Raw genomic sequence first — 55,516 nt, 5'->3', positions numbered from 1 at the left:
ACACCGGGGTGGCGGCGCTCATCGCGGGGACCCATGGGCAGTCCCTGGCCCTGCCGTCGGTGGGCCGGATAGCGCTCGGAATCGGTTCGGGCTCAGCCATTCTGGGCATGTGGACGTTGGCGGGCGCGGTCATCGGGGCGATCGCCCGGGGTCCCGCGCTGGCGGTCGGCCTGGGACTGGTCTGGGTGCTGGTGGTGGAGAACCTGCTGCGCGGGGTGGCCGCGATCTTCTCGCCGATCCGGGCGATCACCGATCATCTGCCCGGCACGGCGGCGGGCTCGCTGGCGGGTTCGCTGCGCACGGTGACCGGTCCGGCCACGCCCGGGGTGCTCGACGTGCTCTCCCGCGGGGAGTCGCTGCTGGTCCTCGCGGCCTACCTGGCCCTGTTCGCGACGGGCACCGTCTGGCTGATCCGCCGCCGCGACATGGTCTGAATCAGCCTGCGGCGGTGGCGATGACGCCCGCCGCGAGCCGTGCGAGCGCGGACTCGATCTCTTCGGAGGTCAGTCCGCGTTCGCGCTGGTGCCGGTAGACCTCCGCGGCGAGCGGCGCGAGCAGCGCGTCGACCAGGGCGTCCGGTTGCGGCACCCCGGCTTCCACCAGCAGCGAGCGCACATGGACCACCCAGAATTGGTAGGCCCCGGTGCGGAATCGCGCGCCCCCGGTCTCCGCGCCGAGCACCAAATGGGCATGGGTGTCCAGCAATTCGATCATCGCGGCGTAGAACGCGGCCAGCCGTTCGGCGGGCGGCGCGCCCGGCCCGAGCGGCGGCTCCCCGCGCAGCAGCTGTTCCTGCAGCGCCCGCTCGTGCTCGTCGAGCAGGGCGACCGCGATCGAGACCACGTCCGGATACCGCCGATAGAGGGTTCCCCGGCCCACTCCCGCCGCCTTGGCGATGTCGTCCATGGTGATCGTGCGCGGATCGCGGGTCTCGAACAGTTCCGCCGCGGCCGTCAGCACCTTGGCTCGATTGCGGGCGGCGTCGGCGCGTTCGGCGGGCGCGGCCGGGGAATCGTTGAGCATCGGCAGGCCGGGGGTGTTCATGCAGCTCACTGTAGCCTCCGGGGAATAAGTGGACAATCTGTCCGGTTGTGGTCTAGCGTCAGTCACGTAGGCGGACAGAACGTCCGCTTGATCGGAGAGCTACTCATGACCGCACTGCTGCACCTCGACGCCAGCGCCCGCCGCAACTCGGTCAGCCGGCTGCTCGGCATCGCCTTCGCCGACACCTGGAAGGCTGAGCATCCCGAAGGCCGCTACATCCACCGCGATCTGGCCGCCGACCCGATCCCGTTCATCGACGAGGGCTGGACCGAACTGTGCGATCGCGTACTCGCCCACGGCAGCACCAACCTGGACCGCCTGCCCGAACTGGTGAATTCGCCCGCGCAACAGCGAGCCTGGGAGATCGTCGAGCCGCTGCTGGCCGAGGTTCTGGCCGCCGACGTCATCCTCATCGGCACTCCGATGTACAACTACTCGATTCCGGCGGCGCTCAAGGCGTGGCTGGATCAGATCACCTTCCCGCGAATGTCGCTGGCCCCCAGGCGGTTCGTGGTCGTGACGGCGCGTGGCGGCGCGTACTCGCCGGGTGCGCCCAAGGCGATGTACGACTATCAGGAGCGCTATCTGCGCGACTTCTTCGCGGGCCACTTCGCCGTCGACGACACGGTTTTCGCCAATGCCGAACTGGCCAATGCGCGCCACGATCCGGCCCTGCTGCACCTGCGCGACAAGCACGACGTCTCGTTCGCCGCCGCCCTCGACACCGCCCGCAGACTCGCCAAGGAGTCCTGACATGAACTGGCTCGTCCTGGCTTCGGCCGGCGTGGTGGAGATCGCGTGGTCGCAATCCATCAAGCCGACACAGAATTTCACCAAGCCGCTGCCGACGCTGATCTGCTTCGTGCTCGCGGCGGTCGCGGTCTACCTGCTCTCCTGCGCCATGCAATCGCTGCCGGTCGGGACCGCCTACGCCGTCTTCACCGGCATCGGCGCGGTGGGGGCGATCGCGCTGGGGATCCTGGTTCAGAAGGATCCGCTGAGCGCGGGCCGGTTGCTGGCGCTGTCCATGATCATCGGCGGCATCGTGCTCGCTCGGGTCACCAATCCCGAGTGAGCGCGGGTCCGGGCGGTATCGTCGCGCCCCATGGACGTTGCGCCCCTCCGGCCACCCGACCTCGCCGCGCGACCGTTCTTCACGGTCGCCGAGCGCATCATGGCCGCCTCGCCCGCCGAGCTCTACCACCAGTGCACCGGCGGGTTCGGACTCTGGTTCGCCGACCCGGGCTCGGTGCTCATGCGCGCCGCGGTGAACGAGCCGTTCTTCTTCACCGCGGGCGGCGGGCATCCGCACTACGGCAGATTCCTGCGCCTGGAACCCGATCGGCTGGTCGAACTGACCTGGGTCACCAGCGGCACCGAGGGCGCGGAAACCGTGGTCACCCTGGAGCTTTCGGCACACGGCGCGGGCACCGCCCTGCTGCTCACCCACGCCGGGTTCCCCAATGCCGCCACTCGCGACCGCCACGAGAAATCTTGGCCGCGAGTACTCGAGCACTGGGATCAGCGCACCGCGGCGGCGGTCTGAAGCGTAGGTTCGACGCCGTACCCCGGAAGACATCGAAAGGATTGGTATGCCTACACGTACCGCACGCACTGCCTGGTCCGGCGGACTGCAGGACGGGTCCGGTCAGGTGGAGCTGGTCAGCTCCGGCGTCGGTAAATACGACGTCTCCTTCCCGAAGCGCGCCGCCGACAATGCGGACGGCACCACCAGCCCGGAGGAGCTCATCGCCGCCGCGCACTCCTCCTGCTACTCGATGGCGCTGTCGGGTCAGATCGGCAATGCCGGTGGCACCGTCCAGAGCCTGGACACCACCGCCGACGTGACGCTGGGCCCGGATCCGGCGGGCGGCTTCCGCATCTCCAAGATCAAGATCACCGTGATCGGCCGGGCGTCGGGCATCGACGAGGCGGGCTTCCTGGCCGCCGCCGAGGCCGCCAAGGCGGGCTGCCCGGTCTCCAAGGCGCTCAGCGGCGTCGACACCATCGAACTGGACGCCACCTTCGAGGCTTAGCTCATCGGTTCCCGGCTGCCACTTTGGTTAGCCGGGAACTAACCAATTCGTCTATTTCTTGGCCTGAATCGAGCATTGAGCTCGAAATTCGCAACCGAGCCGAATTAGCCTCGCATGTCATGGGCTCATCGTTATCGGTTGGCGCGCCACGGGAAATGGATGCGGCAGATTCGCTGCCGCGCGTCCTCGCGCTCGACGCGGCCCGCGGGATCGCGGTGCTCGGCATGTTCGCGGTTCATGTCGGGCCGCAGCGCGGCATGCCGGGCGCGTCCTGGTTGACGATCTTCGAGGGCCGGTCGGCGGCGCTGTTCGCGGTGCTCGCGGGCGTCTCGCTGGCGCTCATGTCCGGCGGTGCGCAACCCGCCACCGGAATCGCGGCGCGGCGCAGCCTGATTCGCATCGCGATCCGGGCCGTGCTGGTCGCGCTGGTGGGTCTGCTACTGGCGCAACTGCATTCCGGCATCGGAATCATGATCATCCTGACCTACTACGGCCTGTTCTTCCTGCTCGCCCTGCCCGCACTGCGACTGGGCGCCCGAGCGTTGGCGGTGCTCGCCGCGGTGTGGGCGGCGGCCGGGCCGATCGCGTCGTTCGTGATCCGAACTCACCTGCACCAGAACACCTTCGGCGGCAATCCCACCTTCGAGATGTTCACGTCGTGGTCGGGTCTGCGGCAGGCGGGCCAGATCCTGGTGCTCACCGGCGCGTATCCGGCGCTCACCTGGATGCCGTTCCTCTTCGCCGGAATGGCGCTGGGCCGCTGGGGGATTCGCGTCCTGCGGCCGCTGCCGGTGCTCGGCGTCGGTGCCCTGCTGGCGTTGCTCGGCTACGGGGGTTCGTGGCTGGCGCAGCATCCGCTGGGCGGGCGCGAGCAGCTGGTCGACCTGCTCACGCGGGGCATGGCCGAGGCGGGAGTCACGGACTTCGATCCGGGCATGATCATCGACATGACCGGGTTCGGCACGGTCGCCACGACCAGCCCCTGGTGGCTCACCGTCGCCACGCCGCACAGCGGCACCCCGTTCGAGGTGTTCGGCGCGACCGGCGTGGCCTTCCTGGTCATCGGAGCCCTGATGGCGCTGGTGCCGCGGGCCGGAATCGGGTTGCGGCCCTTGATCGCCGCGGGCTCCTGCGCACTGAGCCTCTACATCGCGCAGGTGGTCGCGGTCAGCGTGCTGGTGCCGATCCCGGACGGGAACACGCACGAACTGCCCGGCGGCGTCCACGGCCCGGGCTGGCCGCTACTGCTTCTGCTGGCCGGGGGCTCACTGCTGGCGGCCACGCTGTGGCGGGCGGTATTCCGCCGCGGTCCCGCCGAATGGGTGCTGCACCGGACCGGTGCCGGCCTCACGAACCTGCTGGTGCGCGCGGCTCCCGCCGGTTCGTGAGCGCCCCTGGCCGCCGCTCAGGCGTTCTTGCCCGCCACGTCCATGACGACCTCGAACTCCAGCAGCGACGCGCCGGTGGAGACGGGCTTGCGGGCCTCACCCGCGTGCGCCTCGCGCGCCGGGCCGTCGCGCCAAGCCGCGAAGGACTCCTCGGAATCCCACTGCGTGACAACGAAGTACCGGTTCTCGCCGGCGGTCGGACGCAGCAGCTGGAAGCCCAGGAAGCCGGGCGAATTCTCCACGGCGTGCGCGCGGTGGGCGAACCGCTTCTCCAATTCGGGGCCCGCGCCCTCGGGGACCTCGATTGCGTTGATCTTGACGACTGCCATGGTGGCGACCCTACTCCCCCTGAACATAGGGTCAGTGGATGCTTTATGACGAGGGCGGCACCGGTGTGCCGATCCTGCTGCTGCACGGATTGATGGGCAGCGCCCGCACCTGGCGCGCGCAATTGCCTTGGCTGCGCGAATTCGGGCACCTCTACACGTTCGACGCCGCGGGCCACGGGCGTCCCGCGCCCGAGCACCTCACCACCGAGGCGTTCGTCGCGGATCTGGCCGCGGCGACCGCCGGTATCACCGAACCGATGGTGGTGATCGGTCATTCGATGGGCGGGCTGCACGGGTGGATGTTCACCGCCGCGCATCCGGATCGAGTGCGGGCACTGGTGGTCGAGGACATGGCACCGGACTTCCAGGGCCGCACCGCCGAGAACTGGGCGGCCGTGATTTCGGCGTGGCCGCAGCCGTTTCCGGACGAGGCGGCGGTGCTCGAATTCTTCGGTCCGGTCGCCGGACGCTACTTCCTCGACTCGTTCCTGCACGGCCCCGACGGTTACCGGCTGCACGGTGAGGTGCCGACCTTCCGGGACATCTCCGAGGAGTGGGGCACCCGGGATTTCTGGGCCCAGTGGAAATCCATCACCGTGCCGACGCTGCTGATCGAGGGCGAGCACACCATCACCCCGCCCGGGCAGATGCGGGAGATGGCCGAGGTCCATCCGGACGCCGGGCACGTCGTCATCGCCGATGCGGGCCACCTGGTCCACGACGATCAACCGGCCGCCTACCGGGCCGAAGTCGAGGATTTCCTGCGCCGCGTCATCGTTTGAGGGCGGGTGCCTTCAGTCGGCCGGGGCAACCGTCGTATGCTCGGCTCGACCCAGACTCCTGACGGATGGTGACCCAGATGATCGACTTCTCGATTCCCGCCGACCTTGCTGCCGAACGCGATCGGGTTCGCCGGTTCGTCATCGACAAGATCGTGCCGTTCGAGCGGGATCCCCGCCTGACCGCGCACGGCCCCAATGACGAGCTGCGCCAGGAAATGGTCGAGCTGGCCCGCGCCGAGAAGCTGCTCACCATCCAGGCGCCCGTGGAACTGGGCGGGCGCGGCCTGACCCATGTCGAGCAGGCCGTGCTCTACGAGGCGTCGGGCTGGTCCACCCTCGGCCCGGTCGCCATGAACTGCGCGGCCCCCGACGAGGGCAATATGTTCCTGCTCTCCAAGATCGCCAATCCGGAACAGACGCAACGCTTCCTGCAGCCCGTCATCGACGGCCACCAGCGCAGCGTCTTCGCCATGACCGAGCCGGGCGGCGCGGGCTCCGACCCCAACCAGCTGTCCACCGAGGCCGTCTTCGACGGCGAGAACTTCACCATCAACGGCCGCAAATGGCTGATCACCGGCGCCGACGGGGCCAAGACCTGGATCATCATGGCGCGCCTGGCCGCCAACCCCCACCTGCCCGAGGGCCCGACCCTGTTCCTCTGCGAGGGCGACACCGAGGGCATCGTCATCGACCGGATCATGAACACCATGGACCGCAACTATGTCGGCGGCCACGCGGTGGTGAACTTCGAAAACCTGGTGCTGCCCAAGGATTCCGTGCTCGGCGAGACCGGCCAGGCGCTGCGCTACGCCCAGCTGCGGCTGGCCCCCGCCCGCCTCACCCACTGCATGCGCTGGCTGGGCGCGGCCGAGCGGGCCCAGTCCATCGCCGTCGACTACGCCAAGACCCGCACCGCCTTCGGCAAGCCCATCGGCGAGCACCAGGGCGTGTCGTTCATGTTGGCGGACAACGAGATCGCGCTGCACCAGTGCCGGCTGACCATCTGGCACGCCTGCTGGCTGATGGATCAGGGCCACAAGGCGCGCCACGAATCCTCCATCGCCAAGTCGTACGTCTCCGAGGAGCTGTTCAAGGTCACCGACCGCTGCGTGCAGGTGCTCGGCGGGATCGGCATCAGCGACGAGACGGTAGTGGAGATGATCTTCCGCGACATGCGCGCCTTCCGCCTCTACGACGGACCCACCGAGGTCCACAAGTACGCCATCGGCCGGCAGATCCTGCGGGGCTGAGCCGATAACCCGAGCTCCCGGGCGTGCCGCCGCCGTCTTGACTAGGATTCCGATCCATGAGTTCGGAACTGCACGTGGACGTCTCCGGTGGCGTCGCGGTGCTCACGCTCAATCGGCCCGCACAGCAGAACGCACTGACTCCGGCCATGGCGTCGGAACTCGGTGCGTCACTGCGCCGCTGCGACAACGATGACGCCATCGGGGCGGTCGTCATCACCGGCACTCCGCCCGCCTTCTGCGCGGGCGCGGACCTGTCGCTGAAGGTCGGCGAGGTCAACGGCCTCATCGACCCGCCCCCGTTCCGGATCCGAAAACCGGTCATCGCCGCGGTGAACGGGCACGCGGTGGGCATCGGCCTGGAGATCGCGCTGCAGTGCGATCTGCGCTATGTCGCCCGCGACGCGGTCTACGCCCTCAACCAGGTCCGCCGCGGCGCGCTCGCCGACGGCTACGCGCACTGGACCCTGCCGCGCCTGATCGGCAGCGCCCGCGCCGCCGACCTGCTGCTCACCGGTCGCACCTTCGACGGCGACGAGGCCCGCTCGCTCGGCTTGGCCAATGCCTGCCTGCACGCCGCCGAGGTCCTCCCCACCGCCCTCGAGGTGGCCCACGACATCGCCCACGGCTCGGCCCCGCTGCCCGTCGCCCTGTCCAAGCGCCTGCTCTGGGAAGCCCCCACCATGACCCCGGAAACGGTGGGCCGCTTGGAGACCGAGCTCAACGACTACGTGGCCAAGAGCGCCGACGGCGGCGAGGGCGTGGCCGCCCTCAAGGATCGCCGCCCACCCAAGTGGAGCGGCAGCGTCAGCGACGAATGGCCCGCCTGGGACGCCGTGAACGGCGGCGAGCAACGGCCCGGCCTGGACTGACCGTTCAGGAGTGTCCGTGACCGCTGATCGCGATCAGCAGGAACAGGATGCCGAACACGACCATCAGGCAGGTGCCGATGATCCCGAGGACGTAGCCGACGACCACCTGGACGCGGCCGCCGAATCGGCCCTCGCCCGCCTCGATGTCATTGAGCGCGCGTCGCCCCATGGCCCAGGCGATGGGTCCCAGCGCGCCACAGCAGAACAGGCTGAGCGCGCCCAGCAATAGGACGGCTGTCGCGTGCTCGTGCTCGACGGGGGACCCGAGGGGCGGCTGATCGAAGACCACTGCCCGAGTTTACGGGCGTGAGCGCCTTGTCGGCAGGCTGACGCGCGGTCTTCGCTTGCGCCACTTGGTCATCGAGACCGAGCTGTGCAAGCGACCAAGTGGGCGACCGTCCGATTCGGATCCGGCGGTGTCGTTCAGATCCGGCGGGGTCGTTTCAGATCCGGCGCTGCCGCGCCACCTCGGCCAGCACCACGCCCGCCGCCACCGACGCGTTCAGCGACTCGACCGGTCCCGCCATCGGAATGCTGAGGATCGAGTCGCAGGTCTCGCGCACCAGCCGCGACAGGCCCTTGCCCTCGGAACCCACCACGATGACCGTCGGTGCGCTGCCGTCGAATTCGTCCAGAGTGGTGTTGCCGCCCGCGTCGAGGCCGACGATCTGATAGCCCTTGTTGGCCCAATCCTTCAGCGTGCGAGTCAGATTCGTGGCGCGCGCGACCGGAAGCCGCGCCGCCGCACCGGCACTCGTACGCCACGCCACCGCGGTGACGCTGGCGCTGCGACGCTGCGGGATGACCACGCCCTGCCCGCCGAAGGCCGCCACCGAACGGATGACCGCGCCCAGATTGCGGGGGTCGGTGATGTTGTCCAGCGCCACGATCAGCGCCGGCTCGCCCGAGTTGTGCACCCGGTCGACCAGGTCGTCGGGGTGCGCGTACTTGTACGGCGGCACCTGCAGCGCCATGCCCTGATGCATGGCGTTGTGGCTCATCTTGTCCAGATCGGTGCGCGGCACCTCCAGGATCGAGATCCCGATCTCGGCGGCCGTCTTCACCGCCTCGGAGAGCCGGTCGTCGTTCTCGGTGCCGTTGGCGACGTACAGCGCGGTGGCGGGCACGCCCGCCCGCAGGCACTCCACCACCGGGTTGCGGCCGAGCACCAGCTCCGGGCCCTCGTTGTCCTTGCGGCCCGCGATGGGACGCGAGGCATTGCGCGAGCGGGTGGTGGCCGCGGTCGCCTCGGCCTTGGCCTTGGCCTTCGCGCGCTTGGCGGCGACGTGATAGACCCGGTCCTCGGCCTTGGGCGTCGCGCCCTTGCCCTCGAGCCCGCGCCGGCGCTGCCCGCCGGAGCCGACGACCTGACCCTTCTTGCTGCCGCTCTTGCGTGTCGCCCCGCGTCGCTGGGAATTGCCTGCCATTACTTCGCCTTCCGTATCTCGCGGGTAACCCGCATCGAGCCGGCCGCGGGACGAACCCGCTCACGGTCGATCATGCGGGAAACCTGCCTCCGGTCGGCGCAGCAAGGGGCTGCGCCCATGTCAAAACTTCGCGCTGCGCGTGAGCAGCGCCCCCGGACGGCCGCGGACATGCGGCATTGCCGGAGGGACGCTAAGAATTGTGCCTCACGCTGGGCCGCGACCCCGAATTCGGTGCGCTCCGCCACACGCGGAACCGCTACTTCTTCTCCTTGGACAGCGACCACTCCGCGCCCTGCGGCGTGTCGGTGACCTCGACGCCCGCGGCCGCGAGCCGGTCGCGGACCGCGTCGGCGGTGGCCCAGTCCTTGTCGGCACGGGCCTGCTGCCGCCGCTGCAGCTCCGCGCCGATGAGCACATCGAGCGCGCCGATGGCGGCGGAGTTGTCGGCGGGCGCGGCCCAGCGTTCGTCGAGCGGATCCACGCCGAGAATGCCGAGCATGGCCCGGACCTGCCCGGCCAGCATGCGCGCACCCGAGATGTCACCGGCGTCGAGCGCCTTGTTGCCCACGGTCACCACGCCGTGAATCTCGGCCAGCGCCTGCGGAACTCCCAGGTCGTCGTCGAGCGCGTCGGCGAAGCCCGGGGTCCAGGTGCCGACCGGCACCTCGCCCGCCCGCTCCGCCACCCGCAGCACGAACGCCTCCAGCCGCTGATATCCGGCCGCGGCCTCGGTCAGCGCCTGGTCGGAGTACTCGATCATGGACCGGTAGCTCACGCTGCCCAGGTAGTAGCGCAGTTCGACCGCGCGCACCCCGACCCGCTCGAGCACATTCGGAATGGACAGCACATTGCCCAGCGACTTGGACATCTTCTCGCCGCCCATGGTCACCCAGCCGTTGTGCAGCCAGTAGCGGGCGAACCCGTCCCCGGCCGCGCGCGACTGCGCGATCTCGTTCTCGTGGTGCGGGAAGACCAGATCCATTCCGCCGCAGTGAATGTCGAATTCCGGTCCGAGATAGAACTCGGCCATGGCGGAGCATTCCAGATGCCAGCCCGGCCGGCCCGGACCCCACGGCGAGGGCCAGCTCGGCTCACCGGGCTTGGCGGCCTTCCACAGCGTGAAGTCGCGCGGATCCTTCTTGCCCAGGCCCGCGCTCTCGCCCTGGTGCACGTCGTCGAGCTTGTGCCCGGACAGCTGCCCGTAGGCCGGGTAGCTCAGCACGTCGAAGTAGACATTGCCCTCGGAGGCGTAGGCGTGGCCGCGCTCGATGAGGCGCTCCATCATCCGCACCATCTGGGTGATGTGCCCGGTGGCGCGCGGCTCGCCCGAGGGCGGCAGCACACCGAGGGTCTCGTAGGCGCGGTCGAAGGCACGCTCGTGGGTGGCGGCCCACTCCCACCACGGGCGGCCGTGTTCGGCGGCCTTGTTCAGAATCTTGTCGTCGATATCGGTGACATTGCGAATGAAGGCGACATCGAATCCATTGGCGGCCAGCCACCGACGCAGCACGTCGAAAGCGACGCCGCTGCGCACGTGTCCGATGTGGGGCTCGCCCTGAACGGTCGCGCCGCACAGGTACACCGAGGCTTTGCCGGGGACCAGGGGCGTGAATTCACGCAAGGTCCGCGTCTCGGTGTCGAAAAGGCGCAGAGTCACGACGGGGATCCTAGCTGTTGGGAATTGGCGGTTTACGGGCGCGTCAGGCGCGGCAAGGCAGCAGCGCTCAAGCCCGACAACACAGCAGGGCCGTGGCGACCGCCGCAATACCTTCGCCGCGGCCCGTGAGGCCCAAACCGTCGGTGGTCGTGCCGGACACCGACACCGGCGCACCCAGAATCTCGCCCAGCACCTGTTGCGCCTCGGCCCGCCGCGGACCGATTTTCGGGCGGTTTCCGATTACTTGTACAGCCGCATTGACAATGTCGAATCCGGCCTCGTCCAGAAGCCGCCGGACTTCCTTCAACATGGCCGCGCCGGACACGCCCTGCCATTCGGGACGGCCGGTGCCGAACACCGCGCCCACATCGCCCAATCCGGCCGCGGACAGCAGCGCGTCGCACAGCGCGTGGGCCGCGACATCGCCGTCGGAGTGGCCCTCGCAGCCGCTGTCGCCCTCGAAGAGCAGGCCCGCCATCCAGCAGGGCCGGCCGGGTTCGATGGGGTGCACATCGCTGCCGATTCCGGTGCGCAGCGCCCTGGGATCGATCACGGGGCGATCACCGCCTCGCGTGTCGTGTCCAGCCCACCTGCGGTGTCGGCGGTATCACGATGAGCGGCCAGGGTATTGGCCAGGACCAGGTCCAGCGGCGTGGTGATCTTGAAGGCCAGGGCGTCGCCGAGCACCGTATGAACGGTCGCGCCGAGCATTTCCACCAACCCCGCATCGTCTGTCGCCTGTGTACCCACAGCGTAGGCGGCGCGTAGCAGTTCGGCATCGAAGCCCTGCGGAGTCTGGATCGCACGCAGTCCGGACCGATCCGGCGTCCCCGTCACCGCGCCCGTCGCGTCGACGGACTTGATGGTGTCGGTCACCGGCAGCGCGGGCACGACCGCCCGCGCTCCCGCGCGCAGCTCGCCGACCACGCGCGTGACGAGCGCCGGGGGAGTGAGGGCCCGGGCCGCGTCGTGTACCAGCACGAGGGTGGCGTCGGGCGCCGCGGCGAGTCCGGCCCGCACCGAATCGGTGCGCTCGGCCCCGCCGGGCACCACGTGCACGGGCACCGTGGAGTCGGGCAGCAGCGCGCGGGTCTCGGCGACGAGTTCGGCGGGCACCATAACCACAACTTCGTCGACCGAGCCGGAGTCGATCAGACCCCGGACCGCGCGAGTGAGCATGGGACTGCCGCCGACGTGGACGAAGGCCTTCGGCTTGTTCTCACCGAGACGCACGCCCATGCCGGCGGCAGGAACCAGAGCGACGACACGGATGTCGCCGCCGGGTGTTGTTTTCACGGTCAGGAGGCCGCTGCGAGAACCTCGTCGAGCAGGGTCTCGGCCTTGATGTCGTCGGTACCTTCCGCGAGCGCGAGCTCACCGACGAGAATCTGGCGGGCCTTGGCCAGCATCCGCTTCTCACCGGCGGACAGGCCGCGATCCTGCTCACGACGCCACAGGTCGCGAACGACCTCGGCCACCTTGTTCACATCGCCGGAGGCGAGCTTCTCGAGGTTGGCCTTGTAACGGCGGGACCAGTTGGTCGGCTCTTCGGTGTGCGGAGCCCGCAACACCTGGAAGACCTTGTCCAGGCCCTCCTGCCCAACGACATCGCGGACGCCGACATACTCGGCATTCTCCGCGGGAACCCGAACGGTCAGGTCGCCTTGCGCGACCTTCAGGACCAGATACTCCTTTTGTACACCCTTGATGGTGCGGGTTTCGATAGCTTCGATCAGCGCCGCTCCGTGGTGGGGGTAAACGACGGTGTCTCCGACCTTAAAAATCATGTGTCCCGTGCCCCTTTCGATGTTCACAGTTTAACATGCGACTCGGTAACGGCGCGATCAACGGCGCAGGTCAGGGCCACAACGAGGCGGCGGCGGGGGTTGACAGAACGCCAATCGTGTGCATCCCGTTGTGGCATAAGGGGATAGCGCATCGGGCAGTTCACGTGCATATGCGAGTGCGTAGTTCGCATACGCGACCGAACACCCTCACATAAACGGCAATGCATCTCTCGAGAAGTCGTCCGAGAATCTCTGTCAGGCCCCCTGGCACATCCCGTTCGATCGCCGTGTCGCATCTCTCGCACGCGCACGACGCTTCTCGATCGCCTCTCGGGTAACTCCCGCCACGCGCGCGACACCGCCCGCGTGTAGCGCGGGGGAAGGCACGCATTACTCTCTTTGACTACTACTCTCCATAGTGGAGTTAGCCCGGTCGACATGGAGGACCCCGTGACTGCCCTGAAAGCCACCACTGCGTCGAAGTCGCGGCGGCGTGCCGTGACAGTTGCTGCGCTCGCTGCGGGTGCGGTGCTCGCGCTGTCGGGTTGCGGCGCCGGTCAGGTCTCGCAGACCGCCACCCAGGTCGCCGCCGTCAACGGCAACAGCACCAATTCCGGTTCGATCGCGCTGCGCGACGTGCGCTTCCTGCTGCCGCCGACCGAGGAGTACAACAACGCCAAGGGCGGCAAGGCCGTGCTGGCCTTCAGCGCGATCAACATGAGCGACAACAAGACCGACGAGCTGGTCAGCATCAGCGCCGGCGATCTGGGCCAGGTCAAGCTGGCCGACAAGGTCGAGATCAAGCCGTCCTCCGTCGTCGTCGCCGACAAGCCGACCGCCAAGGACGCGGCCCAGGCCGCCGCCGTGCACGAGCAGAACACCGGCGAGCCGGCCGCGGACAAGTCCGCGGATCCGGCCGCCAAGCCGATCCTGGTCGAGGTCACCGGCCTGACCAAGGACATCACCCCGGGCCTGACCTACCCGCTGTCGTTCGTCTTCAAGAACGGCGGCACCGTCGCCATCAACGTTCCGGTCGACGCCGGCCCGAACAACCCGCGCCAGGAGCCGGCGAAGTCCGGTGCCGAGCACTGAGTCTCGCCCGCTGAAAACTCGCAGCGCCCGCCCCGCATTCGGGGCGGGCGCCGTCGTTTCCGGTCGTGCGCTGCCCGGATCTGTCGGAGAGCCTGGCTAGGCTGCCTCGCGTGGCCAAGGTGAAATCGCTGTACCGGTGCGCGGAGTGCACGCACGAGGTCGCGAAATGGGTTGGGCGCTGCCCGGATTGCGGTGGGTGGGGGACCATCGAGGAGGTGGCGGCGTCCTCGTCCGCGGTGGCGGCGGGGCGGCGGGCGATGCTGCCGAGCACGGCGGCGGTGCCGATCTCGACGATCGACTCCAACAAGACGCACGCGCGCGGTACGGGCGTCTCCGAGCTGGACCGGGTGCTGGGCGGGGGCATCATTCCCGGGTCGGTGGTGCTGCTGTCGGGGGAGCCGGGGGTCGGGAAGTCGACGCTGCTGCTCGAGGTGGCGCACCGGTGGGCGCGGGCGCGCGACGAGATCGCGTTGTACGTGACCGCGGAGGAGTCGGCCGGGCAGGTGCGGTTGCGGGCGGACCGGACCGGCGCGGTGCACGAAAAGGTGTACCTGGCCGCGGAATCCGATCTGGCGACCATTCTCGGTCACGTGGAGCAGGTGAAACCCTCACTGCTGGTGGTCGACTCGGTGCAGACCATGCTGGCCGCCGACGCGGACGGCGTGATCGGCGGTGTCACCCAGGTGCGGTCGGTGACGGCGGCGCTGACCTCGCTGGCCAAGGCGAGCGGGATCGCGGTGCTGCTGGTCGGGCACGTCACCAAGGACGGCGCGGTGGCCGGTCCGCGCACGCTCGAGCACCTGGTGGACGTGGTGCTGCAGTTCGAGGGCGACAAGCACTCCTCGCTGCGCATGGTGCGCGGCATCAAGAACCGCTTCGGCAGCACCGACGAGGTCGGCTGCTTCGAGATGCGGGAGGCCGGAATCCATTGCGTGGACGACCCTTCGGGGCTGTTCCTGCATCACCGGACCGACTCGGTGCCCGGGACCGCGGTGACGGTCGCCATGGACGGCAAACGGCCCATGCTGGGCGAGGTGCAGGGGCTCACGGTGGACACCCAGGCGCCCGCGCCACGCCGCGCGGTGAGCGGGCTGGACTACAACCGCGTTTCCATGGTCCTGGCGGTCCTGCAGAGCCGCGGCGGCGTGTTCGTGGGCAAGCAGGACGTCTACGCGGCCACCGTCGGCGGTATGCGGCTCACGGAGCCCGCCGCGGATCTGGCTGTCGCGCTTGCCATCGCCAGCGCCAGCCAGGATCTGGCGCTGCCCAGCGGGCTGGTGGTGCTGGGCGAGGTCGGCCTGGCCGGGGAGGTGCGGCAGGTGACCGGACTGACCCGCCGGCTGGCGGAGGCGGAGCGGCTCGGCTTCACCGAGGCACTGGTGCCGCCGGGCGTGGAACGGGCGGGCCGCAGCATGACCGTGCGGGAGGTGACCGATATTCGTGCGGCCCTTGCCGTTACCGGTCTGCGCCGCCGCCGGGGCGCCCAGGCTCCGGTCGAGATGGCCGACTGATCCGACGCCGTGCCGATTCGAATCACTGCCGATTCGAATCGCGCCGGCTTCAGGCGATATTGAACGGTTCCGGGGCGCTGCGCACCGAACCGAGCTGGGCCACAACGGTGTACGGTCCGGCCGGGACCGGGACCCGGTCGCCCGCGCAGTTGGGCTGGGAGGTGGACCCGGACCAGGTGAGCGTGAAGGCGGCCTGCTGGCCGGGGGCCAGGCTGCGGGTGTCGGGCGTGGCGTCCACGTTGCAGTCGGTGCTGGTCCACAGTTTGCGCTGGCCGTCGAGGGACTGCACCTGGACCAGCTGCAGCCCGGAACCCATGTCGCGTTCGCAGGCGGCGCTGGAGATATTGGTGATGACGATGCCGAACTGCGGCTGCTCGCCGACCTTGTAGGTCGGCTGCCCGACGGTGACCTTCACGGCCAGCGACTGGTCGGGGCACTGGCCCTGCGCGGCCGGTGCGGCGCCGCTCGAGGTGGCGCCGGACGGCTTGGCGGAGCTGGAATCCGGCGCGGCCGAGGAGCTCCCCGAGGGCTTGCCGGTGGACGCGGCGCTGGAACCGGGGGCCGCCTTGGCGTCCGTCTTGTGATCGCCGCCGCCCTTCAGGAGCGCGAAGGCGCCCCAGATCACGATGGCGAGTGCGAGCACCACCGCGCCGATCGCGGCCGCGCGGCGGCGCCAGTAGATTTCCGGTGGCAGTGGTCCGTTCGGTTCCAGCACGGTGACAACGGTAAGGGCACCATCCGGATCACCACGGGCAGGGTCTCGGCGTGTCGGACCTGAAAGCGCCTACGCGGCCTGTAAATTCCGGCGGCCCGGCGGGGACCGCGCGGACCGGGCTAGACGACCTCCCCGATGTTGCCGATCACGCGGTGCAGCTTGATCTCGCCGTCGTCGAGGTTGTAGGTGACACACGCGATGGCGCACTCGCCGGTGGCGACGCGCTGGGAGATGATCATCGACCGCTGCATGAGCAGGCGCGCGGTCTCCTCCACGTGGCGGGCCTCGAGTTCGTCGACCTCGGTGAGCCCTTCGCGGCGGCCGATGAGGATGGAGGGGGTGACGCGTTCGACCACCGAGCGGATGAATCCGCCGGGCACATTGCCGTGGTCGAGAGCGTCGATGGTGGCGCGGACCGCGCCGCAGCTGTCGTGGCCGAGCACCACGATCAGCGGCACGTTCAGCACCTGCACGCCGTATTCGATGGAACCCAGCACCGAGGAGTCGATGACGTGGCCGGCGGTGCGGACCACGAACATGTCGCCGAGGCCCTGGTCGAAGATGATCTCGGCGGCGACGCGGGAGTCGCCGCAGCCGAACAGCACCGCGCCCGGGGACTGGCCCGCGACGAGCTTGGCCCGGTCGACGGCCCCTTGGCTAGGGTGCTGCAACGCGCCGCTGACGAAGCGCTCGTTGCCTTCACGCAGGGCTTTCCAGGCACTGATCGGGTTGTTATGCGGCATGCGTCCCATTTTCCACAGCCCCTCGGTTACCGGCGAGTCGTTATCGTTACGGTCCGGCAAAGACGCGCCGAACGCGTCCATGCCTGCCCGGTGAGCCACCGGATTCGGTGGACGCGCGCTATGGATACCATCGGGAACGGCCGGGAGGAGGCGGAACGGATTGGACGGCACGGCGTTCGACAAGGACGCGCTCATCGATTGGTACCGCGAGACCGCCCGGGATCTGCCGTGGCGGCGGCCCGGCGTCACCGCGTGGCAGATTCTCATGAGCGAGATCATGCTGCAGCAGACCCCGGTGGTGCGGGTGGAGCCCATCTGGCGGGAGTGGGTGGCCCGGTGGCCGGTGCCCTCGGCCATGGCCGCCGAAGCGCAGGGTGAGGTGCTGCGGGCGTGGGGCAAGCTCGGTTATCCGCGCCGCGCGCTGCGGCTGCACGAGTGCGCCCGGGTGCTGGCCGAGCAGCACGGTGACGAGGTGCCGACCGATGTGGAGGTGCTGCTGAGCCTGCCCGGCATCGGGGCGTACACCGCGCGTGCGGTGGCGTGCTTCGCCTATGGGCAGCGGGTTCCGGTGGTGGACACCAACGTTCGGCGGGTGGTGGCGCGGGCGGTGCACGGCCGGGCCGACGCGGGCAGTCCGGCTGCTCGCGATCTCGCCGAGACCGAGGCGCTGTTGCCCGCGAATGTCGAGCGGGCCGCCGTCATGTCGGCCGCGCTGATGGAGTTGGGCGCGCTGATCTGTACCGCGCGCACTCCGGATTGCGAGCGCTGCCCGCTTCCCCGATGCGCGTGGATTTCCGCGGGCCGTCCGGCCTCCGACGTGGTGCGGCGGGTGCAGAAGTACGAAGGCACCGACCGGCAGGCGCGTGGACGCCTGCTCGATGTGCTGCGCGGCGCCTCGGGTCCGGTGGAGCGGGTTCGCCTGGACCTGGCCTGGACCCGGGATCCGGGTCAGCGTGACCGCGCCCTGGATTCGCTGCTGGTCGACGGTCTCATCGAGCAGACCTCCGACGGATTGTTCGCGCTGGCCGGCGAGGCCGGCTAGCCCGCGAACGCCCCTCCCGGGCCGAGGGGTTGTGGCTTTGTCCGGGAGGGGCGCGCGGGGGCGATCTACCGCCCCTCATGCGGTAGATCGCGCAGAAGCGCCAAAGGGTTTCGCGGTTGATGCCCGAAACTCAGGCGGCGACGAGGATCCTTCGGCGATTGCGGGTGCGGGAACCCACGATGCGGCAGATCAGGTAGATCGTGAACGAGATCGTGGTGACGAAGGTCGAGATCGGCACGCCCGGGGCCAGCGAGAGCAGAATGCCGCCGACGGCCGCGATCTCGGCGAACACGATGGACAGCACCGCGACCCGGGCGGGGCTGGCGGTGAGCTGTGCGGCCGCTGCGGCCGGGGTGATGAGCAGCGACAGCACCAGCAGCGCGCCGACGATCTGCACGCCGAAGGCGGCGGTCACGCCCAGCAGCACCGCGAACACGATGGACAGCGCCCGCACCGGGACCCCGCGCGCCACCGCCACTTCCGGGTCGGAGCTGGCGAACAGCAGCGGGCGGTAGACCGCGGCCAGCACCACGAGCACGGCCGCGGTGCAGGTGGCCAGCAGGCCCAGGCCGGTATTGCCGACGCTCACCACCTGGCCGGTGAGCAGCGAGAACTTGGAGCCCGCGCGTTCGGGGCCGAGCCACAGGAACAGCACCGACAGGCCGAGGCCGAACGAGAGCACCACGGCGATGACCGAATCGCGTTCGCGGGCACGGGAACCCAGGACGCCGAACAGGACCGCCGCCACCACCGAGCCGATGATCGCGCCGGTGCCGACGCCGATACCGGCCAGCAGCGCGGCGGCCGCGCCGGTCAGCGAGAGCTCACTGGTGCCGTGCACGGCGAAGGACATCTGGCGGCTGATGATGAGCGGCCCGATGGCCCCGGCCAGCAGGCCCAGCAGCGCGGCGGCGATGACCGCCTGCTGCACGAAGTCGTAGGAGAGCAGATGCGCGGTGGTGGAGACGTCGAACATCTGTGAGAAGAGCTTGGACAGCTTTTCCATTACGCCCGCACCTCTTTCGCGTTCTCGCCGTGGCAGTGCGCCGCGCCGGATTCGCCGAGCGCGTCCATGGCGTCGCCGGTGCCGACCACGACCAGGCGGCCGCGCACGCGCAGCACGTCCACCTCGGTGCCGTACAGCTCGGACAGCGTCTCGGAGGTCATCACCTCGTCCGGCGTGCCGATCCGGAACTGCCCGTCCACCAGGTACAGCACCCGATCCACCAGCGGCAGAATGGGATTGATCTCGTGCGTCACGAACAGCACCGCGGTGTCGTGGGTGCGCCGCCGCCGATCGATGAGCTCCGACACCAGCCGCTGATTCGCCAAGTCCAGCGAGAGCAGCGGCTCATCGCACAGCAGCACCCGGGGATCGCCCGCCAGCGCCTGCGCCACCCGCAGCCGCTGCTGTTCGCCGCCCGAGAGCGCGTCCAGCGGCGCGTACGCGAACTTCTCGGCCCCGACGGCCGAAATGGCCTCCGCGACTTTCCGTTTGCGTTCCTTGCGTCCCCGGAACCCGAGTCCCCATCGGTGCCCGTCGACGCCGAGTCCCACCAGATCGACGCCGCGCAACTGCGCCCCGCCCTCGATGGTCTTCTGCTGTGGCACGTATCCGATCGCCGGATTCCCCAGCCGCGCAGGAACTCCCGCGACCTCGGCGGTCCCGGCGCTCAACGCGACCTGCCCGAGCAGCATCCGCAGCATCGAGGTCTTCCCTGAGCCGTTGGGCCCCAGCACCGCGATGAATTCCCCAGCCGCGACCTCGAGATCCAGTCCCTGCCAGAGGGTCCGCTCCCCGAACGAGAGTCGTGCCCCCGATAGTCGCACCGCTGGCGGTCCGGCGCGCCGCACCGTATCCGGCTGTGGCGCCTCGGTGTTCACGTCTGCGGTATCGACCGAACCGGTCGCCGTGCGCGGAGTGTCCGCGCAGGACGAGCGGCCCGACGGGGTGCGGGGGCGGGCTCCGGTGAGGGCGCAGCCGGGCTTGGGGGTGGTGACCCCGGTGTCGGTTGCCTGCGCGGGATTCGCGGTCATGGTGGTGCTCCCGGGTGCTGCGGTGGGGCGGGTTGCGGCGGAACGGGTTTCGGACGCGGTGAAGTCGCCGGGCGCGGGACGGGCGCTCGGCGACTTCGGGGCGGTCCGGTGGTTCAGCGGGGGATCCTCTACTCGATGAGCGTCAGGACAGGGCCTTGGCCAGGGCGTCGGCGTTGTCGGTCATCCAGGTGACGTAGTCCTTGCCCGCGGGCAGGGTTTCGGTGACCTCGACGACGGCGACGCCGGACTTGTCGGCGGTGGCGCGCAGGTCCTTGGTGAGCTTGTCCTCGGTCTGGATGTTGTAGACGAGGGCGCGAACCTGCTTGCCGGTCAACAGGTCCCGGACCGTGGCCACGTCCTGGGGAGCCGGGTCGGTGCCCTGCTCGACGGCTTCCTGGAAGGCGTGCGGGGTCTTGTCGTCGGCCTTGGCGGCGGTGAGCAGGTAGGCGGCCAGCGGCTCGGTCTGCAGGACCGGCTGGTTCGGGTGCTCGGCGGCGATCTTGGCGGTGACGGCCTCGATGGGAGCCAGTTTGGCGGCGAAGGCGTTCGCGCGGTCGGCGTAGGCCTGCTTGTGGTCCGGGTCGAGCTGGCCCAGCGCGTCGGCGATGTGTTCGGCGACGTGGCCGACCTGGTGCACGTCGTACCAGACGTGCTCGTTGGTCTCGTGCGAGTGGCCCGCGGCGTCGCTCTTGGCGAGATCGGGTGTGGCCGCGGTGCTTCCGTGATCGTGGTCGCCTTCGGTGGCGATGTCGACGGCGTTCACGGTCTTCTTGTTCCTGCCCGCGATGGCCTTGTCGATGAATTCGTCGTAGTGGCCGCCGTTGTAGACGACCAGCTTGGCGTCGGTGATCTTGGCGGCGTCGGCGGGGGAGACCTCGAACGAGTGCGGGTCCACCTTCGGGTCGCTGATGATCGATTCGACCTTCACGTCCGGTCCCGCCACGGCCTTGGTGATGTCGCCCCAGACATTGGTGGAGGCGACGACGGTGAGCTGATCGGAATCCTTCGAGCTGCCGCAGGCGGTGAGGGTGGCGATGGTGGCCAGTCCTGCGGCGAACACGGCAAAACCTCGGGCAAAGCTTTTGGTCACGCGGGTACTCCTGGCACTGCGGCTGACTAGGGCTTACTAGAAACGAAAACGATTGCCATTTGAATGTAGCGCAAACGACCGTTAGGCCCCTAGTCCGTTTCCGGAGATGTGTCCCGCGACACGAAAGGCCCGGAGAGCGAGTCGCTCTCCGGGCCTTCCATATGCATGAATCGCTACGTCAGCGCGGCTACCGGCTGGCTCAGCAGCTGGGCGCAGCGCAGCAGGCCGAGGTGGCTGTACGCCTGCGGGTGGTTACCCAGCGAGCGTTCGGCAACCGGGTCGTACTCCTCGGAGAGGAGACCGGTCGGTCCCGCCACATCCACCAGCTGCGCGAACAACGCCTCGGCGTCCTCCCGCTTGCCGATCAGCAGATACGCCTCGACCAGCCAGGCCGCGCAGAGGTGGAACCCGCCCTCGCCGCCGGGCAGCCCGTCGTCGTGGTGGTACCGGTACACGGTCGATCCGCTGCGCAGCTCGGCCTCGGTCGCCACCACGGTCGCCGCGAAGCGCGGATCCGAGGGGTCGATGAGTCCGGACAGCCCGATGTGCAGCGTGGCCGCGTCGAGGTCGGTGCCCTCGTAAGCGGCTGTGTAGGACTGGACTTCGTCGTTCCAGCCCTCGCTCTTGACCTCGTCGGCGATGGTGTCGCGCAGCGTCTCCCACTCCGGGTCGGCCGGGCGGCCGAACTGGCGGGCCAGGGTGAGCGCCCGGTCCACCGTGAGCCAGCCCATGACCTTGGAGTACACGTGGTGGCGCGGATTGCCGCGGATCTCCCAGATGCCGTGGTCGGGTTCGCGCCAGCGCCGCTGCACGGCGGAGACCATGGCGTGCACCAGTTCCCAGTCCATGTCCGGCAGCGCCTTGGCGGGATCGTTGATGCCCTTGCGCTCTCGTGCGTGGGCGAGCTGGGAGATGAGGTCCACGATGGGGCCGAACACGTCCAGCTGCACCTGCATATTGGCCGCGTTGCCGACGCGCACCGGCCGCGAGCCGGCGTAGCCGGGCAGCTGGTCGATGACGGCCTCGGGCGGCAGGGTCTCGCCGTAGAGGGTGTAGAGCGGGTGCAGGCGTTCGGGTCCGGGCAGGGTCTCGAGCACCCGGTGCACCCAGGCCAGCAGGTCCTCGGCCTCGCCGACCGAGCCCAGTGAGACCAGCGCCGAGGCGGTGAGCGACGCGTCGCGCAGCCAGCAGTAGCGGTAGTCCCAGTTGCGTACGCCGCCGATGTCCTCGGGCAGCGAGGTGGTGGCGGCGGCCAGGATCGAGCCGGACGGCGCGTGCACCAGACCGCGCAGGGTGAGCGCGGAACGCTTCATGAGATCCGGCTTGAGCGGCGGCAATTCGAGCGTGCCGACCCAGTCGCCCCAGTAGCGTTCGGCTTCCCGGCGGCGGTCGGTCTCGGGCCGCATGGCGGGCGAGAGATCGGAGGTGCCGCAACGCATTTCGAGGACGATCGGACCCTGGCGGGGGTCGACCACGGCGCGGGCGGTGTGGTGGTTGCCGTCGTCGATGATCTCCCATTCCACGCCCGGCGAGCGCAGCACCATCGGATCGTTGGTGCCCTCCACCTTGAGCCCGCCGGTGGCGTGCACCAGCCGCACCGGCACCTGCCCGAATTCGGGGCGGGGCGCGAAGGTGATGACCGCCTTGGCGTCACCGGTGATGACGCGGGTGAGGTCGGTGCGTTCGGGCACCACGTCGTGGGGCAGGTAGTCGACCACCTGCAAACTGGACCAACGGGTTTCGACGGTCATGGTGCCGTCGACGTACCGCTGCGACAGCGGCAGGCTCGCGCGCTCGGGCTGAATGGTGAAGTGTCCCGCGCCCGGTCCGCCCAGCAGATGGGCGAACACGGCCGCGGAGTCGGGTTCGGGATGGCACAGCCAGGTGATGGTGCCGTCGGGGGTGACCAGGGCCTTGGAACGCGGGCTGGCCAGCATGGTCAGCCGTTCGATTCGAGGGGCGCTGGCACCTGCCAACCACGTGCGGCGCTCCTCGAGTAGGAACGCCAGCGCCTTCGACACCTCCTCGGTGCTGGCCACGCGGTATTCGGCGAGGGATTCACCGTCGCCGACCTTGATGCCGACGTCCGGTCCGGAGAGCCGTTTGAACGCCTTCTCGTCGGTGACGTCGTCGCCGATGAACAGGGCCGCCGAGGCGCCCTGCTGGTGCCGGACGATATCGAGCGCCGCGCCCTTGTCGGTCTCGACGACCGCGAGCTCGATGACCTCTTTGCCCTCGGTGGTCTGCACGCCGACCCAACTGGCCGGACCCTGACGCACCTGAACCAGTGCGCGACGGCCGATTTCGGGGCTGGCATTGCGGACGTGCAGGGCGACGCTGGCCGGTTTTATCTCGACCGAGGCGCCCGGATTGTCCTGGGCGATCTGGGTCAGGGTCGTAGTGACCTCGGACAGCAGTTGTTTGGCGTCGTTGTCGATGGCGTGCACGAAGCCGACATCGAATTCCGAACCGTGACTACCGATCAGCTGCACCTCGACGGGCAACCGGGACAGGGCCGCGAGATCGCGCAGGGCGCGACCGGAGATCACGGCGGCGGTGGTTCCGGTGAGTCCGGCCAGAGCGCGCAAGGCGCTCACCGACTCCCGATGGGGATATGCCTTCGTCGGGTCGGAGACGATGGGCGCGATCGTCCCGTCGTAGTCCGATGCGACCAGCAACCGTGGCACGCGGGCGATGGCCGACAGGGCACGGCGAAGTTCGAGTGACAAATCCTGTGCGCTCACGCATCCAACCTAATGATCGGAGGAGATTTTTCAGGGCGCGAGTGATGCTACTGGGTCTTGATTGCCCACTCGTGTGTGCGGTGATACATAGCGTTTACAAGACACTTCCGTGTCGTTCACGCCTTTTGTGAGATACCCGCTGGTAGCCAGTGATTCACCCTGCTTGACCAGCGGTATTCCAGCAAACGAGGGAAGGGCTGCCCAGTTCTCCGGACCGGACAGCCCTTCGCGATCCGTGCGAACGCACGGCATGCGTTTGCCTTACTTGTCGTTGCCGTCGCCGCTTCCGATGAGCAGATCGACCGTCAGCTCGAGGCGCTCGGTGACGTCGGTGGCCGAGGCGCGGCGGGTGAGCCAGGCGACCAGGTTCGACAGCCACACGTCGGAAATGACTCGGGCGATGGCCAACTGGCGATCCGAGGGGACCTCGTCGGACAGGGCCCGGGCGAAGAAGCGGTCCATCACCTTGCCGACCCGATCGACCTCGGCGGCCGCGGAGGCGTCGGCGAACATGAAGGCGCGCGTCATGGCCTCGGTGAGCAGCGGGTCGCGCTGCATGGCGCGGGTGACCTGGGTGAGCAGCAGGTGCATGCGCTCCTGCGGGGTCGCGCCGGCGAGCGGCTTGCGACGTCCTTCGAACTGCTCGAATTCCCGGGCCAGGGCGGAGACCAGCAGGTGCACCTTGGACGGGAAGTACCGGTAGAGCGTGCCGACGGCGACATCCGCGCGTTCGGCGACGGCTCGCATCTGGACCGCGTCGTATCCGCCCTTGGACGCCAGCGCGAGGGTGGCGTCGAGGATGCGCTTGCGTCGGTCGCGCTGGGCCGCCGAGCTCAGATCCTCCTCGCTGAGGGTGGTGACGGGCGCGGTGCGTCCACCGGGGGCCGACGCGGCGCGTCCGGTATCGGCACCGTCGGCGGCCTGCGATCGGGAGGGACTGGCCATCGGTTGAAAGTCCTTTCCTGCACGAATCGTACGAGTTCGTACCGCGACCGGACGGCGCTTGACTTCAGCCCGGCTCGAACATTAGAACATGTTCTAGGAGCTGAAGTCACGCCGGAAAGGCGGTATGGAGTGTGACCATAGCCACCACTGACGAGCATAAAGCCGTCCAGGAGTCGATGCGGGGATGGGCCACCGCGGTGCGCCCAATTGCAACACTGCGTTCCGGTACCCCGGAATTCTGGCGCGAATACTGGCCGCGCCTGGCCGAACTCGGGATTTTCCGGGTGGCGGTGCCGGAAGAGACCGGGGGCGCGGGTGGGACCGTCGGGGATCTGGCCGTTCTGGTGGAGCAGGCGGCGCATGATCTGGTCGGCGGACCGGTGCTCTCGACGGCGTTGGCGGGTCTTGTCGTCGGCGAGACGCTCGACGAGATTACGCCATGCGGTGTCGCGCTCGCGGGCGAAATCGCAATATCCGTGGGCGAATCCGGCGCCGCGGTGTCCGGTGAGTGGGACTCGGTTCTCGGTGCCGCGCCCGGGACGGCCGTGCTGGTTCCGGTGCGCGACGGTGAGCGGCGGCTGTGGGCGCTGATCGACGCGGACGCCCCGGGGCTGAGCATCGAGGCGCTGCCCACGATCGACCAGAGCGTGCCCTTGGCGCGGGTCGTGTGCGCCGAGGTCGTCGTGGCCGCGGATCGTCTTTTCGAGCCGGACTTCTCGGTCCTCGACGTGGCCGCCGCACTGGTCGCCGCGGAGGCCGCGGGCATCGCGGGCTGGTGCCTGGAGACCGCGACGGAATACGCCAAGGTGCGCGAGCAGTTCGGGCGCAAGATCGGCGAATTCCAAGCGATCAAACACCTTTGCGCGTGGATGCTGTGCCGGGCCGAGCAGGTGCGCGCGGTCGCCGCCGATGCCGCCGCCGCGGTCGATTCCGGCACCGCGGAATTGGGCCTGGCCGCGGCCGTCGCGCTGGCGGTGTCGCTGGACGCCGCGGTCGAGAATGCGAAGGACTGCATTCAGGTACTGGGTGGAATCGGTTTCACTTGGGAGCACGATGCGCACCTGTACCTGCGCCGCGCCACCGCACTGCGGCAGCTGCTGGGCGGTTCGGCGCGCTGGCGGGCCCGGGTCGCCGAGCTGACGCTGGCCGGCGTGCGCCGCACCATCAGCATCGACCTGGGTGACGCCGAGGCCGGATCGGCTTGGGACGTGGCCGGTTTGGATGCCGCCGAGGCGGCCGTGCTGGCGGCCGACCTGGCCAAGATCGCGGCGCTGCCCGAGGCCGAGCAGCGCGTCGCGCTGGCCGAGGCCGGGCTGCTGGCCTCGCACTGGCCCGCGCCCTACGGTCGCGGCGCGGGGCCGATCCTGCGCACCCAGATCGAGGACCAGATCCGCCAGGCCGGAATCGAGTTGCCGGACATCGTGATTGCCAACTGGGCGATCCCGACCCTGCTGCAGTGGGGCACCCCCGAGCAGATCGAGCGCTACGCCATGCCGACGCTGACCGGTGAGGTCATCTGGTGCCAGCTCTTCTCCGAGCCGGGCGCGGGCTCCGACCTGGCCTCGCTGCGCACGGTGGCCGAGCGGGTGGAGGGCGGGTGGAAGCTGCGGGGCCAGAAGGTGTGGACCTCGCTGGCGGATCGCGCGACGTGGGGCATCTGCCTGGCGCGCACCGATTCCGGCGTGCCGAAACACAAGGGCATCAGCTACTTCCTGGTCGATATGAAGAGCCCCGGGCTGGACATCCGTCCGCTGGTGGAGATCACCGGCGAGGCGCGCTTCAACGAAGTGTTCTTCGATGACGTGTTCGTTCCGGACGAATGCTTGGTCGGCGAGCTCGGCAATGGCTGGAAGATCGCGCGCTCCACCTTGACGGCGGAACGAGTCGCCATGGGCGGCAAGGGAATCGGCGACGAGCTGGAGGCGATGATCGCCGCCGCCCCGACCTCGGGACCCGGCGCGGAGGTGGTCGCGGACCGTTTGGGCGCGCTCATTTCAGAATCTGTTGCTGGAACTTTGCTCGAAGCCCGTGCGGCACAGAAGCTGCTGTCCGGCGGCGACCCCGCCGCGCAGAGCAGCGTGCGCAAGCTGGTCGGTGTGCGACACCGGCAGGCGGTGGCCGAATTTGCCGTCGAATTGTCCGGTGCGGCGGGCGCTCTGGAAACCGATGTGGTGAAAGAATTCCTGCTCACACGCTGTTTGTCGATTGCGGGCGGTACCGAGCAGATTCTGTTGACCGTCGCCGGTGAACGGATCCTCGGGTTGCCACGCGAGTCGCACGGCTAACCCACACCTCAACCGGGAGCATGGAATTGGACTTCACCAGGGACGAGAGCCAGGACGCTGTCGCCGAGGTTGTCGTAAGTTTGCTGGAACGCGAAAGTGCGCGCGATATCGCACTGTGGCCGGTCATTTCGGACAGTGGCCTGCTGGCCGTGCCGCTACCCGAGAAGTTCGGCGGCGACGATATGGGCCTGCTCGAGGTCTCGGCCATGCTCACCGAGCTGGCCACCGACGCCGCGCAGGTGCCCGCGCTGGCCACGCTGGGCTTCGGCGTGCTGCCGCTCAAGGCGATCGGCCTGCCGGATGCCTTGGCGGAGAAGCTGTTTACCGCCGTGTCCGAGGGCGCGGTGCTGACCGCCGCGCTGCACGAGACCGGTTCGCCGTTCACCGTGAAGCCGGAGACCACCGCGGTCACCGACGGCGCGACCGTGCGGATCAGCGGCCACAAGGTGGCGGTGCCCTACGCCGACACCGCGCGCTGGATCCTGGTGCCGACCGACAACGGCATCGCGGTGGTGGACGGTGACGCGGCGGGTATCACCAAGACCGCGAACCCGACTTCCGATGGCGTGCCGGAGTTTTCACTCCAGTTCGACCAGGTGGAGATCCCGGCCGAGCAGTTGCTTCCCGGAGGTATGAGCGAACTGCACCGGTTCGCGCTGGCGGGCATCGGTGCGGTGGCCGACGGCCTGCTCAAGGGCGTTGTTTCCCTGACCGCCGAGCACGTGCGGACCCGCCAGCAGTTCGGCCGCCCGCTGGCCGAATTCCAGGCTGTCGCACAGCAGATCGCGGATGTGTACGTGGTCTCGCGGACCCTGCACGTGGCCGCCTGCTCGGCCGCCTGGGCGCTGGCCCAGGAGGAACCGGACGCCGAGCGGATCGACGACGACCTGGACGTGCTGGCGTACACGGTGGCCTCCGAACTGCCCGCGGCCATGCAGAAGTGTCACCACCTGCACGGTGGCCTGGGGGTCGATATCACCCATCCGCTGCACCGCTACTACTCACAGGCCAAGGACATCGCGCGCTGGCTCGGCGGCGAATCCTTCCGGCTGGACCGTTTGGGAGCCAGATGTTCATCGAACTGACCGCGGAACAGCGGCAGCTGCGCGACGAATTGCGTTCGTACTTCACCGGTCTCGTGACTCCCGAGGAGGAGGCCGAGATGAAGGTGAACCGCCACGGTGACGCCTACCGGGCGGTGGTCAAGCGGATGGGCCGGGACGGCAAGCTCGGCGTCGGCTGGCCCAAGGAGTACGGCGGGCAGGGCTTCGGGCCGCTGGAACAGCAGATCTTCTACAACGAGGCGGTCCGGGCCGATGTGCCCGTGCCCCTGGTGACGCTGCTGACCGTCGGCCCGGCCCTGCAGTCCTACGGCACCGAGGAGCAGAAGCGGAAGTTCCTGCCCGGAATCCTCACCGGTGACGTGCATTTCGCCATCGGCTACTCCGAGCCGGACGCGGGCACCGATCTGGCGGCGCTGCGCACCTCCGCGGTGCGCGACGCCAACGGCGACTGGATCGTCAACGGGCAGAAGATCTTCACCACCGGTGCGCACGAGGCCGACTACGTCTGGCTGGCGGTGCGCACCGGTCCGGTGGAGGCACGGCACCGGGCCATCACGATCCTGATCGTGGACACCAAGGATCCGGGCTACTCCTGGACCCCGATCATCACCGCCGACGGCGCGCACCACACCAACGCCACCTACTTCGACAATGTCCGCGTCCCCGCGGAGATGATGGTCGGCGAGGAGAACGGCGGCTGGAAGCTGATCACCACCCAGCTCAATCACGAGCGGGTGAGCCTGGGACCGTCGGGCAAGATCGAGCAGCTCTACGAGGCCGTGCGCGAGTGGGCGCAGCAGCAGGGCGTGCTGGGCGAGGCCGACGTGCGGCGCTCGCTGGGCCGCCTGCACGCCATGACGCGGCTGAACGAGCTGCTGAACTGGCAGGTGGCCTCCAATATGGAGCGCGCCGACGCCGATCCGCGCGATGTCATCGCCGACGCCTCGGCGACCAAGGTGTTCTCCACCGAGGCCCTGCAGGAGGCGGGCCGGCTGGCCGAGGAGATCGTGGGCCGCTTCGGCGACCCGGCCGACCCGGCCACCGCGGAGCTGCTGGTGTGGCTGGACAAGCGCACCAAGCAGAACCTGGTGGTGACCTTCGGCGGCGGCGTCAACGAGGTCATGCGGGAACTGATCGCCCAGATGGGCCTGCGCCTCCCGCGCGTGCCTCGATAACAGGAGATACCGAGCGTGACAAAGAGTTTCACGGCGGAGGAGATCCGCGAGGGCCTGGAGAAGATCAAGGCCGACGGCGAGTCCGCGCCGCGCGCGGGCCGGGATCCGATCAACCAGCCGATGATCAACAACTGGGTCGAGGCCCTCGGCGACGCGAACCCGATCTATGTGGACGAGGCCGCCGCCAAGGCGGCCGGGCATCCCGGGATCGTGGCTCCGCCCGCCATGGCGCAGGTGTGGACCATGCTGGGGCTGGGCGGTATTCGCGCCGACGACGACCCGATGACCCGCACCAACGAGCTGTTCGACGCGGCCGGGTTCACCTCGGTCGTGGCCACCAACTGCGAGCAGGTCTACCACCGCTACCTGGAGTTGGGCGAGCAGGTGACGGTGCGCACCAGCGTCGGCGACATCGTGGGGCCCAAGAAGACCGGGCTCGGCGACGGCTGGTTCACCACCTATCTCACCAACTGGTATGTGGGCGACGAGCTGGTCACCGAGATGAAATTCCGGATGCTGAAGTTCGTGCCCGGCACCGGAAAGACGGCCGCTCCCAAGGAGTCCGGGGAGGTCTCGGCCGAGGATCTGGCCAAGCGTGTGCGCCCGACCGTCTCCAAGGACACCGAGTTCTTCTGGGACGGTGTGAAACTCGGCGAACTGCGCATCCAGCAGCGGCCGGACGGGTCGCTGCAGCACCCGCCGGTGCCGGCGCTGTGGAAGGACCACACCGAGCAGAGCGACTACGTCGTGGCCTCGGGCAAGGGCACGGTCTTCAGCTTCGTGGTGCATCACGCGCCGCGCGTGCCCGGACGGCAGCTGCCGTACGTGATCGCCCTGGTCGAGCTGGAGGAGGGCGTCCGCATGCTCGGTGAGCTCACCGGCGTCGACCCCGCCGAAGTCGAGGTGGGGCTGCCGGTCGAGGTGGGCTTCCTGAAGCTCGACGATGACAACACCGTGCCCTATTGGAAGGCCGTGAAATGACGACCGTCGAACTCTCGACCGTCGAGGTCGGAACCACGCTGCCGGAGTTGGTGATTCACGCCGACACCACGTTCATCGTCTCGACGGCGCTGGCCACCAGGGACTTCCAGGATGTGCACCACGACCGCGACAAGGCGGTCGAGCGCGGCTCCAAGGACATCTTCGTCAACATCCTCACCGATACCGGTCTGGTGCAGCGGTTCGTGACGGATTGGGCCGGGCCGAGCGCTCGCGTCAAGTCCATCGCGCTGCGCCTGGGCGTGCCGCTGTACGCGGGTGACACCCTCACCCTGACCGGCACGGTCTCGGCCGTCGACGGCGCCGACATCACCATCGACGTGGTCGGCAAGGATTCGCTCGGCGATCACATCACGGCGAAAGCCGTTATCTCCCTGCAGGAGGCACAGTGAGCGGGTTGAGCCGTAGCGCCGCCATCGTCGGCATCGGCGCGACCGACTTCTCGAAGGACTCCGGCCGCAGTGAACTGCGGCTGGCCGCCGAGGCCGTCACCGCCGCCCTGGCCGACGCGGGCCTCTCGCCCGCCGATGTGGACGGTCTGACGACCTTCACCATGGACACCAATACCCAGGCCGCCGTCGCGCGCGCCACCGGTATCCCGTCCCTGAAGTTCTTCAGCAACATCCCCTTCGGCGGTGGCGCGGCCGCCGCGACCGTGCAGCACGCCGCCATGGCGGTCGCCACCGGAATCGCGGATGTCGTTGTGGCGTACCGAGCTTTCAACGAGCGCTCCGGAAATCGGTTCGGGCAGTTCGCGACTCACCTCGCGACCGGCAACCCGAGCTCGTCGGGCGTGGACAACGCGTTCTCCTACACCCACGGCCTGGGCACCCCGGCCGCGCAGGTGGCCATGGTGGCGCGGCGCTACATGCACGTATATGGCGCGCGCAGTGAGGATTTCGGCCGCGTGGCCGTCGCCGACCGCAAGCACGCGGCCGTGAACCCGGCGGCGCACTTCTACGGCAAGCCGATCACCCTCGAGGAGCATCAGGCGTCGCGCTGGATCGCGGAGCCGCTGCACCTGCTGGACTGCTGCCAGGAGACCGACGGCGGCGTGGCCATCGTCATCACCTCGGCCGAGCGTGCCAAGGATCTGCCCAACAAGCCCGCGCTGATCGCCGGCGCCGCACAGGGTTCGGGCGCGGACCAGTACGTCATGACCAGCTACTACCGTGACGGCATGACCGGCCTGCCGGAAATGGGCCTGGTCGGCGACCAGCTGTGGGCACAGTCCGGTCTTCGCCCGGAGGACATGCAGGGCGGCATCCTCTACGACCACTTCACCCCGTTCGTGCTCATGCAGCTCGAGGAGCTCGGCTTCTGCGGCCGTGGCGAGGCCAAGGATTTCATCGCCGACGGCGCGATCGAGATCGGTGGCCGCCTGCCCCTGAACACCCATGGCGGCCAGCTCGGCGAGGCCTACATCCACGGCATGAACGGCATCGCCGAGGGTGTCCGCCAGATTCGCGGCACCTCCGTGAATCAGGTTCAGGGTCTGGAGAACATCGTGGTCACCGCCGGTACCGGCGTGCCCACCTCGGGTCTGGTGCTCACCGCCAACTGAGCGGGTCGCGTAGGCCCGGACGATCCTGGACCTCGTCCGTGCCTACGCATCAGCCGATGGGGAAGGCACCCGTATCGAGCACGTCCTCGGCCAGGCGCCGGAGCTGATCCGAGAGCCGATCGGCCGGGAACAGCCACGTGCCCAGTGCGGTCGCGCCCGCGTCCAGCAGCGTCCGCAGCCCATCGCGGACCTGGTCCGGAGTGCCCGCGACCGCGAATTCGTCGATCCACGCGGCCTCGACCGGCAGTTCCTCGCCGGGCGCGAGTTCGGCCACCGCGGTCCGTATCTCCTTGGCGTACGGTGACTTTCCGACCAGCGCCGAGGCCGACTCGGCCTGCAGGAACATCGCGACCGCGCCGCGCACGGCGTCGCGGGCGACCTGCTCGTCGTCGTCGATGGCGACCAGCACGAAGGCCGTGACCGGCGTGTGCCGTGGGATCAGCTCACGTACCCAGCGCATGTAGGTGGGTCCGGCGAGCACGGAAAGCAGGACGCCGTCGGCCTTTTCGCCCGCCACCCGCAGTCCGCGCTCGTTGACCGCGCCGATCCAGAGTTCCGGCGGCGTGCCGGGCGGGAAGCTCAGCTGGATGCCGGACAGGGTGTGGATCTCGGTGCGACGGTCGACGAGCTCGCCCGCGAGTAGTTCGCGCAGGACGTCGGCGGTTTCTTCGAGGGCGGTCAGTGGCCGGGCCGGAAGCAGTCCCATCTGTTCGAGCCAGCCGCGATTGCCCAGCCCGATGCCCGCGCGCACTCGGCCGGGGTAGGTGCGGGCCAGACCGGCGAGTTCCATGGCCAGTATCGCCGGGTGCCGGGTTGTGATGCTGGCCAGGCCGAGCCCCACGGGTATCTCGTCGGTCATCAGCAGCATCTGGGCCAGACCGGACAGACCACCGGTGAAGAAGCAGTCCTCGGAGAACCAGAGTTCGCCGAGGCCCACGCTTTCGGCCAGGCTCGAGATGCCGTTGAGCTGTTCGGGCGGCGTCAGGCTGCCGAGGACCAGGCCGATCTTTTCGGGAGGAATCATTCCCGAGGTAACCGGTCATTGTGTCCACTTATTCCGGAGGGGCTGCGGCCGAGCGAGATTCGACGCGGAAGGCGCACGGCGGCGTAGATTGGGCCGCAATTCATCTGTGGGGAAAGGGGTCGAAATGACCTTGAGAGAACGGTTGAACGAGCTGCCGGCGATGGGGAGCACGCTGGTGTACGGCGCGCCGCATCAGACGCCCGACGGGGCCACCATCATCACCGTCGCGGCGGTGAGCGGCTGGCGTGGATCGCGGCCGGTGGGCATCTTCGTCGTCCGCGACAGTGAGGTGAAGTGGGAGCCGGCGGTGGATGCCTCGCGCATCGCGACCCTCGGTGTCATCACCGGCTTGGTGGCGGCCACGCTCGGCACTCTCGCGGTGGTGAAGACTCCGCCGTGGCCGAACATGCGATTCTGGGATATCCGCTACCGCACTAACTAGCGGCCCTCAACTGCACGGCCAGTACGGCCGTCAATTGCCGCACGCTCTCCGCGGTGCCCGCCTGCAGTCCGGTTCGGGCACCGGCGAAGCGGTCGAAGATCAAACCCTCGATGACCGCGATGAAATCGGCGGCGGCCGTGGCCGGGTCGGTCGCGCCGAGCGTCTCGAACAGCGCCGTGGCGTGCCGGTGGGAGAACAGGCAGCCCACGAGCTTCTCGTGCAGTTCGGCGTCGCCGAGCAGTTCGACGATGAGCGCGTGCCGGGTGATCAGGTGGTTGCGGCGTTGGGCCAGTAGTCGATCCAGCCAGGTCGCGGTGCCGCGCGCGAGCCGGTCCACGTCGAGGTCCTCGCGGGTCTCGTCCATTTCGGGCTGCCGGTCGGCGAAGTCGGTGCGGGAGCGGGTCGCGATGCGCTCCACGATGCCCTCGAGCAGTGCCCGCCGGGTGCGGAAGTAGTAGGACGTCGATCCGGCGGGCAGATCCAGCGCGGTGTCCAGCGCGCGGTGGGTCAGTGCCCGAAGTCCCTGCGCGGCAATGAGATCGATGGCGCTGTCCACGATCAGGCTGCGCCGGTCGGTTGTGGGAGTGGTCACCTTCGCTCCTCTGCGGCTTCGTAATCCTCTACAACTATAGAGGAAGCTCTACGGCGGTAGAGGAAGGAGGAGGGTTGACATGGAAGCCCGGGAGATCGTGCTCGACGCGGACCAGCGGATCGCGGCCGAGCGGCTGGATGCCATCGCCGGTCGGGTGGGCAAGAAGTGGCGGCGACCGCGCGGGCTGTACCTGTACGGCGGTCCGGGGCGCGGCAAGACAATGCTGATGAACGACTTCTTCGCCGCAGTGACTTCGGAGCGCAAGCGGCGCTATCACTTCCACGAATTCTTCGCGCGCCTGAACGCGGGCATCAACGAGTACGGGAACATCGACGCCTCGGCCGACGCGCTGCTGGGTGATGCCGAGCTGATCTGCTTCGACGAATTCCACGTGCACGATTCCGGCGACGCGCGACTGGTCGCGCGGCTGCTGGATCGGCTGTGGGCCCGGCACATCACCCTCGTGGTGACCTCGAACTACCCGCCCGAGGGGTTGTTGCCCAATCCGCTCATGCACGCCATGTTCGAGCCGACCATCGAGCGGATCCTCGAGCACCTCGACGTGGTGTCGGTGAACGGTCCGATGGACTACCGCTCCCTGGGCGGACGCCGCACCGGTTTCGCCGCCGGACACTACGTCGTCGGATCATGCGAAGTGGTCGGCGCGATCGAGCTGCCCGTCGCGCATCGGCGGCTGCGAGCGCGAGCCCTCGAGAACGATGAGCTGACGGTCGATTTCGCCGAGTTGTGCGGCATTCCCGTGTCGGCGGCCGACTATCTGCGCCTCACCCGTGAGGTCCGCCGGTGGGTGGTGTGCGACGTGCCTTCCATGAGCGCCGTATCTCCGGAATGGGTGATGCGGTTCGTGAACCTGGTCGACGTCCTCTACGACGCCGATCTCGAGCTGTCGATCTTCGCCGAGGTGCCGCTGGCCGAGCTGGGCGGCGAGATCCAGCGGGTTCCCGATCTCTACCGCACCCTCAGCCGGCTCGGTGAGCTCAGGAAACCGGTAAACCTCGAGTCCCGTTAGCCGTTCGGCGAAGCTCCGGTGAACTGGCCGACTTGATCGACAGGCACGGTTCACGTGCCGTCAACGCGGAGGGGGTCTTGCGTTGCGGGCCGCTTCCTACCGTGGCGTCAGGAGCTGCACCGAACCGGAGGGGACCGATGCGAATCCGCGAGCAGGCAAGGGATTCCGCGCCGCGGAACCCGAGCATACCGAGTAGCCCCTATATCCGGAACAGCGCCCGGCTGCGGGTGTTGGTCGTCGCCGAGTCCTTTCTTCCCCAGGTCAACGGCGTCACCAACTCCGTCAGGCGGGTGCTCGATCACCTGGCCGCCAAGGGCCACGAGGCCACGCTGGTCGCGCCGACCGGGCCCGAGAAGTACGCGGGCTTCCGCGTCCACGTGGTGCGCGGCGCGCGGCTGCCGTTCTACCGCGACTTCCGGATCGGCCTCGAGACCCGCCGCCGGCTGCGCAAGATCATGCGCGAATTCCGGCCCGACGTCGTGCACATCGCCTCCCCGGCCACCCTCGGCTATCAGGCCGCCAAGGTCGCGGGTGAGCTCGGGGTGCCGACCGTCGCCATCTATCAGACCGATCTGGTGGGTTTCGCGTTGCGCTACGACCTGCCCGGCGGCGTCCGCGCCATGACCGCGCTGACCCGCCGCATCCACCTGCGCGTGGACCGCACCCTCGCGCCCTCCACCGCCAGCCTGCGCCAGCTGGAGCTGATGGGCATCCCGGGGCTGGGCCGCTGGCCACGCGGTGTCGACCTGCAGCAGTTCGGGCCCTTCCGGCGCTCGGAGGAGTTGCGAAAGCGCTTGGCCCCCAATGGTGAAGCGCTCATCGGATATGTCGGTCGGCTCGCTCCGGAGAAGGAGCTCGAGCTGCTCGCGAATCTGCGGACGCTGTCCGGCGTGAAGCTGATCATCGTGGGCGGCGGCCCCGAGGAGAAGCGGCTGCGAAAGCTGTTGCCGGAAGCGGACTTCCTCGGTGTCCTGCACGGTGACGAGCTGGGCGCGGTCTACGCCTCGCTGGACGTCTTCGTGCACACCGGCCGCCACGAAACCTATTGCCAGGCCGCGCAGGAGGCACTCGCCTCCGGGGTGCCGGTGGTCGCGCCCAAGTCGGGCGGGCCCATCGACGTGGTCGGTCCCGGCGCCGGCTTCCTCTACCCGCCCGGCGACCCCGCGGCCATGACCGAGCTGGTGCGCCGCCTGGTCGAGGACCCGGCGCTGCGCGAGCAGACCGCGGCCACCGCGGTGCGCAGCGTGCGCGACCGGTCCTGGTCGGCGGTCAACGACCTGCTCATTCGCCACTACCGCGAGGTGATCGCGGAACGCCTGCAGCCCGATTCGGGGCACGGCGAGGTTCCGGCCACCAAGGAGGCATCCTGATGCTCCGCATCTCCGTCATCGGCACCGGTTACCTGGGTGCCACCCACGCCGCGGGCATGGCCGAACTCGGCTTCGAGGTCCTGGGCGTGGACAACAATCCGGCCAAGGCCGCCGCGCTGTCCGCGGGGCAGGTGCCCTTCCACGAGCCCGGGCTGCCCGAGCTGCTGGCCGGGCATGTGGCCGGCGGGCGGCTGCGGTTCGGCACCTCGCTGGTCGAGGCGGCCGAGTTCGCCGACGTCCATTTCCTCTGTGTGGGAACGCCTCCCGGGGTGAACGGGGCGGCGGATCTCTCGCAGCTGTACTCGGCGCTGGAGGGCCTGGTGCCGCACCTGACCCGCAACTGCCTGATCGTCGGCAAGTCCACGGTGCCGGTCGGCACCGCCGAGGCGTTGACCGCGCGCATCGCCGAGCTTGCGCCGGAGGGGATTTCGGTCGATCTGGCCTGGAACCCGGAATTCCTGCGCGAGGGGCACGCGGTGTACGACACCCTGCACCCGAACCGGCTGGTGTTCGGGGTGACCACTCCGGACGCGGAATGGGCGCTGCGGCAGGTGTACGCGACGCCGATCGCGGCGGGCTCGCCGGTGGTGATCACCAATATGCCGACCGCCGAGCTGATCAAGGTGTCGGCCAATGCCTTTCTGGCGACCAAGATTTCGTTCATCAACGCCATGGCCGAGCTGTGCGATCTCACCGGCGCGGACGTGACGCTGCTGGCCGACGCGCTCGGCCACGACGACCGGATCGGCCGCAAGTTCCTGGGCGCGGGGCTGGGCTACGGCGGCGGGTGCCTGCCGAAGGACGTGCGGGCGTTGATCGCTCGCGCCACCGAGCTCGGCGCGGGGGAGTCGGTGGAATTCCTGCGCGATATCGACGCCATCAACCTGCGGCGGCGCGAACGCGTGGTCGAGGAGACCCTCGCGCTGCTCGGCGGCGGGCATCGGCCCTCCGGGCGGGTCGGCGTGCTGGGCGCGGCGTTCAAGCCGCTCTCGGACGACGTGCGGGATTCACCGGCGCTGGATGTGGCCCGGCGGCTGCACGCGGCCGGAGTGGATGTCACCGTATTCGACCCCGCCGCAACGGTTCCGGCGCGAGCGGTCGCCCCGCAGCTGGTGTTCGCGGCGACGGCGGCGGCCGCGCTGCACGAGGCGGATGTGGTACTGCACCTGACCGAATGGCGCGAATTCCGTGAGCTGGACCCGGCCTTCCTGCGGACGGTGGCGCGCGGGCGGGTCCTCATCGACGCCCGCAACACGCTGGACCCGGAGCCGTGGCTCGCCGCCGGTTGGGATTTCCGGGCGATGGGACGGCTGGTGGAGTCCCGTGCGGCTTCCGCGCCGCGCGTCGCTCCCGTCGTCACCGCGTACCCGAAACCACCTGTCGTGCCCCGGCAATTGGCAGCGCCTTCACCATTGACCCGGCTGCGGGCCCGCGTGCGCCGCACCGCCTGACGCCTGGCTTTTCGAACGAGATCAGGGAGCTCTGGTCGTGGGAATTGTCTTCTTCCCCACGGTACGGGCTCCCTGATCTTGTTCGACCACATGCCGGTTGTGGATTCATGTGGTTCGGGTATGTGATTCGGGGTTCACGATTTTGGTCCTGAGGGACCGCTCGGCATGTAACTATGTGCCTGTTTCCGGCAAGACTCTGGTTAGGAGTATTCGTGACTGGGGTGGGGACCGTGGCCTCGCGCGCGATCGCTTTGATCGGGCTCGTGATGCTCGCTGTCGTCGCACTGCGCGGATACATTCCGGGGACCGGCGGGCCCACCGCTCCGCATCCTTCGTCCGCGGTTTCGCTGGCCTTGATGCCGGTGCTGCTGCTGGTGTCGATGGTGATCCTGATCGCGGGCGTGATCAACAGCCAGCACCGGCTGCCGCTGGCCATGCCCGAGCCTGATCGCGAGAACGCCCTGCGCGGGCTGGGATTGCGGCGGATCGGGATCCTGGTGCTGATCGGCGTCGCGGCCATCGCATTGATCGTCACGGCCGTGGTGTCGGTGTACCTGGTGACCCCGGCGCGCCAGAGCGAGGTCGGGTCGCAGCCGACGGCCGCGCCCACGGGGACCGAACTGCCCACCGAAACCGTGGCCCCGCAACCGGATACGGTCTCCTCCCCGCCGCTGTCGGGGACGGCGCTGCTGCTGGTCGGCATCGCCGCGGGGGTGCTGGTCCTGGTCGCGATGGCGGGACTGGTCGTGGCGGCGGTGAGTTCCAACCGCGCGCCCTCGCTCTCGCGCACGCCGCTGTCGCCGCCCACTCCGGCCGAGGCGGTCTCGCTGGCCAAGGTGGCGGAGATGGGTCTGGCGGCCATGATCGCGCCGGGGCAGGATCCCCGCACCGCCATCATCGCCTGCTACGTCGCCATGGAACGCGGGCTGGCGACGGCGCGCGAGGTGGCGCCGCTGGCCTCGGACACCCCGTCCGAGGTGCTGGCGCGGGCCTTCGACCGCGGATTCCTGCGCGACGCCTCGGCGCGAGAGCTGGTGGCGCTGTTCGAGGAAGCGCGGTTCAGCCCGCACTCCATGCTGGAGTGGCAGCGCATGCGGGCCGAACAGCTGCTGCGCATCGTCCTGGCCGATCTGCAGGAGCAGGCCGCATGAACCGGACCGTGATCGTGATCGGCACGCTGCTGCTGGCGGCCATGTTCGAGATCCTCGCCTACAACAATCAGCGCGATTCCCTGGTGGCCATTGCCGGGATTCCGGTGGCGGGTGCGCTCGGGCTGCTGGTGTGGTCGCTGGTGGAGCGGTCACGGCGGCTGACGCCGCCCGAGCCCGAGGACAATGACATCGACAACGGCCCGGCGGAGATGCTGCGCCGCTGGCAGGCGCGCGCCCAGATGCTGGCCGACCGGTCCGAGGGCTCGCGCGCCGACTGGGATCGGCACCTGCGGCCCTTGCTGGCCAAGGAATTCGAACTGACCAGCGGGCACCGGATGAACAAGAACCGGCGCGCGCTGGAGGTGGCGGGACAACTGCAGTTCGGACCCGAACTGTGGCGCTGGGTGGACCCGGCCAATTCGGCGCTGCGCGATCAGGTCAACAGCGCACCCGGTCGCGCCGCCCTGGACGAGATCCTGCGCCGGCTACAGGACATGTGAGACGAGATGCGAGATATGCGATGACATCACCGATGGACCTGACCATCAAGCGCACCGACGCGGTGCTGCGCGAGGTATCGCGGGTCGTGGTCGGCAAGCGGGACGAACTGCAGCTGATCATGGTCGCGGTGTTGTCGGGCGGCCACATCCTCATCGAGGACCTGCCCGGGCTGGGCAAGACCCTCATCGCGCGGTCGTTCGCGTCGGCGCTGGGTTTGAACTTCACACGCGTGCAGTTCACCCCGGACCTGCTGCCCGCGGACCTGATCGGCTCCACCATCTACGACATGCATTCGGGCCGTTTCAGTTTCCGGCGCGGTCCGGTCTTCACCAATATGCTGCTGGCCGACGAGGTCAACCGCACCCCGCCCAAGACCCAGGCCGCGCTGCTCGAGGCCATGGCCGAGGGGCAGGTCTCCATCGACGGCGAAACCTTTCCGCTGCCACAGCCTTTCATCGTCTTCGCCACCGACAACCCGATCGAGTACGAGGGCACCTACCCGCTGCCCGAGGCACAGCTCGACCGGTTCGCCATGCAGCTGCGGCTGGGCTATCTGTCGGAGAACGACGAGATGAACATGATCCGCCGCCGGCTGGAACGCGGGGCGCAACCCGCCCAGATCGCGCAGGTGGTCGACGCCGACGGCCTGATGGAGATGCGGCAGTCGGTCGAATACGTGACCGTCCACCCCGACGTGGTCGGCTATGTCGTCTCCCTGGCCTCGGCCACCCGCGGCCATCCCCAGGTGGAGGTCGGCGCGAGCCCCCGCGCCGAACTGGACCTGGTCCAGATGGCCCGCGCCCGAGCGCTGCTCAACGGCCGCGACTATGTGGTCCCCGAGGACGTCAAGGCCCTCGCCATCCCGGCCATGGCCCATCGCATCACCCTGCGTCCGGAGATGTGGGTGCGCCGCATCCGCGGCGAGGACGTCATCGCCGAACTGTTGCGCCGCCTCCCGGCGCCTCGCGCCAGCACGCCGTCGTGAGCCGCGTATGAGTGACAGATACCCGCGCATCGCCGAGGACGCCCGTCGTCGTTCCGGCGTGCGTTCGGCCGGAATCCACCGCGGGGAGCGAGACTCCGGCCGAACGCACCTGCTCGGCGTCGAAAAGCGGGCGAGGTCATGAAGCATCGCGATACCAGTACGTCCGTCGAGGCCGAATTGCGGTGGCGACCCGCGCCATTGGTGTTCATGCTCGCGGCGGTGTCCGCGCCCGCGCTGGTGCTGGCGGTGATCCTGGGCAAATGGCAGCTGGTGGTGTTCGCCGCGCCCATGCTCGGGGTGCTGGCGACCGCGCCGTTGCAGCAGTCGCGCACGAAGATCCAGGTGGACGGGGCGGGGGTGCTGCGCTGCTTCGAGACCGAGGAGGTGGTGCTGACCGCGGCCGCGTTCGTGGAGAGCGGGCACGCGCTGCTGCGGCTGCATCCGGAACCCATGCACGGCATGGAGATCCACGTCGAGGAGACCGTCGACTCCGGCGTCGCGCCCGCCGGGCTGCGGCTGGCCCTGTCCGCGCCCCGCTGGGGACGGTATCCGGTGCCGATGCGGGTCAGCGCGCTGAGCCCGGCCGGGCTGGCAGTGGCGTCGGTGCGGCTGCCCGCGGGGGAGCTGTACATCTATCCGATCACCGATCCGCAGCGAATGCGGTTGCCGCGCACCGAACTTCCCGAACGCATGGGCACCCATCTGACGCGGCGGCACGGGCCCGGCGTGGAATACGCCGATATTCGCGTCTACACGCCCGGAGATCAGCTGCGCACGGTCAACTGGCCGGTGAGCGCGCGGCGCGGACAGCTGTTCGTGACCGAGCGGTTCACCAATCGGGCCGCGGATGTGGTTGTGCTGCTGGACACCTCGATGCAGGCCCCCGGGCCCGCGTCGGACTCGCTCGAGCTGTCGGTGCGCGGCGCGGCGCAGGTGGCGCAGTCCGCGCTGCAGGCCGGTGACCGGACCGCGGTCGTCTGCCTCGGGCGCAATCCGCGCTGGCTGCGCCCGGACATCGGCCGCCGCCAGTTCTATCGCATCGTGGACACCGTCCTCGACGTCGGCGACGAGCACATCGAAATGCAGGGCACGCTGGCCCCGCACTCCGCCGTGCCGATCGGCGCGGTCGTCGTGGCGTTCTCGACCCTGCTCGACACCCAATTCGCCTTGGCCCTCATCGATCTGCGCAAGCGCGGGCACGTGGTGGTCGTGGTCGACGTGCTGCGCGGACCGCCCTTCGGGGACGGCCTGGACTCGACGCTGGCCCGCATGTGGCAGCTCGAGCGCGCGTCGATGTACCGCGATATGGGCACGGTCGGCGTCGACATCGTCGGATGGCCGGAGGACACGCGCCTGGACCAGGTGATGCGCCTGATCCCCGAACATCGCCGCACCGTGAGGGTCCGCCGATGACCAGATTCCTCGCCGTGCTGTCCGGCCTGCTGCTCGCGGCCGCCGTGGCGATCGTATTGCCGTGGGCGGCGATTCCGGTGGCGCTGCTGGCGGCGGCCGGGTGGCGGTGGCGGGTGTGCGCCGTGCTGGCCGTGCTGGCGGCCATGGCGGCGCTGGCGTGGGTCGGGACCGGGGCGCTGGTGGCGGGCGGCATCGGGCTCGTGGCGACCACCTATCTGCTGAACACCGCCTCGATCTCGGCTCCGGTCGGGGTGGTGCCCACCACGGTGCCGTCGGTGGCGGGCGCGCTGGTGTTCACCGTCGCCGCCGGGGCGGCCACGGTGCTGCCCGCGGGATTGACCTGGGTGCCGATTCTCGCGCCGTTCACGGTGATCCTGTTGTACGCCTTGCTGGTTCGCGGCCTGACCGACGACCGGGTGCGCGACTGAGCCGAGCGCCGTCCGAAATCGCTTCGAATCCGGATGCGGGGCTGGTTCACTCGCCCGCATGGAAGAGAAGCAAATGATCAAGACCTCGAAGCGGCTGTCCAGGCATCTTCGACACGCACCGGGGGAGATCGGCCTCACGCTGGACTCGGCGGGCTGGGTGGAGGTTTCGGCCCTGCTGTCGGCGCTCGGCGCACACGGAAGGGCGCTCACCCGGCCCGAGCTGGACGAGGTGGTGGCGCGGAACAACAAGCGCCGCTTCGAATTCGATGCGACGGGAACCCGCATACGCGCGAGCCAGGGACACAGTGTCGACGTTGACCTGGAGTATCGAGCGAGCACGCCGCCCGATCTGCTCTACCACGGCACCGTTGGCGTGGCACTGCCCGGAATTCACGCGAAGGGGTTGAAGCCCATGCGCCGCCACGACGTCCATCTGTCGGCGGATCTGGAGACCGCCGTCAAGGTCGGGACCCGGCGTGGCAAGCCGGTGGTGCTGACCGTGGATGCCGCGGCTATGCACCGCGACGGGCACGTCTTCCGGGTCAGCACCAACGGGGTCTGGTTGGTGGCCGCCGTCCCGCCCGAATATCTGTCCGGACTGTGAGGTTTCTGTCCGGATGCCGGGCGGGCCGGCGTGCGGCCACTTACTGCAGGGCGGGGGGCATACGGGTCGGCTTGATGCGGCCCGCGTCGATGAGCGCCCGGAATGCCGCGGCTTTGCGCCCGCACTCCGCAACCGGGCAGCGGCGGTGCTGCTGCATGGTGCGATGGGCTTCCTGGACATCCAGCGGGTGGTCCGGGGCGACGTGAGACCAGACGGAGGGATCGCTGGTTGCCAGGGCTAATGTGTTGTGCTCGTTATTGATTCGCTCGCGAATCCGTTCCACCGAGAGCCGGTCCGGATCGTGATGGGGGTGGTGCAGGCTCATGATGGTGATCGCCATGATCACGAGCGATGCGAGGGTGGCCGTGAACACTTGCCAGGCGGCCATTGGTTCACCTTCTCCATGTCTATCGGTTGTAGTCAGCTAGATATTCAGTTGGTTAGCTAGATATTCACCGTATGCCTGAAGACGTTACGCCTCCAGCGCGTCCTGGGTCAGAAACAATCGAATTTCGGCCGCTTTCAGCAACTTCCCCGCTCGTTCCGCCCCCCGACACGCTGAAAGTTTGCGACCATTTCGATGTGACGGACGGTCAGGCTCAGCTGCGCTCCATCACCAGCGCGGCGCTCCTCGTGGAGTTCGCGGTCGCTCGCGGCCTGGGTGTGCCCGATCTCTTGCGCCACACCGGGATTCGCGAGCGCGATCTGCTCGACTCCACCGCCGAGATCACCCTCGCGCAGGAGCTGTCGCTGATGCGAAATGTCGTCTCCGGCGTCGGTGACGAGCCCGGAATGGGGCTTATGGCCGGATTGCTGTGTCACCCACCGAGTCTCGGAGTCCTCGGGTTCGCATTGATGAGCTGTCCCACCGTGCGCGACGCCGTGGACATGGCGCTGCGCTACGCCGACCTGTCCTTCACGGTCGCGCGCCACCATCTCGTCTTCAATGGCGACGACGTCTCCATCGTCCGCGACGACAGCGGCGTGCCGCCCGAGGTGCGGCGGTTCGCGGTGGAGCGGGATGTGGCCGCCATCTGGACCATTCAGCAGGACGTCATGCCGATGCGGCCGCCCATCACCCGGGTCGCGGTCGCCTTCCCGCCGCATCCGGTCTACGAGATGTTCGGGGCCATGCTGGGTGTCGAGGAGGTCGTCTTCAACGCGCCCCGCTCGGTGGTTACCGGACCGTCCAGTATTCAGAATCTCCAGTTGCCGCAGGCGAATTCGGCGACCGCCCGCTTCTATGAACAGCAGTGCGCCGAACTCATGCAGCGCCGCAAGCGCCGCCAGGGCATCAGCGGCCAGGTCCGCCAGCTGCTCATCTCGCGCGGCGGCATAGCCGACCAATCACGCATAGCCGCCGAACTGGACGTCAGTGTCCGCACCCTGCGCCGCCGCCTGGCCGATGAGGGGACTACCTTCCGCGAGCTGTCCACGGAGACAGTGGGTCTGCTGGCGGAGGAACTCCTCGTGGCCGGAATGACGGTGGAACAGGCCGCAATCCGCCTGGGCTACGCCAGCGTCTCCGCGTTCACCTCCGCCTTCCGTGGTTGGAAGGGGCAATCGCCCGGCCAGTTCGCCCGCGAGAACCGCGGCCGGGTGTCGGCGCGGGTCTGACGTCGCCCGCCGGGTCAGCCCTTCAGCGCCGCGGCGAGCTCGGCATTGGTGGGCTCGATCAGCACCGCGCCATCGGGCATCACGACCACCGGAATGTTCTTCCGACCCCCGGCGATCTCGATCGCCCGCTCCCGGGCGGCCTCATCCTGCTCGACGTCGACCTCGGTGAACGCCACCCCGTTCTCCCGAAACCACACCTTCGCCCGCCGGCAATCCCCGCACCAATCGGCCCCATACATCACGATGTCGCCCATGAGCCCGACTCTAGGCCAACCGCCCGGTCCCACACCCCACAGCCCAGGCCAACAGCTACCTCAGAGTTCGATTACTTCCGCCCCCTAGCCTCCGATGACATGTCCTTCCTCCACCGCATCACCCTCGACCCCGCCATCTGCCGCGGTGAACCGGTAATCCTCGGCACCCACTACCCGGTAGCCCTGATCGTCGACCTACTCCGCACCGGCGTCACCCCCACCGAACTCCTCTCCGACTGCCCCGCCCTCACCCGCGAAGACCTGGTAGCCGCCCTCCACTACGCCACCCTTCCGCAAGCCTGCTGAAACAAGATCAGGGAGCTCCCACCGCGGAAATCTGTCCGATTTCCCACGCTGAGAGCTCCCTGATCGTGAAGCCCTTCGGGGTTACGAGTGCGTGAGGACCACGTCCGCGAGGACGGGGGCGTCGTCGCGCTCGACGACGGTGACCGCGATGGCGAGTTCGCCGTCCTGCTGCCAGATTCGGGAGCGCAGCGTCTCGCCGGGGTACATGACGCCGGCGAAGCGGGCGCGGAAGCCCTTGACGCGGGCGACATCCGAGGCCAGCACGGTGTCGGTGGCGGTCTTGAGGACCAGGCCGTAGGTGCACAGGCCGTGCAGGATCGGGTTGGGGAAGCCGGCGTTGCGGGCGAATTCGGGGTCCGAGTGCAGCGGGTTGCGGTCGCCGCACATGCGGTAGAGCAGCGCCTGCTGCGGGAGGGTGGGGGTCAGGACCTCGAAATCCGGTGCGCGGTCGGGGAGTTCGGTCTTGGCGCTGGGGCCGCGCTCGCCACCGAATCCGCCCTCGCCCTTGGCGAAGATGGATGAGCGTGCGGTCCACAGGATTTCGCCGTCGGAGCCGACGGCGGTGTCCTCGCGCCAGACGACAGCGTTGGAACCCTTGTCCCAGATGTCGGTGATGCGCCCGGAGATGCTGCCCTTGCCCGAGGCCGGGATCGGGCGGTGCACGATGACCTCCTGGCTGCCGTGCACCACCTTCGCCAGATCGATGTCGATGCCGTCGAACTTCACCTTCGGCGGCTCGGTCTCGTGGAAGGACGGGGCGACGGTCGCGAAGGACGGCAGCACGGCGGGCTCGCGGTCGTCGACGTAGCGCAGTTCGGCCGCGTCGGTCCAGCGGTTGCCCGCGCCCAGCGCCAGGTTGTAGGTCTGTACATCGCTGGCGGACCAGCTGAATTCGCGCGCGGGAATCTGCGCGCCGAGCGCGACACTCAAATCGATGGGCATGAAAGGTTCTCCTCGTCACTCGCGTCCGATGGTCCGGCGCGGTTCGCCTCCCCGCAAGCCCCCGCTCCGCTGAGCGGGTCCTGCGTCGGCGCGCTCGAAAGTCTGCTCCCGGTCCCGCCACCCGAAAGAGCGTTCGGTGGTGGCGGTCCGGGCGTTCAGTTGTGCTTCCCCATGCCCCGCCGGGATAGAGCGGTACGGCAGGGCATGCGGGTGGGTTGGGCGCGGACTCGACGTGACCCGACTCGCGCCCAACCCGATCCTGAACCAGGTTGGGATGGTTCAGGACGCTTTCTCGGCGACGGGTGCGCCGTTCTTCTTCTTGGCCGCGACATCGAGGGCCGCCAAGTAGCCGAAGGTGATCGCGGGTCCGATGGTCGCGCCGGGACCGGCGTAGGTGTGGCCCATGACCGGCGAGGACGTGTTGCCCGCCGCGTACAGACCCTCGATCACGGTCCCGTCCTCGCGCAGCACGCGCGCGTCGTTGTCGGTGACCAGACCGCCCTTGGTGCCGAGGTCACCGGGGACCATCTTCACCGCGTAGAACGGGCCGACCTCGAGCTTGTTCAGGCACGGGTTCGGCTTGATGGTCGGGTCGCCGTAGTAGCGGTCGTAGGCGGAATCGCCACGGTTGTAGTCGAGGTCCTTGCCGGTCTCGACGAAGCCGTTGAAGCGCTCGATGGTGGCGCTCAGCTTGTCCGCGGGAACCCCGATCTTCTCGGCCAATTCGGCCACCGTCGGGGCGACGACGATCAGGTCGTTTTCCATCCAGCGGGACGGAATCCGCTGGCCAGGCTGCAATCCGGCGAAGATGTAGCGAGACCGGTAGCGCTGATCGAACACGAGCCAGCACGGCACGTTCTCGCCCGGACCCTCACCCTGCCCGTATTCGCCGCCGTACATGGTGTGCACAGCCTCGACGTAAGGAGCGGACTCATTACCGAATCGCTGCCCTTGCGTATTGATCATGATGGAGCCGGGCAGGTTGCGCTCGGCGAGGCAGAACCAGGGCTTGCCCTCGCCGCGGAAGGTGGTCGGACCCCACCACGCGTCGTCCATGAACGCGATGTCGCCGCCCGCCTCGATGCCCGCGCGGATGCCGTCACCCGTGTTCGCGGCCGCACCGGTGGTCCACTCGGTGGTGATGGGCTCGCGCTGGTACTTGTGCCGCATGTCGGCGTTGTGCTCGAAGCCGCCGCTGGCCAGGATGACGCCGTAGCGGGCGTTGAACCGGACCGCCTCACCGTTCTGCTCGGCGTCGACGCCGGTGACCACGCCGTTCTCGACCACCAGGCCGGTCAGCGGAGTGTTCAGCAGCACCGGCACATTCGCGTCGAGCAGGCCCTTGCGCAGACCCGCGATGATGGCCTGGCCCATGCCGACCAGCGCCTTGCCGGTGACCTTGCCCCACGCCCAGCGGGTGCCGACGCGCAGCACGCGCGCGATGCCGCTCGGGTGGCGGCGGATCAGGTTGAGCTTCTTGTAGTCGGCCTGCATGACGACGACGTTCAGCGGCGCCTTGCTGTAGGCGGGCTCCAGGTTGAACCGCTCCGCGCCCAGGACCTTGAGGTTGAACGGCTTGGGCTCGCACGAGCGTCCATCCGCCTTGCCGCCCGGCGCCTCCGGGTAGTAGTCGGAGTAGCCCGGCACCCAGCACATCTTCAGCGCGGAGTGGTCGAGCATGTAGTCGAAGGCTTCCGCGCCGCGATCGAGGTAGGTGTCGATCTTCTCCTTCGGCACCACGTCTCCGATGATGCTGTACAGGTAGGTCCGCGCCTCGTCGAGGTCGTCGCCCTTGCCCGCGGCCTTCAGCACTTTGTTTCCGGGAATCCAGACGCCACCGCCCGAGCGCGCGGTAGAACCGCCGTAATGAGCGGCCTTTTCGATGAGCACCGTGCGCAGACCGTGGTGCGCAGCGGTGATGGCGGCGGACATACCGGCGGCACCGCTGCCGACCACCACCACGTCGTAATCCCGATCAGTCATGTAGAACACGTTATAGAATCAATCCTGGTTTGGTCTATGTTGGTCTGGCAGATGGGACTGCTGAAGCGACGTTCTTCACAAAAACTCGTTTCAGTTTCTAGTCTCGTTACCGGAAGGCCACCGGCCGGTACCCCCGATGGAAGGAACACAGCGTGCTGACCGACGCGCTACGCAAGGAACTGGCCGATGAGCTCGCGGCGGCGGAGCGGACCCGCGTTCCGATCGATCCGCTGGCCGTGCGGTACCCCGAGATCGACGTGGTCGACGCCTACGAGATCCAGCTCATCAACATGCGGCAGCGCTTCGACGGCGGCGCGAAGGTGGTCGGCCACAAGGTGGGCCTGTCCTCCAAGGCCATGCAGCAGATGATGGGCGTGGACGAGCCGGACTACGGGCACCTGCTCGCGGAAATGGAAGTCTTCGAAGACGTTCCGGTCGACACCGCCAAGTACCTGTACCCGCGCGTCGAGGTCGAGGTGGGCTTCATCCTGGGCGCCGACCTGCCCGGCGAGGACTGCACCGAAGAGGATGTCCGCAAGGCCACCGTCGCCTACGCGCCCTCCATCGAGCTCATCGACACCCGCATCAAGGACTGGAAGATCGCGCTCTGCGACACCATCGCCGACAATGCCTCCTCCGCCGGATACGTGCTCGGCAAGCAGCGCGTCTCGCCGGATCAGTTGGATATCAAGAACATCGACGCCGTGCTGACCCGCAATGGCGAGGTCATCGCCGAGGGCCGCTCCGACGCCGTACTCGGTGACCCGACCATCGCGGTGGCGTGGCTGGCCCGCAAGGTCGCCTCCTTCGGCGTCCGCTTGAAGGCGGGCGACATCGTGCTGCCCGGCTCCTGCACCCGTGCCATCGACGCCCGCCCGGGCGACGAGTTCATCGCCGAGTTCGCCGGACTCGGTTCCGTCCATCTGGGTTTCGCGTAAGCCTGAATCAAACAGGCCGCGTCGCACAGACACTGACCTCACCGAGTAGGAGAAAGCCGTGACTGCAAGCAAAGTCACCGCCGCGATCGTCGGGTCCGGCAATATCAGCACCGATCTGCTGTACAAGCTGCTGCGTTCGGAGTCCATCGAGCCGCGCTGGATGATCGGCATCGACCCCGAGTCGGAGGGCCTCAAGCGGGCCCGCGGCCTGGGCCTGGAGACCTCCGCCGAAGGTGCGGACTGGCTGCTGGCGCTGCCGGAGAAGCCGGACCTGCTGTTCGAGGCGACTTCCGCGTACGTGCACCGGGCCTACGCGCCCAAGTACGCCGACGCCGGGATCCGCGCCATCGACCTCACCCCCGCCGCGGTCGGCCCGGCCGTGATCCCGCCGGTCAACCTCGACTCGCTGCGTGACGAGATGAACGTCAACATGATCACCTGCGGTGGCCAGGCGACGATTCCGATGGTGCACGCGGTGTCTCGCGTGGTGCCGGTCGAGTACGCCGAGATCGTGGCGTCGGTGTCCTCGGTGTCCGCCGGTCCCGGCACCCGCGCGAACATCGACGAGTTCACCAAGACCACCTCCGCCGGTGTGGAGACCATCGGTGGGGCCAAGCGCGGCAAGGCGATCATCATCCTGAACCCGGCCGAGCCGCCGATGATCATGCGCGACACCATCTTCTGCGCGATCCCCGAGGACGCCGACCGCGACGCCATCACCGAGTCGATCCACCGGATGGAGAAGTCCATCCAGGAGTACGTGCCCGGCTACCGGCTGCTCAACGAGCCGCAGTTCGACGAGCCGTCGCTGGTTTCCGGTGGTATGGCCAAGGTTTCGATCTTCGTCGAGGTCGAGGGGGCGGGCGACTTCCTGCCGCCGTACTCGGGCAACCTCGACATCATGACCGCCGCCGCCACCCGCGTGGGCGAGGTGCTGGCGAACCAGATCATCTCGGCTCGGGTGTAAGGAGTTCCGACAGTGAGCAATTCGAACATTCTGAAGCCGTTCTCGGCGGATCTGGACGTCCGGGTCACCGACACCAGCCTGCGCGACGGCTCGCACCACAAGCGGCACCAGTTCACCGTGCAGGAAGTGCGCGACATCGTCGGCGCGCTCGACGCCGCCGGTGTGCCCGTCCTCGAGGTCACCCACGGTGACGGCCTCGGCGGTTCCTCGTTCAACTACGGTTTCTCCAAAACCCCTGAGCAGGAACTGATCAAGGCGGCCGCGGAGACCGCCAAGCAGGCCAAGATCGCCTTCCTCATGTTGCCCGGCGTGGGCGTCAAGGAAGACATCAAGATCTCGCAGGACAATGGCGCGTCGATCTGCCGCATCGCCACCCACTGCACCGAGGCCGACGTCTCCATCCAGCACTTCAACATGGCCCGCGACCTCGGCCTCGAGACCGTCGGCTTCCTGATGATGGCGCACTCCACCACCCCGGAGAACCTGGCCAAGCAGGCCCGCATCATGGCCGACGCCGGCTGCCAGTGCGTCTACGTCGTCGACTCCGCCGGTGCGCTTGTGCTGGACCAGGTTACGGATCGCGTCTCGGCTCTCGTCGCCGAACTCGGCGACGACGCCCAGGTCGGCTTCCACGGCCACGAGAACCTCGGCCTGGCCGTCGCCAACTCGGTCTACGCGGTCCGCGCGGGCGCCACCCAGATCGACGGCAGCGCACGCCGTTTCGGCGCGGGCGCGGGCAACCTCCCCGTCGAGGCCTTCATCGGCGTCTGCGACAAGCTCGGCATCAAGACCGGCGTCGACTTCTTCGCGGTCACTGACGCCGCCGAAGATGTTGTCCGCCCGGCCATGCCGAGCGAATGCCTCCTCGACCGCCAGGCCCTCATGATGGGCTACGCGGGCGTCTACTCCTCCTTCCTGCGTCACGCCGAGCGCCAGGCCGAACGCTACGGCGTCTCGGCAGCAGAAATGCTCGTCCGCGCCGGTAAGCGCAAGCTCGTGGGTGGCCAGGAAGACCAACTCATCGACATCGCCCTCGAACTCCAGCGCGAAAAAGAGAAGTCAGCCGCCAACGCCTGACTCCACCAAGACTGGGCCGCAACCGATTCCGGTTGCGGCCCAGTTCTGTTTTCAGTGCCGATGACGCTCAGTTCGGCGCGGATGGCCCGTTCCGGCCAGGGTTACCCATACGACGCGTCGCTCATCATCGATCGCGTACCAGATCCGTCCGCTGCCGGTGACTTCGTATCGCCATTGTTTCCTGTAGGTCGCCGTACTTCGTCACCTCTGTCAAGTTGATCAGCCATCTGCCCTACCCGGACGTTCGACATCGGCGGCTTCGCTGATGTCGAACGGTCCGCGTAGGCGGCGGGCCAACTCGGGGTCGGAATGTACTTCTGCCGTCGCCGGCCACTCCCGCAGAGATCGTGCGAAGGGAATCAGCAGGCCGGTTTCCGCTGTCGCGCTGTCGAGGTTGCGGAAGGCGGGGCCTGGATTCCTAGCTCGTCTCTCTTCGGATACTTAGAGACAAAAACGGGAGACTGCAGGGCATTCAAAGTCTTCTGTCTGCTCCATAACGTTGTCGGTGTTCGGTTCGAGGGACGGGCCGAGAGACAGCGTCAGGGAGATGAAGGCGATGCGTGCGGTGATTCAGAAGAGCTTCGGTGGGCCTGAGGTTTTGGAGGTCGTGGAGACCGAGAAGCCGGAGCTGTTGAGTGGTGAAGTACTGGTTCGGGTGAAGGCCAGTGCGATCAATCCTGTTGATGTGGCGGTGCGGTCGGGGGCGTTCCCGTTGCTCGGGCAGCCGCCGTTCGGGGTCGGGTGGGATATCTCGGGTGTCGTCGAGGCGACCGGGCCCGGGGCGCGATACGAGGTCGGGGAAGAGGTTTATGGGATGCCGTTCTTCCCCCGTGCCGCAACGGGTTACGCGGAGTATGTGGCGACGCCCTCGCGTCAGGTGGCGCGGAAGCCGAAGTCGCTGAGCCATGTCGAGGCGGCGGCGCTGCCGCTGGCGGCGCTGACGGCCTGGCAGGGGCTCGTCGACAAGGCGGGCGTGAAGGAGGGGGACCGGGTGCTCGTGCACCGGGCCGCCGGTGGAGTCGGGCATCTGGCGGTGCAGATCGCGAAGGCGCGGGGCGCGTATGTGATCGCGTTGGCCAGCGCGGCCAAGCACGACTATGTGAAGAGCCTGGGTGCCGATGAGGTGATCGATTACCGGACAACGGATTTCACGCAGGTCGTGCAGGATGTGGATATCGTCTTCGACTCCGTGGCCGACGGCGAGCGTTCGCTGCGGGTGCTGAAGTGGGGCGGGACGCTGGTGACAATCCTCGAGCACATGAACCCGGAGCTGGAGGCGGCCGTGAAGGCGGCGGGGCGGCGTTTCGCGGGTATCTCGGTGGAGCCGGATTACGCGGCCCTGGAGCAGATCGCGGAGCTGGTGGACGCGGGCGAGCTGACGCCGACCATCGCCGAGACGCTGCCGCTCGAGGAGGCGGGGAAGGCGCACGAGATCGTGGCGTCGGGACAGGTCGTCGGCAAGGTGGTGCTGACCGTCGAATGAGGGCGGCGGCGAATAATCGGGGCGGGATCCGGGTTGCAGGGCACGGGTTCCGGAGTGAAGGAGAGCAGCGATGGACGTCCTGACCGAGGCCCTGGCCTCCATGCGGACCGGCGTGCCGAATTCGGTACGGACCGACGGCCGCGCGCCCTGGGCGCTCCAGCTGCCGCCGACCGCGGGTGCGGGATTCCACGTGGTGCTGCACGGCACCTGCTGGTTCTATCCCACCGAGGACCCCGCGCAGGCGATCGCCCTGGGCCCGGGCGATGTGGTGTTCGTCCGGGACGGCGCGGGCCACATTCTCGCCGACCACCCGGACACCACTCCGGAGATTCCCCGGCCCGAGCAGTACCTGCAGCGCCCGCCGGTGGGCGTGCTGCAGCTCGGCGGTGACGGCCCGGCCGCCAGCCTGCTCTGCGGCAACTACCACCTCGACGGGCAGCGTCCGCATCCGCTGCTGCGGCAGCTGCCCGAGGTGATCCACCTGCCGGCCAGGCACGGCAGGCATCCGGAACTGGCCGCGGCCATCCAGTTGCTGGGCGCGGAGCTGGACAACCCGCGTCTCGGCTCGCACGGCATCGTGCCCGCGCTCATCGACTCGCTGCTGCTCTACATCCTGCGCGCCTGGATCGAGGATCAGCCGCGCTCCCAGGCGGTGGGATGGGCTGCGGCGCTGCGGGATCCGGCGGTCGCACCGGCCTTGGCGGCCATGCACGAGGACCCGGCGGCGGGTTGGACGGTGCAGTCCCTCGCCGATCACGCGGGCCTGTCCCGCGCCGCCTTCGCCCGCAAGTTCAATGCCATGGTCGGCGAACCGCCACTGGCCTATCTGACCCGCTGGCGGCTGACCACCGCGGCGAAACTGCTCCGCGAGGACGATCTTGCCATCGAAAAGGTCGCGGCCCGAGCGGGATACAGCTCGGAGTTCGCCTTCGGCAAGGCTTTCAAACGCGAATACGGCCTCGCGCCGGGCCAATACCGCCGCCAGGCGCGCGCGGCGGCCTGACGGCGACGGGCTGCGTGTTACGCGGCCTGGAAGCGCCGGGGCAGCCGGGCCACCAGGGCGTCGAGCTCGGTGCGCCACCGGCGGTGCACATTGAGGCGCTCCGGCGCGACCGTGTTCGGCAGCTGGTAGAAGACCTTCGACCAGACCGGATTGATCTGCATATCGGTGAACTGCGCGGTGCTGAAGTGTTCGGCCGCAATGAAGTTCGTCGGCCGCCCACTCCACTTGCTGCACTCGATGAGCACAACCGACGTCTGGGTCAGCACCACGAAGTAGTACTTGCGCAGGAAGATCATGATGAAGCGCACGTAGGGCAGATCATCGACCCAAGGACTGGGCCCGGTAATGGCCTGAAAGGCCACCTGCATCTGCTCGCCCTGCGGCGCGAACTCGGCCAGCTTGGCCGCCAACTGCTTCTGAATCGTCGACTTACGAAATGCCATGCGGTATTTACCCCCGGAAGATGTACTCACCCGCGCCGACTCGGCCGCGGAACGCCCCGACCCTAGCGACCCCCGAGCTTCCGCGCCAGTCGAATATGAAAGACCCGAATCGGAACGCGCACAATGAAATTACTTCCGTCCGGCACCATCGCGAGCGTGAACGAACGATGCCCGCGCGGCGTCACCGTGCGGGCATCGTCGAGTCGCCGGCCTACAGCCAGGTGTCGAGCGTGGTGGTGGTGAGGAAGTGTTCGAGGTCGGCGCGCCAGGGGGCGGGGGTGGTCTTCTCGGGTTCGATGGCCGTGTATTGGCCTCGGTAGAAGAGCAGCGGCCTGCCGGAGTCGGTGGACTCCGACAGGGCCTGGACTCGGCCGATCACGATGTAGTGATCGCCGCCGTCGAGCACGTTGTCCACAGTGCACTGGATCGTGGCCAACGCGCCGTCCAGCACCGGGAGGTTCAGTTCGGAAGTGTGCCAGTCGATTCCGGCGAACTTGTCGGGTTCGCGGGAGCCGAAGCGGGCGCACACCGGCTGTTGCTCCTCGGCGAGCATATTGACGGCGAAGCTGCCGTTGCGTTCGATCGCCGCCCAGGAGCGGGACTCCTTGGTGGGGCAGAACAGCACCAGCGGCGGATCGAGGGACAGGGCGGCGAAGGACTGGCACGCGAACCCGATGGGGGCCCGCTCCTCGCCCTGGCCATCGAAAGTGGTGATGACGGTGATGCCGGTGCAGAACTGCCCCAGCACATTCCGGAACTGCCGCCCGTCGATCAACGGGTATTCCTCGGTGGTCATGTCGCTTGCCGCCCCTGTCCGCTCTCGCCTACTTGAATCCGACGCTGAAGTCGTGGCCCCACAGGCTGACCGCGGTGGATTCCCGCGCGATCCACGAGTGATCATCGACTTCGAGTCCCTCGCAACCGAATTCGATATCGAACCCGCCCGGCGTCTTCATGTAGAACGACAGCATCTTGTCGTTGATGTGGCGGCCGAGGGTGGCCGACATCTTGACCTTCTTGCGGTTGGCGCGGTCCAGGCACAGGCCGACGTCGTCGGAGTTCTCCACCTCGACCATGAGGTGCACGATCCCGGTCGGGTTCGGCAGCGGCAGGAACGCCAGCGCGTGGTGGCGCGGGTTGCATCCGTAGAAGCGCAGCCAGGCCGGGTCGCCGTCGGCGGGACGGCCGACGAGCTGAGGAGGCAGCCGCATGGAGTCACGCAGGCGGAAGCCCAGGATGTCCTGGTAGAACGCCTGCGCGGCAGCGTCGTCAGTGCAGGTGAGGACCACGTGGCCCAGCCCCTGCTCGGCGGTCACGAACTTGTGGCCGTACGGGCTGACGAAGCGGCGGCCCAGGTACTGCGCGCCGTAGAACGCCTCGAGGGTGTTGCCGGCCGGATCCTGGAACCGGATCATGCCCTCGACGCGACGCTCCCCGAGCTCTTCCTTGGTGCCCTCGGTGAACGCGATCCCGTTCTTGGCGAGGGTCTCCCGAAGCTGCTGCAGCCCACGGGCGTCGGTGACCTCCCAGCCCGAGACCAGCAGCCGATCCTGCTCGCCGGGCACGATCACCAGGCGCGCCGCGAAATCGTCCATGCGCAGGTAGAGTGCGTCGGGGTTGAGCCCGTCGCCCTCCATCATGCCGAGCACCTTGAGCCCGTACTCCCGCCAGGCCGCCATATCGGTGGCCTCGATGCGCATGTACCCGAGCGCCTTGATACTCATGCTCACTTCTCCTTGACGCCGAGCAGGAAGTCGGTTGCCAGGCGGTTGAATTCGTCGAACTTCTCCAACTGCGCCCAGTGGCCGCAACCACCGAACACATGCAGTTGTACACGCGGCACCATCTTCAAGGCCACGAGTGCGCCGTCGATCGGGTTCACGCGGTCCTCGCGGCCCCAGATCATGAGCACGGGCTGCCGCAGCTTGAAGGCGTCG

General features: G+C 68.5%; 60 protein-coding genes (2 of these 60 cut by a window edge). 35 read left to right on the top strand and 25 right to left on the bottom strand.

Translation table 11 applies throughout. The features are described from left to right. On the top strand, positions 1-434 hold the 3' portion of the coding sequence (locus GPX89_RS19485; RefSeq protein ID WP_157388962.1) for an ABC transporter permease subunit. It extends 415 nt beyond the left edge of the window; the window shows 434 of its 849 coding nt (coding positions 416-849); its start codon lies off the left edge, out of view; its stop codon occupies positions 432-434. A 1-nt stretch (position 435) separates the two neighbouring features. On the opposite strand, the gene GPX89_RS19480 is transcribed toward GPX89_RS19485, so the two are convergent. Next, positions 436-1,044, bottom strand: coding sequence for a TetR/AcrR family transcriptional regulator (locus GPX89_RS19480; RefSeq protein ID WP_198347497.1), 609 nt, complete (start codon positions 1,042-1,044; stop codon positions 436-438). 105 nt (positions 1,045-1,149) lie between these two features. On the opposite strand from GPX89_RS19480, the gene GPX89_RS19475 reads away from it, so the two are divergent. The 5 genes from GPX89_RS19475 (at position 1,150) to GPX89_RS19455 (ending at position 4,468) form a co-directional block, all read left to right on the top strand. Further along, entirely contained in the window at positions 1,150-1,797 is a 648-nt protein-coding gene (locus GPX89_RS19475; RefSeq protein ID WP_157388961.1) for an FMN-dependent NADH-azoreductase, read from the top strand. Position 1,798: 1 nt separating this feature from the next. Then, a complete protein-coding gene (locus GPX89_RS19470; RefSeq protein ID WP_157388960.1) occupies positions 1,799-2,119 on the top strand; it encodes a DMT family transporter in 321 nt (106 codons plus the stop codon). Positions 2,120-2,149: 30 nt separating this feature from the next. Continuing rightward, positions 2,150-2,590: an SRPBCC family protein gene (locus tag GPX89_RS19465; RefSeq protein ID WP_157388959.1), complete on the top strand. Its 441-nt coding sequence runs from the start codon at positions 2,150-2,152 to the stop codon at positions 2,588-2,590. 46 nt (positions 2,591-2,636) lie between these two features. Then, positions 2,637-3,080 carry an OsmC family peroxiredoxin gene (locus GPX89_RS19460; RefSeq protein WP_157388958.1) on the top strand — a complete coding sequence of 148 codons (444 nt, stop codon included), beginning with the start codon at positions 2,637-2,639 and terminating at the stop codon, positions 3,078-3,080. A gap of 155 nt (positions 3,081-3,235) precedes the next feature. Further along, on the top strand, positions 3,236-4,468 hold the full coding sequence (locus tag GPX89_RS19455; protein ID WP_157388957.1) for a DUF418 domain-containing protein: 1,233 nt from the start codon (positions 3,236-3,238) through the stop codon (positions 4,466-4,468). A 17-nt stretch (positions 4,469-4,485) separates the two neighbouring features. On the opposite strand, the gene GPX89_RS19450 is transcribed toward GPX89_RS19455, so the two are convergent. Further along, positions 4,486-4,797: an antibiotic biosynthesis monooxygenase family protein gene (locus tag GPX89_RS19450; RefSeq protein WP_157388956.1), complete on the bottom strand. Its 312-nt coding sequence runs from the start codon at positions 4,795-4,797 to the stop codon at positions 4,486-4,488. 38 nt (positions 4,798-4,835) lie between these two features. Here GPX89_RS19450 and GPX89_RS19445 point away from each other — a divergent pair, with 38 nt between their 5' ends. From GPX89_RS19445 to GPX89_RS19435, 3 genes are all read left to right on the top strand, one after another. Then, entirely contained in the window at positions 4,836-5,579 is a 744-nt protein-coding gene (locus GPX89_RS19445; protein ID WP_157388955.1) for an alpha/beta fold hydrolase, read from the top strand. Between the two features lie 77 nt (positions 5,580-5,656). Next, positions 5,657-6,829, top strand: coding sequence for an acyl-CoA dehydrogenase family protein (locus GPX89_RS19440; RefSeq protein WP_157389220.1), 1,173 nt, complete (start codon positions 5,657-5,659; stop codon positions 6,827-6,829). Positions 6,830-6,885: 56 nt separating this feature from the next. Next, positions 6,886-7,698, top strand: a complete 813-nt coding sequence (locus tag GPX89_RS19435; RefSeq protein ID WP_157388954.1) for an enoyl-CoA hydratase/isomerase family protein — start codon at positions 6,886-6,888, stop codon at positions 7,696-7,698. 4 nt (positions 7,699-7,702) lie between these two features. Here the strand turns inward: GPX89_RS19435 and GPX89_RS19430 are convergent, their stop codons facing one another. The 6 genes from GPX89_RS19430 to carD form a co-directional block, all read right to left on the bottom strand. After that, a complete protein-coding gene (locus GPX89_RS19430; protein ID WP_235947514.1) occupies positions 7,703-7,987 on the bottom strand; it encodes a DUF4190 domain-containing protein in 285 nt (94 codons plus the stop codon). A gap of 154 nt (positions 7,988-8,141) precedes the next feature. Beyond that, positions 8,142-9,125 (bottom strand): 23S rRNA (guanosine(2251)-2'-O)-methyltransferase RlmB, encoded by a 984-nt coding sequence (rlmB, locus tag GPX89_RS19425; RefSeq protein WP_157388953.1) that lies wholly within the window; start codon positions 9,123-9,125, stop codon positions 8,142-8,144. Positions 9,126-9,381: 256 nt separating this feature from the next. Beyond that, the gene (gene cysS, locus GPX89_RS19420) at positions 9,382-10,782 is read right to left on the bottom strand and encodes a cysteine--tRNA ligase (RefSeq protein WP_328602027.1); all 1,401 of its coding nucleotides are present in this window, start codon (positions 10,780-10,782) and stop codon (positions 9,382-9,384) included. A gap of 67 nt (positions 10,783-10,849) precedes the next feature. Beyond that, on the bottom strand, positions 10,850-11,317 hold the full coding sequence (gene ispF, locus GPX89_RS19415) for a 2-C-methyl-D-erythritol 2,4-cyclodiphosphate synthase (protein WP_157389218.1): 468 nt from the start codon (positions 11,315-11,317) through the stop codon (positions 10,850-10,852). Positions 11,318-11,331: 14 nt separating this feature from the next. Beyond that, a complete protein-coding gene (gene ispD / locus GPX89_RS19410) occupies positions 11,332-12,078 on the bottom strand; it encodes a 2-C-methyl-D-erythritol 4-phosphate cytidylyltransferase (RefSeq protein WP_407939416.1) in 747 nt (248 codons plus the stop codon). A gap of 2 nt (positions 12,079-12,080) precedes the next feature. Beyond that, a complete protein-coding gene (gene carD, locus GPX89_RS19405) occupies positions 12,081-12,569 on the bottom strand; it encodes an RNA polymerase-binding transcription factor CarD (protein WP_033085579.1) in 489 nt (162 codons plus the stop codon). A gap of 450 nt (positions 12,570-13,019) precedes the next feature. Between carD and GPX89_RS19400 the strand changes: the two genes are divergently transcribed. Next, positions 13,020-13,661 carry a hypothetical protein gene (locus GPX89_RS19400; protein WP_328602026.1) on the top strand — a complete coding sequence of 214 codons (642 nt, stop codon included), beginning with the start codon at positions 13,020-13,022 and terminating at the stop codon, positions 13,659-13,661. Positions 13,662-13,771: 110 nt separating this feature from the next. Further along, positions 13,772-15,172: a DNA repair protein RadA gene (gene radA, locus GPX89_RS19395; protein ID WP_328602025.1), complete on the top strand. Its 1,401-nt coding sequence runs from the start codon at positions 13,772-13,774 to the stop codon at positions 15,170-15,172. 49 nt (positions 15,173-15,221) lie between these two features. On the opposite strand, the gene GPX89_RS19390 is transcribed toward radA, so the two are convergent. Beyond that, positions 15,222-15,887 (bottom strand): hypothetical protein, encoded by a 666-nt coding sequence (locus tag GPX89_RS19390; RefSeq protein WP_328602024.1) that lies wholly within the window; start codon positions 15,885-15,887, stop codon positions 15,222-15,224. A 119-nt stretch (positions 15,888-16,006) separates the two neighbouring features. After that, on the bottom strand, positions 16,007-16,630 hold the full coding sequence (locus tag GPX89_RS19385) for a carbonic anhydrase (protein ID WP_157388951.1): 624 nt from the start codon (positions 16,628-16,630) through the stop codon (positions 16,007-16,009). A gap of 160 nt (positions 16,631-16,790) precedes the next feature. Between GPX89_RS19385 and GPX89_RS19380 the strand changes: the two genes are divergently transcribed. Next, positions 16,791-17,672 carry an HhH-GPD family protein gene (locus GPX89_RS19380; protein WP_157388950.1) on the top strand — a complete coding sequence of 294 codons (882 nt, stop codon included), beginning with the start codon at positions 16,791-16,793 and terminating at the stop codon, positions 17,670-17,672. 130 nt (positions 17,673-17,802) lie between these two features. Here the strand turns inward: GPX89_RS19380 and GPX89_RS19375 are convergent, their stop codons facing one another. From GPX89_RS19375 to kstR, 5 genes are all read right to left on the bottom strand, one after another. Beyond that, positions 17,803-18,678 (bottom strand): metal ABC transporter permease, encoded by an 876-nt coding sequence (locus tag GPX89_RS19375; protein ID WP_157388949.1) that lies wholly within the window; start codon positions 18,676-18,678, stop codon positions 17,803-17,805. Next, positions 18,678-19,709 carry a metal ABC transporter ATP-binding protein gene (locus GPX89_RS19370; RefSeq protein WP_235947510.1) on the bottom strand — a complete coding sequence of 344 codons (1,032 nt, stop codon included), beginning with the start codon at positions 19,707-19,709 and terminating at the stop codon, positions 18,678-18,680. The genes GPX89_RS19375 and GPX89_RS19370 overlap by 1 nt, the downstream gene beginning before the upstream one ends. A 142-nt stretch (positions 19,710-19,851) precedes the next feature. Beyond that, entirely contained in the window at positions 19,852-20,769 is a 918-nt protein-coding gene (locus GPX89_RS19365) for a metal ABC transporter solute-binding protein, Zn/Mn family (RefSeq protein WP_328602023.1), read from the bottom strand. Between the two features lie 203 nt (positions 20,770-20,972). Further along, positions 20,973-23,543, bottom strand: coding sequence for a trehalose-phosphatase (gene otsB, locus GPX89_RS19360; protein WP_328602022.1), 2,571 nt, complete (start codon positions 23,541-23,543; stop codon positions 20,973-20,975). 261 nt (positions 23,544-23,804) lie between these two features. Continuing rightward, positions 23,805-24,488: a cholesterol catabolism transcriptional regulator KstR gene (gene kstR / locus GPX89_RS19355; RefSeq protein WP_157388948.1), complete on the bottom strand. Its 684-nt coding sequence runs from the start codon at positions 24,486-24,488 to the stop codon at positions 23,805-23,807. A 131-nt stretch (positions 24,489-24,619) separates the two neighbouring features. Between kstR and GPX89_RS19350 the strand changes: the two genes are divergently transcribed. Genes GPX89_RS19350 through GPX89_RS19325 form a run of 6 tightly spaced genes read left to right on the top strand, consistent with a single transcriptional unit; the run spans position 24,620 to position 31,575 of the window. Beyond that, positions 24,620-26,773, top strand: a complete 2,154-nt coding sequence (locus GPX89_RS19350) for an acyl-CoA dehydrogenase (protein ID WP_328602021.1) — start codon at positions 24,620-24,622, stop codon at positions 26,771-26,773. 26 nt (positions 26,774-26,799) lie between these two features. Then, positions 26,800-27,858: an acyl-CoA dehydrogenase family protein gene (locus GPX89_RS19345; RefSeq protein ID WP_157388946.1), complete on the top strand. Its 1,059-nt coding sequence runs from the start codon at positions 26,800-26,802 to the stop codon at positions 27,856-27,858. Continuing rightward, positions 27,843-29,012: an acyl-CoA dehydrogenase family protein gene (locus tag GPX89_RS19340; RefSeq protein ID WP_157388945.1), complete on the top strand. Its 1,170-nt coding sequence runs from the start codon at positions 27,843-27,845 to the stop codon at positions 29,010-29,012. The genes GPX89_RS19345 and GPX89_RS19340 overlap by 16 nt, the downstream gene beginning before the upstream one ends. Positions 29,013-29,027: 15 nt before the next feature. Continuing rightward, a complete protein-coding gene (locus tag GPX89_RS19335; protein WP_328602020.1) occupies positions 29,028-29,993 on the top strand; it encodes a bifunctional MaoC family dehydratase N-terminal/OB-fold nucleic acid binding domain-containing protein in 966 nt (321 codons plus the stop codon). Then, entirely contained in the window at positions 29,990-30,403 is a 414-nt protein-coding gene (locus GPX89_RS19330) for a MaoC family dehydratase (RefSeq protein ID WP_157388944.1), read from the top strand. The genes GPX89_RS19335 and GPX89_RS19330 overlap by 4 nt, the downstream gene beginning before the upstream one ends. Beyond that, the gene (locus GPX89_RS19325; RefSeq protein ID WP_328602019.1) at positions 30,400-31,575 is read left to right on the top strand and encodes a lipid-transfer protein; all 1,176 of its coding nucleotides are present in this window, start codon (positions 30,400-30,402) and stop codon (positions 31,573-31,575) included. Before GPX89_RS19330 ends, GPX89_RS19325 begins: the two co-directional genes overlap by 4 nt. A gap of 49 nt (positions 31,576-31,624) precedes the next feature. Here GPX89_RS19325 and GPX89_RS19320 read toward each other — a convergent pair whose 3' ends face one another. After that, complete coding sequence (locus GPX89_RS19320) at positions 31,625-32,599, bottom strand: LLM class flavin-dependent oxidoreductase (RefSeq protein ID WP_157388943.1); 975 nt, start codon at positions 32,597-32,599, stop codon at positions 31,625-31,627. Positions 32,600-32,723: 124 nt separating this feature from the next. Here GPX89_RS19320 and GPX89_RS19315 point away from each other — a divergent pair, with 124 nt between their 5' ends. Next, entirely contained in the window at positions 32,724-33,041 is a 318-nt protein-coding gene (locus tag GPX89_RS19315) for a hypothetical protein (protein WP_157388942.1), read from the top strand. Here the strand turns inward: GPX89_RS19315 and GPX89_RS19310 are convergent. Next, positions 33,034-33,633, bottom strand: coding sequence for a TetR/AcrR family transcriptional regulator (locus GPX89_RS19310; protein ID WP_328602018.1), 600 nt, complete (start codon positions 33,631-33,633; stop codon positions 33,034-33,036). The two genes, GPX89_RS19315 and GPX89_RS19310, sit on opposite strands and share 8 nt — an antisense overlap. A gap of 79 nt (positions 33,634-33,712) precedes the next feature. Between GPX89_RS19310 and zapE the strand changes: the two genes are divergently transcribed. The 9 genes from zapE (at position 33,713) to GPX89_RS19265 (ending at position 42,566) form a co-directional block, all read left to right on the top strand. Then, complete coding sequence (zapE, locus tag GPX89_RS19305; protein ID WP_157388941.1) at positions 33,713-34,663, top strand: cell division protein ZapE; 951 nt, start codon at positions 33,713-33,715, stop codon at positions 34,661-34,663. Positions 34,664-34,884: 221 nt separating this feature from the next. Next, the gene (locus GPX89_RS19300) at positions 34,885-36,033 is read left to right on the top strand and encodes a glycosyltransferase family 4 protein (protein ID WP_198347510.1); all 1,149 of its coding nucleotides are present in this window, start codon (positions 34,885-34,887) and stop codon (positions 36,031-36,033) included. After that, positions 36,033-37,484, top strand: coding sequence for a UDP-glucose dehydrogenase family protein (locus tag GPX89_RS19295; protein WP_235947506.1), 1,452 nt, complete (start codon positions 36,033-36,035; stop codon positions 37,482-37,484). Before GPX89_RS19300 ends, GPX89_RS19295 begins: the two co-directional genes overlap by 1 nt. 212 nt (positions 37,485-37,696) lie before the next feature. Continuing rightward, on the top strand, positions 37,697-38,635 hold the full coding sequence (locus GPX89_RS19290) for a DUF4129 domain-containing protein (RefSeq protein WP_328602017.1): 939 nt from the start codon (positions 37,697-37,699) through the stop codon (positions 38,633-38,635). Continuing rightward, positions 38,632-39,135, top strand: a complete 504-nt coding sequence (locus GPX89_RS19285; protein WP_157388938.1) for a hypothetical protein — start codon at positions 38,632-38,634, stop codon at positions 39,133-39,135. Before GPX89_RS19290 ends, GPX89_RS19285 begins: the two co-directional genes overlap by 4 nt. Positions 39,136-39,155: 20 nt before the next feature. Beyond that, positions 39,156-40,121, top strand: coding sequence for an AAA family ATPase (locus GPX89_RS19280; protein WP_157388937.1), 966 nt, complete (start codon positions 39,156-39,158; stop codon positions 40,119-40,121). Between the two features lie 138 nt (positions 40,122-40,259). Beyond that, complete coding sequence (locus GPX89_RS19275; protein WP_157388936.1) at positions 40,260-41,534, top strand: DUF58 domain-containing protein; 1,275 nt, start codon at positions 40,260-40,262, stop codon at positions 41,532-41,534. After that, positions 41,531-41,962: a hypothetical protein gene (locus GPX89_RS19270; protein ID WP_157388935.1), complete on the top strand. Its 432-nt coding sequence runs from the start codon at positions 41,531-41,533 to the stop codon at positions 41,960-41,962. The genes GPX89_RS19275 and GPX89_RS19270 overlap by 4 nt, the downstream gene beginning before the upstream one ends. A 58-nt stretch (positions 41,963-42,020) precedes the next feature. Next, on the top strand, positions 42,021-42,566 hold the full coding sequence (locus tag GPX89_RS19265; protein WP_157388934.1) for an RNA 2'-phosphotransferase: 546 nt from the start codon (positions 42,021-42,023) through the stop codon (positions 42,564-42,566). A gap of 40 nt (positions 42,567-42,606) precedes the next feature. Here the strand turns inward: GPX89_RS19265 and GPX89_RS19260 are convergent, their stop codons facing one another. Beyond that, a complete protein-coding gene (locus GPX89_RS19260; protein WP_157388933.1) occupies positions 42,607-42,954 on the bottom strand; it encodes a hypothetical protein in 348 nt (115 codons plus the stop codon). Positions 42,955-43,148: 194 nt separating this feature from the next. Between GPX89_RS19260 and GPX89_RS19255 the strand changes: the two genes are divergently transcribed. Then, positions 43,149-44,183: an AraC family transcriptional regulator gene (locus tag GPX89_RS19255; protein ID WP_198347496.1), complete on the top strand. Its 1,035-nt coding sequence runs from the start codon at positions 43,149-43,151 to the stop codon at positions 44,181-44,183. 14 nt (positions 44,184-44,197) lie between these two features. Here GPX89_RS19255 and GPX89_RS19250 read toward each other — a convergent pair whose 3' ends face one another. Then, entirely contained in the window at positions 44,198-44,437 is a 240-nt protein-coding gene (locus GPX89_RS19250) for a glutaredoxin family protein (protein ID WP_157388931.1), read from the bottom strand. Between the two features lie 99 nt (positions 44,438-44,536). On the opposite strand from GPX89_RS19250, the gene GPX89_RS19245 reads away from it, so the two are divergent. After that, on the top strand, positions 44,537-44,743 hold the full coding sequence (locus GPX89_RS19245) for a DUF433 domain-containing protein (RefSeq protein ID WP_157388930.1): 207 nt from the start codon (positions 44,537-44,539) through the stop codon (positions 44,741-44,743). 81 nt (positions 44,744-44,824) lie between these two features. Here GPX89_RS19245 and GPX89_RS19240 read toward each other — a convergent pair whose 3' ends face one another. Further along, the gene (locus GPX89_RS19240; protein WP_157388929.1) at positions 44,825-45,685 is read right to left on the bottom strand and encodes a MaoC family dehydratase; all 861 of its coding nucleotides are present in this window, start codon (positions 45,683-45,685) and stop codon (positions 44,825-44,827) included. A gap of 279 nt (positions 45,686-45,964) precedes the next feature. Continuing rightward, complete coding sequence (gene kstD, locus GPX89_RS19235) at positions 45,965-47,668, bottom strand: 3-oxosteroid 1-dehydrogenase (protein ID WP_157388928.1); 1,704 nt, start codon at positions 47,666-47,668, stop codon at positions 45,965-45,967. Positions 47,669-47,820: 152 nt separating this feature from the next. Between kstD and GPX89_RS19230 the strand changes: the two genes are divergently transcribed. The 5 genes from GPX89_RS19230 to GPX89_RS19210 all read left to right on the top strand — a co-directional run bounded on the left by GPX89_RS19230 (position 47,821) and on the right by GPX89_RS19210 (position 53,136). Then, complete coding sequence (locus GPX89_RS19230; RefSeq protein ID WP_328602016.1) at positions 47,821-48,606, top strand: 2-keto-4-pentenoate hydratase; 786 nt, start codon at positions 47,821-47,823, stop codon at positions 48,604-48,606. 58 nt (positions 48,607-48,664) lie between these two features. Then, positions 48,665-49,573 carry an acetaldehyde dehydrogenase (acetylating) gene (locus GPX89_RS19225; RefSeq protein WP_328602015.1) on the top strand — a complete coding sequence of 303 codons (909 nt, stop codon included), beginning with the start codon at positions 48,665-48,667 and terminating at the stop codon, positions 49,571-49,573. A 12-nt stretch (positions 49,574-49,585) separates the two neighbouring features. Further along, entirely contained in the window at positions 49,586-50,650 is a 1,065-nt protein-coding gene (dmpG, locus tag GPX89_RS19220) for a 4-hydroxy-2-oxovalerate aldolase (protein ID WP_328602014.1), read from the top strand. 547 nt (positions 50,651-51,197) lie between these two features. Further along, on the top strand, positions 51,198-52,133 hold the full coding sequence (locus GPX89_RS19215; RefSeq protein ID WP_328602013.1) for an NADP-dependent oxidoreductase: 936 nt from the start codon (positions 51,198-51,200) through the stop codon (positions 52,131-52,133). A 70-nt stretch (positions 52,134-52,203) separates the two neighbouring features. Further along, the gene (locus GPX89_RS19210; RefSeq protein WP_157388927.1) at positions 52,204-53,136 is read left to right on the top strand and encodes an AraC family transcriptional regulator; all 933 of its coding nucleotides are present in this window, start codon (positions 52,204-52,206) and stop codon (positions 53,134-53,136) included. A 17-nt stretch (positions 53,137-53,153) separates the two neighbouring features. On the opposite strand, the gene GPX89_RS19205 is transcribed toward GPX89_RS19210, so the two are convergent. From GPX89_RS19205 to hsaD, 4 genes are all read right to left on the bottom strand, one after another. Then, positions 53,154-53,579, bottom strand: coding sequence for a hypothetical protein (locus GPX89_RS19205; RefSeq protein WP_157388926.1), 426 nt, complete (start codon positions 53,577-53,579; stop codon positions 53,154-53,156). A 211-nt stretch (positions 53,580-53,790) separates the two neighbouring features. Further along, positions 53,791-54,375 (bottom strand): 3-hydroxy-9,10-secoandrosta-1,3,5(10)-triene-9,17-dione monooxygenase reductase subunit, encoded by a 585-nt coding sequence (gene hsaB / locus GPX89_RS19200; RefSeq protein WP_157388925.1) that lies wholly within the window; start codon positions 54,373-54,375, stop codon positions 53,791-53,793. Positions 54,376-54,403: 28 nt separating this feature from the next. After that, a complete protein-coding gene (hsaC, locus tag GPX89_RS19195) occupies positions 54,404-55,303 on the bottom strand; it encodes an iron-dependent extradiol dioxygenase HsaC (protein ID WP_157388924.1) in 900 nt (299 codons plus the stop codon). A 2-nt stretch (positions 55,304-55,305) separates the two neighbouring features. Further along, positions 55,306-55,516: the end of a 4,5:9,10-diseco-3-hydroxy-5,9,17-trioxoandrosta-1(10),2-diene-4-oate hydrolase gene (hsaD, locus tag GPX89_RS19190; RefSeq protein WP_157388923.1), read on the bottom strand. 668 nt of this gene lie beyond the right edge of the window; only the last 211 of its 879 coding nucleotides appear in the window; its start codon lies beyond the right edge, outside the window; it ends in the stop codon at positions 55,306-55,308.

This window comes from Nocardia terrae (assembly GCF_009760405.1).
Taxonomy (GTDB): Bacteria; Actinomycetota; Actinomycetes; order Mycobacteriales; family Mycobacteriaceae; genus Nocardia; species Nocardia terrae.
Note: the sequence above shows the minus strand (reverse complement) of the source record. Positions and strands in the feature narration are given on the sequence as shown.

What these genes read in the sequence shown, in the direction of transcription:
- GPX89_RS19480 (WP_198347497.1), bottom strand. Translation starts at nt 1,044, where the DNA reads ATGAACACCCCCGGCCTGCCGATGCTCAACGATTCCCCGGCCGCGCCC.
- GPX89_RS19475 (WP_157388961.1), top strand. Translation starts at nt 1,150, where the DNA reads ATGACCGCACTGCTGCACCTCGACGCCAGCGCCCGCCGCAACTCGGTC.
- GPX89_RS19470 (WP_157388960.1), top strand. Translation starts at nt 1,799, where the DNA reads ATGAACTGGCTCGTCCTGGCTTCGGCCGGCGTGGTGGAGATCGCGTGG.
- GPX89_RS19465 (WP_157388959.1), top strand. Translation starts at nt 2,150, where the DNA reads ATGGACGTTGCGCCCCTCCGGCCACCCGACCTCGCCGCGCGACCGTTC.
- GPX89_RS19460 (WP_157388958.1), top strand. Translation starts at nt 2,637, where the DNA reads ATGCCTACACGTACCGCACGCACTGCCTGGTCCGGCGGACTGCAGGAC.
- GPX89_RS19455 (WP_157388957.1), top strand. Translation starts at nt 3,236, where the DNA reads ATGGATGCGGCAGATTCGCTGCCGCGCGTCCTCGCGCTCGACGCGGCC.
- GPX89_RS19450 (WP_157388956.1), bottom strand. Translation starts at nt 4,797, where the DNA reads ATGGCAGTCGTCAAGATCAACGCAATCGAGGTCCCCGAGGGCGCGGGC.
- GPX89_RS19445 (WP_157388955.1), top strand. Translation starts at nt 4,836, where the DNA reads ATGCTTTATGACGAGGGCGGCACCGGTGTGCCGATCCTGCTGCTGCAC.
- GPX89_RS19440 (WP_157389220.1), top strand. Translation starts at nt 5,657, where the DNA reads ATGATCGACTTCTCGATTCCCGCCGACCTTGCTGCCGAACGCGATCGG.
- GPX89_RS19435 (WP_157388954.1), top strand. Translation starts at nt 6,886, where the DNA reads ATGAGTTCGGAACTGCACGTGGACGTCTCCGGTGGCGTCGCGGTGCTC.
- rlmB (WP_157388953.1), bottom strand. Translation starts at nt 9,125, where the DNA reads ATGGCAGGCAATTCCCAGCGACGCGGGGCGACACGCAAGAGCGGCAGC.
- carD (WP_033085579.1), bottom strand. Translation starts at nt 12,569, where the DNA reads ATGATTTTTAAGGTCGGAGACACCGTCGTTTACCCCCACCACGGAGCG.
- GPX89_RS19385 (WP_157388951.1), bottom strand. Translation starts at nt 16,630, where the DNA reads ATGCCGCATAACAACCCGATCAGTGCCTGGAAAGCCCTGCGTGAAGGC.
- GPX89_RS19375 (WP_157388949.1), bottom strand. Translation starts at nt 18,678, where the DNA reads ATGGAAAAGCTGTCCAAGCTCTTCTCACAGATGTTCGACGTCTCCACC.
- GPX89_RS19370 (WP_235947510.1), bottom strand. Translation starts at nt 19,709, where the DNA reads ATGACCGCGAATCCCGCGCAGGCAACCGACACCGGGGTCACCACCCCC.
- kstR (WP_157388948.1), bottom strand. Translation starts at nt 24,488, where the DNA reads ATGGCCAGTCCCTCCCGATCGCAGGCCGCCGACGGTGCCGATACCGGA.
- GPX89_RS19340 (WP_157388945.1), top strand. Translation starts at nt 27,843, where the DNA reads ATGTTCATCGAACTGACCGCGGAACAGCGGCAGCTGCGCGACGAATTG.
- GPX89_RS19330 (WP_157388944.1), top strand. Translation starts at nt 29,990, where the DNA reads ATGACGACCGTCGAACTCTCGACCGTCGAGGTCGGAACCACGCTGCCG.
- GPX89_RS19320 (WP_157388943.1), bottom strand. Translation starts at nt 32,599, where the DNA reads ATGATTCCTCCCGAAAAGATCGGCCTGGTCCTCGGCAGCCTGACGCCG.
- GPX89_RS19315 (WP_157388942.1), top strand. Translation starts at nt 32,724, where the DNA reads ATGACCTTGAGAGAACGGTTGAACGAGCTGCCGGCGATGGGGAGCACG.
- zapE (WP_157388941.1), top strand. Translation starts at nt 33,713, where the DNA reads ATGGAAGCCCGGGAGATCGTGCTCGACGCGGACCAGCGGATCGCGGCC.
- GPX89_RS19295 (WP_235947506.1), top strand. Translation starts at nt 36,033, where the DNA reads ATGCTCCGCATCTCCGTCATCGGCACCGGTTACCTGGGTGCCACCCAC.
- GPX89_RS19285 (WP_157388938.1), top strand. Translation starts at nt 38,632, where the DNA reads ATGAACCGGACCGTGATCGTGATCGGCACGCTGCTGCTGGCGGCCATG.
- GPX89_RS19280 (WP_157388937.1), top strand. Translation starts at nt 39,156, where the DNA reads ATGACATCACCGATGGACCTGACCATCAAGCGCACCGACGCGGTGCTG.
- GPX89_RS19275 (WP_157388936.1), top strand. Translation starts at nt 40,260, where the DNA reads ATGAAGCATCGCGATACCAGTACGTCCGTCGAGGCCGAATTGCGGTGG.
- GPX89_RS19270 (WP_157388935.1), top strand. Translation starts at nt 41,531, where the DNA reads ATGACCAGATTCCTCGCCGTGCTGTCCGGCCTGCTGCTCGCGGCCGCC.
- GPX89_RS19265 (WP_157388934.1), top strand. Translation starts at nt 42,021, where the DNA reads ATGGAAGAGAAGCAAATGATCAAGACCTCGAAGCGGCTGTCCAGGCAT.
- GPX89_RS19260 (WP_157388933.1), bottom strand. Translation starts at nt 42,954, where the DNA reads ATGGCCGCCTGGCAAGTGTTCACGGCCACCCTCGCATCGCTCGTGATC.
- GPX89_RS19250 (WP_157388931.1), bottom strand. Translation starts at nt 44,437, where the DNA reads ATGGGCGACATCGTGATGTATGGGGCCGATTGGTGCGGGGATTGCCGG.
- GPX89_RS19245 (WP_157388930.1), top strand. Translation starts at nt 44,537, where the DNA reads ATGTCCTTCCTCCACCGCATCACCCTCGACCCCGCCATCTGCCGCGGT.
- GPX89_RS19240 (WP_157388929.1), bottom strand. Translation starts at nt 45,685, where the DNA reads ATGCCCATCGATTTGAGTGTCGCGCTCGGCGCGCAGATTCCCGCGCGC.
- kstD (WP_157388928.1), bottom strand. Translation starts at nt 47,668, where the DNA reads ATGACTGATCGGGATTACGACGTGGTGGTGGTCGGCAGCGGTGCCGCC.
- GPX89_RS19215 (WP_328602013.1), top strand. Translation starts at nt 51,198, where the DNA reads ATGAAGGCGATGCGTGCGGTGATTCAGAAGAGCTTCGGTGGGCCTGAG.
- GPX89_RS19210 (WP_157388927.1), top strand. Translation starts at nt 52,204, where the DNA reads ATGGACGTCCTGACCGAGGCCCTGGCCTCCATGCGGACCGGCGTGCCG.
- GPX89_RS19205 (WP_157388926.1), bottom strand. Translation starts at nt 53,579, where the DNA reads ATGGCATTTCGTAAGTCGACGATTCAGAAGCAGTTGGCGGCCAAGCTG.
- hsaB (WP_157388925.1), bottom strand. Translation starts at nt 54,375, where the DNA reads ATGACCACCGAGGAATACCCGTTGATCGACGGGCGGCAGTTCCGGAAT.
- hsaC (WP_157388924.1), bottom strand. Translation starts at nt 55,303, where the DNA reads ATGAGTATCAAGGCGCTCGGGTACATGCGCATCGAGGCCACCGATATG.